Annotated in this window: 62 protein-coding genes and 4 tRNA genes; 5 read left to right on the top strand and 61 right to left on the bottom strand. The window is 42.1% G+C overall.

What is annotated here, in order from left to right; genetic code table 11:
- Positions 1-42: 42 nt before the first annotated feature.
- Positions 43-1698 (top strand): mechanosensitive ion channel family protein, encoded by a 1656-nt coding sequence (locus ACFPIK_RS15040; RefSeq protein WP_377916711.1) that lies wholly within the window; start codon positions 43-45, stop codon positions 1696-1698.
- Positions 1699-1701: 3 nt separating this feature from the next.
- On the opposite strand, the gene ACFPIK_RS15035 is transcribed toward ACFPIK_RS15040, so the two are convergent.
- From ACFPIK_RS15035 to ACFPIK_RS15020, 4 genes are read right to left on the bottom strand one after another with little or no spacing between them, the layout of a single operon-like run.
- On the bottom strand, positions 1702-3312 hold the full coding sequence (locus ACFPIK_RS15035; protein ID WP_377916709.1) for a hypothetical protein: 1611 nt from the start codon (positions 3310-3312) through the stop codon (positions 1702-1704).
- A gap of 7 nt (positions 3313-3319) precedes the next feature.
- Positions 3320-4468 (bottom strand): DUF4249 domain-containing protein, encoded by a 1149-nt coding sequence (locus tag ACFPIK_RS15030; RefSeq protein ID WP_377916707.1) that lies wholly within the window; start codon positions 4466-4468, stop codon positions 3320-3322.
- Positions 4468-7161, bottom strand: coding sequence for a TonB-dependent receptor (locus ACFPIK_RS15025; RefSeq protein ID WP_377916705.1), 2694 nt, complete (start codon positions 7159-7161; stop codon positions 4468-4470). Before ACFPIK_RS15025 ends, ACFPIK_RS15030 begins: the two co-directional genes overlap by 1 nt.
- A 38-nt stretch (positions 7162-7199) precedes the next feature.
- Positions 7200-7904, bottom strand: a complete 705-nt coding sequence (locus ACFPIK_RS15020; RefSeq protein WP_377916703.1) for a ubiquitin-activating E1 family protein — start codon at positions 7902-7904, stop codon at positions 7200-7202.
- Positions 7905-8001: 97 nt separating this feature from the next.
- Here ACFPIK_RS15020 and ACFPIK_RS15015 point away from each other — a divergent pair, with 97 nt between their 5' ends.
- Complete coding sequence (locus tag ACFPIK_RS15015) at positions 8002-8913, top strand: sugar phosphate isomerase/epimerase family protein (RefSeq protein ID WP_377916701.1); 912 nt, start codon at positions 8002-8004, stop codon at positions 8911-8913.
- 63 nt (positions 8914-8976) lie between these two features.
- Here the strand turns inward: ACFPIK_RS15015 and cysM are convergent, their stop codons facing one another.
- From cysM to ACFPIK_RS14745, 54 genes are all read right to left on the bottom strand, one after another.
- Entirely contained in the window at positions 8977-9855 is an 879-nt protein-coding gene (gene cysM / locus ACFPIK_RS15010; protein WP_377916699.1) for a cysteine synthase CysM, read from the bottom strand.
- Positions 9842-10687 (bottom strand): serine O-acetyltransferase, encoded by an 846-nt coding sequence (locus ACFPIK_RS15005; protein WP_377916697.1) that lies wholly within the window; start codon positions 10685-10687, stop codon positions 9842-9844. Before ACFPIK_RS15005 ends, cysM begins: the two co-directional genes overlap by 14 nt.
- An 18-nt stretch (positions 10688-10705) precedes the next feature.
- On the bottom strand, positions 10706-11257 hold the full coding sequence (locus tag ACFPIK_RS15000; protein ID WP_377916695.1) for a hypothetical protein: 552 nt from the start codon (positions 11255-11257) through the stop codon (positions 10706-10708).
- Complete coding sequence (locus tag ACFPIK_RS14995) at positions 11238-11525, bottom strand: FtsB family cell division protein (RefSeq protein WP_377916693.1); 288 nt, start codon at positions 11523-11525, stop codon at positions 11238-11240. Before ACFPIK_RS14995 ends, ACFPIK_RS15000 begins: the two co-directional genes overlap by 20 nt.
- A gap of 98 nt (positions 11526-11623) precedes the next feature.
- Entirely contained in the window at positions 11624-12907 is a 1284-nt protein-coding gene (eno, locus tag ACFPIK_RS14990) for a phosphopyruvate hydratase (RefSeq protein WP_377916691.1), read from the bottom strand.
- Positions 12908-12929: 22 nt separating this feature from the next.
- On the bottom strand, positions 12930-14027 hold the full coding sequence (gene carA, locus ACFPIK_RS14985) for a glutamine-hydrolyzing carbamoyl-phosphate synthase small subunit (protein WP_377916689.1): 1098 nt from the start codon (positions 14025-14027) through the stop codon (positions 12930-12932).
- Between the two features lie 117 nt (positions 14028-14144).
- Entirely contained in the window at positions 14145-14624 is a 480-nt protein-coding gene (gene rplQ, locus ACFPIK_RS14980) for a 50S ribosomal protein L17 (protein WP_377916687.1), read from the bottom strand.
- Positions 14625-14630: 6 nt separating this feature from the next.
- Positions 14631-15620 carry a DNA-directed RNA polymerase subunit alpha gene (locus ACFPIK_RS14975; RefSeq protein WP_377916685.1) on the bottom strand — a complete coding sequence of 330 codons (990 nt, stop codon included), beginning with the start codon at positions 15618-15620 and terminating at the stop codon, positions 14631-14633.
- Between the two features lie 38 nt (positions 15621-15658).
- Positions 15659-16264, bottom strand: a complete 606-nt coding sequence (gene rpsD / locus ACFPIK_RS14970) for a 30S ribosomal protein S4 (RefSeq protein ID WP_377916683.1) — start codon at positions 16262-16264, stop codon at positions 15659-15661.
- An 18-nt stretch (positions 16265-16282) separates the two neighbouring features.
- Positions 16283-16681 carry a 30S ribosomal protein S11 gene (gene rpsK / locus ACFPIK_RS14965; protein WP_119476308.1) on the bottom strand — a complete coding sequence of 133 codons (399 nt, stop codon included), beginning with the start codon at positions 16679-16681 and terminating at the stop codon, positions 16283-16285.
- A gap of 15 nt (positions 16682-16696) precedes the next feature.
- Positions 16697-17074 carry a 30S ribosomal protein S13 gene (rpsM, locus tag ACFPIK_RS14960; RefSeq protein ID WP_206570975.1) on the bottom strand — a complete coding sequence of 126 codons (378 nt, stop codon included), beginning with the start codon at positions 17072-17074 and terminating at the stop codon, positions 16697-16699.
- A 2-nt stretch (positions 17075-17076) separates the two neighbouring features.
- Positions 17077-17193: a 50S ribosomal protein L36 gene (gene rpmJ / locus ACFPIK_RS14955; RefSeq protein ID WP_013927415.1), complete on the bottom strand. Its 117-nt coding sequence runs from the start codon at positions 17191-17193 to the stop codon at positions 17077-17079.
- 77 nt (positions 17194-17270) lie between these two features.
- Positions 17271-17489, bottom strand: a complete 219-nt coding sequence (gene infA, locus ACFPIK_RS14950; protein ID WP_377916679.1) for a translation initiation factor IF-1 — start codon at positions 17487-17489, stop codon at positions 17271-17273.
- 1 nt (position 17490) lies between these two features.
- Positions 17491-18264 (bottom strand): type I methionyl aminopeptidase, encoded by a 774-nt coding sequence (gene map, locus ACFPIK_RS14945; protein ID WP_377916677.1) that lies wholly within the window; start codon positions 18262-18264, stop codon positions 17491-17493.
- A 2-nt stretch (positions 18265-18266) separates the two neighbouring features.
- Complete coding sequence (gene secY / locus ACFPIK_RS14940; RefSeq protein WP_377916675.1) at positions 18267-19586, bottom strand: preprotein translocase subunit SecY; 1320 nt, start codon at positions 19584-19586, stop codon at positions 18267-18269.
- A 4-nt stretch (positions 19587-19590) separates the two neighbouring features.
- The gene (rplO, locus tag ACFPIK_RS14935; RefSeq protein WP_377916673.1) at positions 19591-20037 is read right to left on the bottom strand and encodes a 50S ribosomal protein L15; all 447 of its coding nucleotides are present in this window, start codon (positions 20035-20037) and stop codon (positions 19591-19593) included.
- Between the two features lie 2 nt (positions 20038-20039).
- Entirely contained in the window at positions 20040-20219 is a 180-nt protein-coding gene (gene rpmD, locus ACFPIK_RS14930) for a 50S ribosomal protein L30 (RefSeq protein ID WP_377916671.1), read from the bottom strand.
- 5 nt (positions 20220-20224) lie between these two features.
- Positions 20225-20743: a 30S ribosomal protein S5 gene (gene rpsE / locus ACFPIK_RS14925; protein ID WP_377916669.1), complete on the bottom strand. Its 519-nt coding sequence runs from the start codon at positions 20741-20743 to the stop codon at positions 20225-20227.
- Between the two features lie 5 nt (positions 20744-20748).
- Positions 20749-21099, bottom strand: a complete 351-nt coding sequence (rplR, locus tag ACFPIK_RS14920) for a 50S ribosomal protein L18 (RefSeq protein ID WP_377916667.1) — start codon at positions 21097-21099, stop codon at positions 20749-20751.
- A gap of 6 nt (positions 21100-21105) precedes the next feature.
- A complete protein-coding gene (gene rplF / locus ACFPIK_RS14915) occupies positions 21106-21663 on the bottom strand; it encodes a 50S ribosomal protein L6 (protein WP_377916665.1) in 558 nt (185 codons plus the stop codon).
- A gap of 9 nt (positions 21664-21672) precedes the next feature.
- The gene (gene rpsH, locus ACFPIK_RS14910; protein WP_377916663.1) at positions 21673-22068 is read right to left on the bottom strand and encodes a 30S ribosomal protein S8; all 396 of its coding nucleotides are present in this window, start codon (positions 22066-22068) and stop codon (positions 21673-21675) included.
- Between the two features lie 80 nt (positions 22069-22148).
- Positions 22149-22418, bottom strand: a complete 270-nt coding sequence (rpsN, locus tag ACFPIK_RS14905; RefSeq protein ID WP_377916661.1) for a 30S ribosomal protein S14 — start codon at positions 22416-22418, stop codon at positions 22149-22151.
- Positions 22419-22420: 2 nt separating this feature from the next.
- On the bottom strand, positions 22421-22981 hold the full coding sequence (gene rplE / locus ACFPIK_RS14900; protein ID WP_377916659.1) for a 50S ribosomal protein L5: 561 nt from the start codon (positions 22979-22981) through the stop codon (positions 22421-22423).
- Entirely contained in the window at positions 22974-23318 is a 345-nt protein-coding gene (rplX, locus tag ACFPIK_RS14895; RefSeq protein ID WP_377916657.1) for a 50S ribosomal protein L24, read from the bottom strand. Before rplX ends, rplE begins: the two co-directional genes overlap by 8 nt.
- Positions 23319-23320: 2 nt before the next feature.
- A complete protein-coding gene (gene rplN / locus ACFPIK_RS14890; protein WP_119476295.1) occupies positions 23321-23689 on the bottom strand; it encodes a 50S ribosomal protein L14 in 369 nt (122 codons plus the stop codon).
- Between the two features lie 2 nt (positions 23690-23691).
- Complete coding sequence (gene rpsQ / locus ACFPIK_RS14885; protein ID WP_111392753.1) at positions 23692-23955, bottom strand: 30S ribosomal protein S17; 264 nt, start codon at positions 23953-23955, stop codon at positions 23692-23694.
- 19 nt (positions 23956-23974) lie between these two features.
- Positions 23975-24157: a 50S ribosomal protein L29 gene (gene rpmC, locus ACFPIK_RS14880; RefSeq protein WP_377916654.1), complete on the bottom strand. Its 183-nt coding sequence runs from the start codon at positions 24155-24157 to the stop codon at positions 23975-23977.
- 9 nt (positions 24158-24166) lie between these two features.
- Complete coding sequence (gene rplP / locus ACFPIK_RS14875) at positions 24167-24586, bottom strand: 50S ribosomal protein L16 (RefSeq protein WP_111392751.1); 420 nt, start codon at positions 24584-24586, stop codon at positions 24167-24169.
- 25 nt (positions 24587-24611) lie between these two features.
- Positions 24612-25349 carry a 30S ribosomal protein S3 gene (gene rpsC / locus ACFPIK_RS14870; protein ID WP_377916652.1) on the bottom strand — a complete coding sequence of 246 codons (738 nt, stop codon included), beginning with the start codon at positions 25347-25349 and terminating at the stop codon, positions 24612-24614.
- Between the two features lie 9 nt (positions 25350-25358).
- Entirely contained in the window at positions 25359-25751 is a 393-nt protein-coding gene (gene rplV / locus ACFPIK_RS14865; protein ID WP_377916650.1) for a 50S ribosomal protein L22, read from the bottom strand.
- 2 nt (positions 25752-25753) lie between these two features.
- Positions 25754-26032 (bottom strand): 30S ribosomal protein S19, encoded by a 279-nt coding sequence (gene rpsS, locus ACFPIK_RS14860; protein WP_010856292.1) that lies wholly within the window; start codon positions 26030-26032, stop codon positions 25754-25756.
- 2 nt (positions 26033-26034) lie between these two features.
- A complete protein-coding gene (rplB, locus tag ACFPIK_RS14855) occupies positions 26035-26859 on the bottom strand; it encodes a 50S ribosomal protein L2 (RefSeq protein WP_187175979.1) in 825 nt (274 codons plus the stop codon).
- Between the two features lie 13 nt (positions 26860-26872).
- Positions 26873-27160 carry a 50S ribosomal protein L23 gene (gene rplW, locus ACFPIK_RS14850; protein WP_377916647.1) on the bottom strand — a complete coding sequence of 96 codons (288 nt, stop codon included), beginning with the start codon at positions 27158-27160 and terminating at the stop codon, positions 26873-26875.
- Between the two features lie 4 nt (positions 27161-27164).
- Entirely contained in the window at positions 27165-27794 is a 630-nt protein-coding gene (gene rplD / locus ACFPIK_RS14845; RefSeq protein WP_377916645.1) for a 50S ribosomal protein L4, read from the bottom strand.
- A gap of 3 nt (positions 27795-27797) precedes the next feature.
- Positions 27798-28430, bottom strand: coding sequence for a 50S ribosomal protein L3 (gene rplC / locus ACFPIK_RS14840; RefSeq protein WP_377916643.1), 633 nt, complete (start codon positions 28428-28430; stop codon positions 27798-27800).
- Positions 28431-28667: 237 nt separating this feature from the next.
- Complete coding sequence (gene rpsJ, locus ACFPIK_RS14835; protein WP_024284766.1) at positions 28668-28973, bottom strand: 30S ribosomal protein S10; 306 nt, start codon at positions 28971-28973, stop codon at positions 28668-28670.
- 11 nt (positions 28974-28984) lie between these two features.
- On the bottom strand, positions 28985-31105 hold the full coding sequence (gene fusA, locus ACFPIK_RS14830) for an elongation factor G (RefSeq protein ID WP_377916641.1): 2121 nt from the start codon (positions 31103-31105) through the stop codon (positions 28985-28987).
- Positions 31106-31110: 5 nt separating this feature from the next.
- Positions 31111-31578 carry a 30S ribosomal protein S7 gene (gene rpsG, locus ACFPIK_RS14825; RefSeq protein WP_067544568.1) on the bottom strand — a complete coding sequence of 156 codons (468 nt, stop codon included), beginning with the start codon at positions 31576-31578 and terminating at the stop codon, positions 31111-31113.
- 19 nt (positions 31579-31597) lie between these two features.
- Positions 31598-32011: a 30S ribosomal protein S12 gene (rpsL, locus tag ACFPIK_RS14820; RefSeq protein WP_026953260.1), complete on the bottom strand. Its 414-nt coding sequence runs from the start codon at positions 32009-32011 to the stop codon at positions 31598-31600.
- A 98-nt stretch (positions 32012-32109) separates the two neighbouring features.
- Positions 32110-32424, bottom strand: a complete 315-nt coding sequence (locus ACFPIK_RS14815; RefSeq protein WP_377916638.1) for a DUF3467 domain-containing protein — start codon at positions 32422-32424, stop codon at positions 32110-32112.
- A 67-nt stretch (positions 32425-32491) separates the two neighbouring features.
- Positions 32492-36805: a DNA-directed RNA polymerase subunit beta' gene (gene rpoC / locus ACFPIK_RS14810; RefSeq protein WP_377916636.1), complete on the bottom strand. Its 4314-nt coding sequence runs from the start codon at positions 36803-36805 to the stop codon at positions 32492-32494.
- Between the two features lie 47 nt (positions 36806-36852).
- Entirely contained in the window at positions 36853-40728 is a 3876-nt protein-coding gene (gene rpoB, locus ACFPIK_RS14805; protein ID WP_377916634.1) for a DNA-directed RNA polymerase subunit beta, read from the bottom strand.
- Positions 40729-40885: 157 nt separating this feature from the next.
- Complete coding sequence (gene rplL, locus ACFPIK_RS14800) at positions 40886-41266, bottom strand: 50S ribosomal protein L7/L12 (RefSeq protein ID WP_377916632.1); 381 nt, start codon at positions 41264-41266, stop codon at positions 40886-40888.
- A 41-nt stretch (positions 41267-41307) separates the two neighbouring features.
- A complete protein-coding gene (gene rplJ / locus ACFPIK_RS14795) occupies positions 41308-41850 on the bottom strand; it encodes a 50S ribosomal protein L10 (RefSeq protein WP_377916630.1) in 543 nt (180 codons plus the stop codon).
- A gap of 2 nt (positions 41851-41852) precedes the next feature.
- On the bottom strand, positions 41853-42551 hold the full coding sequence (rplA, locus tag ACFPIK_RS14790) for a 50S ribosomal protein L1 (protein WP_377916628.1): 699 nt from the start codon (positions 42549-42551) through the stop codon (positions 41853-41855).
- 10 nt (positions 42552-42561) lie between these two features.
- Complete coding sequence (gene rplK, locus ACFPIK_RS14785; RefSeq protein WP_111392737.1) at positions 42562-43005, bottom strand: 50S ribosomal protein L11; 444 nt, start codon at positions 43003-43005, stop codon at positions 42562-42564.
- A gap of 3 nt (positions 43006-43008) precedes the next feature.
- Positions 43009-43566 (bottom strand): transcription termination/antitermination protein NusG, encoded by a 558-nt coding sequence (gene nusG, locus ACFPIK_RS14780; protein WP_187175990.1) that lies wholly within the window; start codon positions 43564-43566, stop codon positions 43009-43011.
- Positions 43567-43579: 13 nt separating this feature from the next.
- On the bottom strand, positions 43580-43768 hold the full coding sequence (gene secE / locus ACFPIK_RS14775) for a preprotein translocase subunit SecE (protein ID WP_026966270.1): 189 nt from the start codon (positions 43766-43768) through the stop codon (positions 43580-43582).
- Between the two features lie 17 nt (positions 43769-43785).
- Positions 43786-43856: transfer RNA gene (locus ACFPIK_RS14770), tRNA-Trp, on the bottom strand.
- A gap of 111 nt (positions 43857-43967) precedes the next feature.
- Complete coding sequence (gene tuf / locus ACFPIK_RS14765; RefSeq protein WP_377916625.1) at positions 43968-45155, bottom strand: elongation factor Tu; 1188 nt, start codon at positions 45153-45155, stop codon at positions 43968-43970.
- A 57-nt stretch (positions 45156-45212) separates the two neighbouring features.
- Positions 45213-45284, bottom strand: a tRNA-Thr gene (locus tag ACFPIK_RS14760).
- Positions 45285-45316: 32 nt separating this feature from the next.
- Positions 45317-45389 (bottom strand) — tRNA-Gly (locus ACFPIK_RS14755).
- A 69-nt stretch (positions 45390-45458) separates the two neighbouring features.
- A tRNA-Tyr gene (locus tag ACFPIK_RS14750) sits at positions 45459-45541 on the bottom strand.
- Between the two features lie 152 nt (positions 45542-45693).
- Complete coding sequence (locus ACFPIK_RS14745) at positions 45694-48282, bottom strand: M1 family aminopeptidase (protein ID WP_377916623.1); 2589 nt, start codon at positions 48280-48282, stop codon at positions 45694-45696.
- 99 nt (positions 48283-48381) lie between these two features.
- Between ACFPIK_RS14745 and ACFPIK_RS14740 the strand changes: the two genes are divergently transcribed.
- The 3 genes from ACFPIK_RS14740 to frr all read left to right on the top strand — a co-directional run bounded on the left by ACFPIK_RS14740 (position 48382) and on the right by frr (position 50384).
- Entirely contained in the window at positions 48382-48876 is a 495-nt protein-coding gene (locus ACFPIK_RS14740) for an acyl-CoA carboxylase biotin carboxyl carrier protein subunit (protein WP_377916621.1), read from the top strand.
- Between the two features lie 225 nt (positions 48877-49101).
- The gene (gene pyrH, locus ACFPIK_RS14735; RefSeq protein WP_377916619.1) at positions 49102-49809 is read left to right on the top strand and encodes a UMP kinase; all 708 of its coding nucleotides are present in this window, start codon (positions 49102-49104) and stop codon (positions 49807-49809) included.
- A gap of 14 nt (positions 49810-49823) precedes the next feature.
- The gene (gene frr / locus ACFPIK_RS14730) at positions 49824-50384 is read left to right on the top strand and encodes a ribosome recycling factor (protein ID WP_377916617.1); all 561 of its coding nucleotides are present in this window, start codon (positions 49824-49826) and stop codon (positions 50382-50384) included.
- A 46-nt stretch (positions 50385-50430) separates the two neighbouring features.
- Here frr and ACFPIK_RS14725 read toward each other — a convergent pair whose 3' ends face one another.
- The 3 genes from ACFPIK_RS14725 to ACFPIK_RS14715 all read right to left on the bottom strand — a co-directional run bounded on the left by ACFPIK_RS14725 (position 50431) and on the right by ACFPIK_RS14715 (position 55284).
- Positions 50431-50991, bottom strand: coding sequence for a pyridoxamine 5'-phosphate oxidase family protein (locus tag ACFPIK_RS14725; RefSeq protein WP_377916615.1), 561 nt, complete (start codon positions 50989-50991; stop codon positions 50431-50433).
- A 176-nt stretch (positions 50992-51167) separates the two neighbouring features.
- Positions 51168-53789: an ATP-dependent chaperone ClpB gene (clpB, locus tag ACFPIK_RS14720; protein WP_377916613.1), complete on the bottom strand. Its 2622-nt coding sequence runs from the start codon at positions 53787-53789 to the stop codon at positions 51168-51170.
- Between the two features lie 244 nt (positions 53790-54033).
- On the bottom strand, positions 54034-55284 hold the full coding sequence (locus ACFPIK_RS14715; RefSeq protein WP_377916611.1) for a dipeptidase: 1251 nt from the start codon (positions 55282-55284) through the stop codon (positions 54034-54036).
- Between the last annotated feature and the right edge of the window lie 185 nt (positions 55285-55469).

The raw sequence follows: 55469 nt of genomic DNA, 5'->3' as shown, positions 1-55469 counted from the left end.
GTTAACAATTCCCAAAGTTGCTAAAGCCTAGTCCTATCGCTCATGATTAAGAAATTACTCCTCATATGCTCTTTCAGCCTCCTGTTAGTCAGTCAAGGATTTGGACAGCTCCTCGTGGACGAACAAGATTCCAAACCTTTACCTGAGGGAGTAAATCTCAGCTCTCCCTACCACACTACCTTAAGTTTCTTTTTCAACCTGGATCCCAAAAACTTTAAACCTAACCGAGCAGCTAGGACCTTAGATCGACGAGGCGTAATTGGCGATCCAGAAGAACTTGCTGTAAAGCTCCAGCAAGTGCTAGAGGGAAAGGGGATCATCATCCGCACGAGCGAAATTCCAAATGAGCCAAACTATGTGGATTCTGCCTCAAACGCGGAGCACAAATACTATTTTGATAAAAAAAGACTTCCCGCCATCTACTTGGAGAAGCAAGGTAGTCAATGGAAATTCTCTTCTTTTTCAGTAAGCCAAATCGCTCAGCTACATTCAGAAACCTATCCTTTGGGAACAGATAAGCTTCTCAATCTGCTGCCAAAAATGGGAACTGAGCAATACTTAGGGCTTCAACTCTGGCAGATTTTGGGAATTTTGATCCTTATTCTGATGACCTTTTTGGCACATTTGGTCTTTACTTTTTTGGTAGACAGAGTCCTCCTTTATCTAATGAGCAGATTGGGCTATGGCGATATCGGAAAAAATTACCTCCTCCCAATCGCCAAAATTACCAGCTTTTACCTGATCGTGCTGCTACTATCGCTATTGATCAGAGTATTGCATCTTCCGGTTGAGATTTGGGCCTGGATAGTAGTGGTCTTCAATACGCTGAAGCCCTTCTTGATCATGGTGATTTTTTACAAAATAGTAGATGTCATTGCCGCCTATTTTGCCAGTCTCGCCGCCAAAACTGCCTCCACGCTGGATGATCAACTTGTTCCGCTGCTTCGCAAAACACTCAAGGCACTCGTCATCATCGTGGGCACACTTTTCATTCTGAGAGATGGACTCGATTTGGATATCATTCCTTTCTTGACCGGATTATCGATCGGCGGTGTGGCCATCGCGCTTGCTGCCCAGGACACGATCAAAAACTTCTTCGGCTCGATCATGATCTTTATCGATAAGCCTTTCCAGGTAGGGGATTGGGTGACTTCGGGAGAAATCGACGGGACTGTCGAGGAAGTCGGCTTCAGGTCTACGCGAATCAGGACCTTCAGAAACTCACTAATGTATGTTCCAAACGGAAAAATAGCGGACGCCGTCGTCGACAATCACGGGTTGAGACAATACAGAAGATTTACCACTACGCTGACCATCACCTACGACACGCCTCCGGCATTGATAGACCAGTTTGTCATAGGCTTGCGAGAAATCATCAAAACCCATCCCAAGACCAGAAAAGACCTTTATCATGTCTACTTCAACAACCTTTCGAGCTATAGTCAGGATGTGATGTTTTACATTTTCTTTGAGGTCCCAAATATTCAGGAAGAACTCCAGTCTAGGCACGAAATCTTAATTCAGATTGTCAAACTGGCACATACCCTTGGGATACGATTTGCCTTTCCTACCCAAACCTTGCACATGGAGACATTTCCCGAGAAAAAGGGGTTAGGACAAGAGCAACTCGATAGCCAGGTTTATGAAAACCTACTCCAAAAGTTTTTCAAAATGGAATTGGGCAAAAAGGTAGAGTAATTTTCAATTCTTGACTTGGAAATAGGTTCGCTTCACCGAAGGAACCCCATTTTGAATTTCTCGCTCCCAGAAGACAAATATTCCAGCTAAGTCAGGGGCTTGTACGCTGATTTTATTCTCATTTTCTCCCCAAAACAAGACAGTTCTCCAATCCGGAAACCTGTCATTGGCAGCTGACGAAGAAAACTGCTTCTTGTCCAATTCGATAAATGGCTGAAGTCCATGGTAATCAAAAAAGCGCGCAGAGGGCGCCAGCGGAAACAGTCCGAAATTATTGGTGTAACTGGAAAAACTCAATACTCCCGGATAGGTTCGATCATTGAGGTAAAACTCCCGATTAAGCACTTCCAATCGTTGCAGCAATTTTGGATTAAAGGAAGCCAACAAATCCGAATCAAAGACAGGCATGGCATCCACTACAATCAAGGGATTAGCTTCAAAAACTGTTTTGTTAGCCTCATTGAGCAATCGAAACTCCTTCTTTTTCTCTCTGGTGCGAACGGCTACACTTGGTACGTATTCCCTTAACACTGTCTCTACATTTTCAAAACGGGTATAATCATCCAGGTGATAAGTATAGTCTGCCACGAATCCAGTCACCACTTCCAAGGAGTCGTTTTCGAAGCGCTCCAAAAAATAAGTTTGCATCATGGAAGCCTTCAGCAGCCGGCTGAGTTCTTCCAATTGGGATTCCTGGATGGTCAGCTCAGGGAAGTCAAACTCCTTTCGAAAGGTGGTTTTAATTACAGGGGAAATGACCTCCAATCCAGGCATTTCCTGACCATTTTCGAGCTGCACGATCAATCGATCCCAATGTCGTAAGCCACCTATGTCAAAAACCAAATTTCCGTTTCGATCGGGATGGTCTGTAAATAGCGCACTTTGGACACCATGCACCGAAAGAAAATAGGTTAAGGTGGTATCTGGGGTGGGGACTTTTACTTTGACCACATGACCAAATAGCTCGGGCAAAAGATTTTCTTTTACTAAATCGGTATAAACTTCATCTGATTTCCATTGATGCTGCTCCTCAGGAAGAAAAGGGTTGGCAATTGAAATCCCCGAAGCGTTCGCCACAGCAACTCCACCTACTGAAGCAGGGAATTCAACTGTAGCTCCTTTAGCGACTTGCTGACTTGCTTGAATAACTGCTTTTTGAGAATTATTGGATGACTTGGGTGGTATTCTTGGATTGATCACGGTCACAAACTGCTGAGAAATACCGGCATTGATATCCAAATAAGGACTGATGCGGGTGTAAACTCTCAGTAAATAATGATCCGATGGGGTCTGTTCCGGAATTTTGAGGTAATTGACGGCCTCGCCTTTTTGTAAAGGGACTTTGGCGTGAATGATGGAAACAGCATTTCGGTCAACCAACTCGGCATAAACGACTTGGGAGGCCGAGGGCTCCGTTCCTATGGTGACTTTGGCATCAAACCAGATTTTCTCCCCTGAGAAGTAAAGGGTTTTAGGGGTTTGAAAACTGACCTGTTCCACTGGATTGGTCATTGATTGACCAAAGACCGATTGATTGCCCAGCCAGATGGTCAGGATGACAAGCCAATAGCTGGAAATTTTGAGGAAATGAGTATCTGAAGTTTTTAACAGCATAGAGAAATCAATTGTCTTCCCAAAAATCCGGTCGAATGGGAGATGCATATAGGGTACAATCCGTGCAACGGCGAGAGGAAGGATAATAACCAATGATGGTAGTTCCCTGCATTAATTCTCGAGCGGGCACAGTAGCACCATTACCAAAAGTCTCAGGGTATGCAGCTCTCAGTACCGCCACTTCTCCGATTACACAATCATTAAACTGAGGATCTATGTAGTTCCAAGGGCTTACCTCAGCTCGATTGACATAAATTCGTTTTTGTCGGATTACGCCTAGACTCACCTGACCGATCACCGGGCTGGAGGCGTTGTCCAAGCTTTTGATATTTCCTCCAATCAGGGAAGGCAAAGGGCTAAAAATAGACCCAATATCTTCCGTGTTTTTCCTTAAAATCTCCCAAAACTGAACATCCTTGGAGGCAATTCCCTTTTGGGAGATCAGAATACTGTAACGCTCCATGATCCGCTCATCTCCTTCGGGAATTTCAGTCACAGTTTTTTCAAAAACTACCTGATCCTGAAACCTCGAGCTGGTCTCAATAACGATATCAGGGCTGGGTTCGGTCTTGAAGCAAAGAGAGTTTTGCTCAGCCTCAGTTCTTTGCCTCACATCTCTCAATCTGGAGTCGTAGATATAGGGAGTTCTGATTCTAGGCCTGTAAATCCAAGTTTCTTCAAAAGTCCAAAGGAAATCATCCGCCTCTGCATTCCCCTGAGTAGATACAAAAATTTCCACACCATCTTGGTCCCTCTTGAAGCCTCCATCGATGATCTCCGGGGTGTTGATAGGCTTGAGTACTTCAGAAGCATACCGCTCACCTGACTTCAGTACTATTTCGAGTGTGTAAGTTTGTTTTTCGTCTATGTTTCTCTCGAAGAGGTAAATACCCTTACCTTTTTCAGAAAGGGAAAACTGTTGACCATTTTGACTTCGGAGGAGTACTGTTGCGCCAATTTCGGGAAGCATGGAGGCTGAAGAGGAAAGTGGCACGGTCCTGCTAAGCTTAAGTTCGCTTTTCATACCCTCCGTATCCAAATAGCCTTCCACTACCAAAATTCGAAGTTCAGTATCGGGAACCTCTGGATCAAAAGGAGTCCGGCAACTACTCAAGATCCCAATCAAAACACAAAACAATAACCAACTTCTATTCATCAGAATCTGAAATTATAAGTGATAAAAGGAATAGGTTCAGCAAAAATCGCCAGCTGATAGCCTTGAAGCTTTCCTCCCTCCGGCACATAATAGACCGAATAGGCATTGTCTCTTCCCAGAATATTATAAACACCAAAAGACCAAGATGCATGAGCAAGCTTTTTGACTTTATGATTTCCCTCCAAGTTTATGGAAAAGTCCATTCGGAAATAATCCGGTACGCGGAAGGAATTTCGGTCAGAGAAATATACTCGCTCAGCTCCACCATATTCAAACTTGGCGATCGGTAATGTGACCGGTCTTCCCGTGCTGTATTTACCCGCCATGGTCATATTTAGCCTACGGCTGAGTTCATAATTTATGACCACATTCGCATTGTGTGGCTGATCAAAGTTGCTGGGATACCATTCGGAGCGATTGATCTGCTCCTTTCTCTCTGTAGGATCAGTTTGAAGTAGCGATCGGCTGTAAGTATAAGCAATCGAACCGTTCAGCTTACCCTGGAGTTTTCTCAGGTAAAATTCTGCCCCATAAGCTTTGCCTTGAGTTACCAATACGTCCTGTTCGATTCGATCATTCAGCACGATCTGCGCTCCTGACTTGTAATCCAGGAGATTTTGCATGGTTCGGTAATAGACTTCTGTCGAAAGCTCATACATCCCCTGCTTCATGTTTCTGAAAAAGCCCAAAGCATACTGGATCCCACGCTGAGGCTTCAGGAATGGATCACTAAGCTTCCAAGTGTCTGTAGGAGTAATGACGGAAGAATTGCTCAGTAAGTGGATATTTTGCCTCATGGAATTGACTCCTGCTTTGATAGAGGACCAATTGGAAAGTGCGTATCTAGCCGAGAACCGAAACTCCGGACCATGGTAAGTTTGGACATTTTCCCCATTTCCGAAGACGGTTTCTCCCGTAATATTTTCCGAAAGGAAAGGCTCTCCGGCAGCATATACTGGCAAAGTCTGTGGCCCAAGGAACCGGTAAAAATTATACCTGAGTCCTCCACTCATCGTCAGTTGCTCATTCACTTCAAATTCATCTCCGATAAATAGCGACCAATCCATGGCTTTTTCCGAAGCTACCTGGTCTGGAATGACAATGCTTTGGGTACCAAATGGATTGATTTTTCCTGGATTTAACTGGTAGTAAATCCCATGGACACCATAAGTCAATATATGCCTGTCTCCTTTTTCCTGTCTAAACTGTGCCTTCAAAAACTGCTGCTTGATATCGAAGCGATACTGATAGGAATTGAGAGGATTGTCTTCTCCTTCCACCAAAAAATCGTAACCATCCTGACCTGCTGAAAAAGTCGCCTCCAACTCATCATTGAAATAGTGTGTCCATGACACCGCAAAATTCTGATTGGAATAGCTGTAAACCGTATCCGGATCAAACTGGAATTCATCCTTACTAAAGTATCCGGAAACTCGAATCGCATCCTTTTCACTGAATCGGTGCTCTACCGATCCATTGAAATCCGCGAAAAATGCACGGCTTGCACCTAAGTCAATCCTGTCCTGCAAAGCATCCAACAACCAATCTGAATAAGTCAGTCGAGTCCCTAAGATAAAGGTCGTATTAGCTCCTATCGGCCCATCGATACTCAATCTGCTGGTCATGGGACCAATACCACCCGAGCCCCCGATTTTGTCAGTCCTGCCTTTTTTTGGAGTCACTTGTAAAACAGAGGAAAGTCTTCCACCTAAGCTAGCCGGAACTCCCGCTTTGTACAACTCCACGCCCTGGACCATATCAGAATTGACTGCAGAGAAAAAGCCGAACAAGTGAGAGGGATTAAACAAGGTATTTTGATCCAAAAGAATCAAGTTTTGATCTGCAGCACCGCCTCGCACATTGAAGCCCACACTTGCCTCGCCTGCCGTATTCACTCCAGGCATGGTCAGGATACCTTTGATGATGTCCACCTCTCCCATGACCGCAGGAAGTTTACGCATCTGCTGGACAGAAAGAGACTGAACGCCCATTTCAGGCCGGGATACATTGGTCAACGCTCCTGATCTAACCACTACTTCATTCAGAGCAAACACTCCTTCACCGATATTCAGGTCAAGCGTACCATTTCCCTGAACATCCAAAAGTCGCTGCTCGGTATATCCTCCGATATTCTGGACGAGGAGTGTTTTGTATCCTTTGGGAATAGTGATTTCATATTTTCCCTCCTTATCCGTGATGGTTTGTTGCATCGATTCTTTTTCATAGACGATGGCTCCTTCTATGGGCTGATTATTTTCCAGACTTTTAACCACCCCTACGAGTTTGGCTTCATTTCCCCCACCTGGAATCCCGATTACATAACGTCTATTGCGTACAAATTCATCTTGAGCCCCTGACGCTGAAAAACTTGAAGTTGGAGCCTGAAAATAATTTGGCAGAAAATCGACCTGGAGTTTTTCACCTTTGGAAACAAAGACCTCTTTTTGGGCGGAAATGGAAAATTTCAAATCCGTCTTCAGAAAAATCACTGCAAGCACATCTTCCAATTTGTCCTTATTCGCTTGGAGATTGACTGTCAGTCCTGCCACATCGCTTTCCTTGAAAAAAAATCGATAAGAAGTCTCTTTTTCCACCAATTCAGCGAATCGATCAAAGGTAACCCCCGGAAAGAATCCTGTAATCCTGTTTTCCTCTTGGGAAAAGGCCAATTGGCTTAAGAAAAAAGAAGCCATCAGCAATACCAAACTTTTATAAAATCCCTTCATCTGTATCAATCCACGCTGGGGTGAGAAACTAGAAAACTCAAAAAACCCTCTGGATTTGGTTTGAATTGAAGACCTTTAGCTTTCAGTTCTTTCTTTAGGACTTTTGGTTCCAAGCCCAAAGCCAAGTAAGCATCTGAAGCCTTTTTCACTACTGTAAATATTCCATCATTTAGGATAAAGAAATCTACTTTTTCGAGATATTCTTCGTCAAATCGGGACATTTCTCTGAGCGCCTTCGTGGTCTTATAGCGCTTTGCCAGTGCGATTGCTTTCCCCTCTCCGACTACTTGATAGATCCCATTTCCGTGTCGGGAATAGGATTCATTACCAGAAAAGTGTCTGAATAAGTCTCCATTGGAAAGAGAGAAGCCATCGATTTTCTCCGGCTTGATCAAGATCTTCTGATTGAAAATGGGATGGAAAGTAACCAACTGATCTCGGAAGCAATCATAAACAAGGGGCACAGCGGGATAGGTAATTCCGTTGATCCTTAGTGTGCCTGACTCAAACTGACGGGTACCATAGTAGGGTTCGCCCTTGATCAGAGAAGATGGTTCTGCAAATTGCCCGCCAGTGATCAGTTCCTGGAAATAGGGAATTTGCTCCCGATAGGCTGGGATATAGGGCAAATTTTCGCCCGCTACTTGTGCAGAAATTCCGTTACTCAGAAAAAAGAAAACTGGACTCAGGAAAAACACTATTTTAAGCATCTTGAAAAATACGATTGAAAATTCTTATTGAAACCATTTATTCAAAATATGTTTAAACGGATTCAAGATGTTTTCAGCGGATAAAAACAAAGCTCCTATGACATCCAGAAGACAACTCCTAAAAACACTAGCCTTCGCACCACTCGCTGCGACAGCCACTTCTGTGCAGGCTGCCACTACTTCCAAGGAATCGACACAGTTTAAATTCTCTCTCAACACCAGCACGATACGAGGTCAAAAACTGAGCCTCCCCCAGATCATCGAATTGGCAGCTCGATCTGGTTATGATGGATTTGAACCTTGGATGATGGAAATCGAAGCCTATGTAAAAGAAGGTAAGACCATTGCATCCCTAAAGAAGCTGGCTTCCGATGCTGGGCTTGAGTTTTTCGACTGCATCGGTTTTCCGACGTGGATGGCCCAAGACGAAGAGAAAAGCAAGGCTGGTTTTGCTCAAATGGAAAAGGAAATGGGAATCCTTGCCGAATTGGGATGTGCGCGAGTAGCTGCACCGGCCATCGGAACCGAGGCCCCACTAGACTTGCTAAAGGCAGGTGAACGCTATAAAAAACTCCTTGAGTTGGGCAGAAAAACTGGGGTTATGCCTCAATTGGAATTTTGGGGGGCCTTTCCCTCTTTCTTCCATCTTGGGCAAGCCATGGCGGTGGCAGCAGCCGCAGATGACAAGGATGCCAAAATCCTCGCAGATGTCTATCACCTATTCCGAGGAGGTTCCGGTTTTGAAGGAATGAAAATGCTGGATGGGCATGCGATAGATATCTTTCACATGAATGATTTCCCTGCCAGCATCCCCAGAACAGAACAACAAGATAAAGATAGAGTGATGCCTGGTGACGGGGGTGCTCCGATGAAAGAATTGGCAGAGACATTAAAGTCGAAAGGTGGACAAATTATCCTCTCTCTGGAGCTTTTCAATCCCACTTACTATGCCATGGACGCAAGTATGGTGGTGAAAGAGGGATTGGAGAAGATGAAACGGTTTTTCTAAACTGTCCTGATTAAAGATTAAAAAGAGTGGCCCACGAGTTAACTCGTGGGCCACATCATTTTTTCACCCAAACAAATCCGAGCTCAGGTATCGATCTCCCCTGTCGCAGGTGATGCAGACGATGAGACCTTCATCGAGTTCTTTGGAAAGCTCTATAGCTGCATGAAGTGCTCCCCCACTGCTCATTCCGGCGAGGATTCCTTCTTCTTTTGCCATCCGTCGAGTCATTTCAGTCGCTTGTTGTTGACTGACATCTATCACCCGATCTACTCTTTCTCTTTCAAATATCTCCGGCAAAAATTCTGGGGACCAACGTCGAATTCCAGGTATACTTGACCCGTCTGTAGGTTGAGTACCAACAATCTGAATCGCAGGATTCATTTCCTTTAAGTACCGGGATACTCCCATGATCGTACCCGTAGTACCCATAGCAGAAACGAAATGGGTGACTTTTCCTTCCGTATCTCTCCAGATCTCTGGCCCTGTGGTCTTGTAGTGTGCGAGGTAATTGTCCGGGTTGCCAAACTGATTGAGCATGAAGTAACCTTCCTCATCGCGCATTTGTTCGGCCAAAACCCGTGAATATTCGATTGTCTTGGCAGCGGGAGTGAGAACGACTCTGGCCCCGTAGGCTTCCATGGAGAGTACGCGCTCTTTTGTGGAATTGTCAGGCATAATTAAGGTCATTTCCAGACCCAGCACTTTAGCTACCATAGCCAAAGCAATTCCAGTATTTCCACTGGTCGCTTCTACAAGCTTATCTCCTTTTGTGATATCACCTCGATCCAAGGCAGATCGCAACATATTGTACGCTGCACGATCCTTGACACTTCCTCCGGGATTTTGACCTTCCATCTTACAGAAGATTTTTACCTTGGGATGGGTAGGAATATGCTCAAGCTCCACGAGGGGAGTATTTCCAATCAGTTCAAAGAGTCGCATCGAAATCATTTTTGAATACATATCGATCTGTCACCAATCCATCTTCATGGTGAATTTGGGTTTGGTAATAGACTTTGGAATTAGCCGGCACTGATTTGGTCAACCAGACATTTCCTCCAATCACGGAATCTTTACCAATAACCGTCTTTCCTCCCAAAATCGTCGCTCCTGCGTAAATGATTACATTGTCTTTGATTGTTGGGTGCCGTTTTAAATCCGCATCAGCTTTGTCCACACTGAGTGCACCTAGTGTAACACCCTGATAGATTTTCACATGGTTGCCAATCACGGTAGTTTCACCAATCACCACTCCTGTACCGTGATCTATGCAAAAAAATTGACCAATAGTAGCTCCAGGGTGAATATCCACACCGGTACGACTATGAGCGATTTCGGTGATCATCCTTGGGATCAATTTAATCCCCAACTGATGAAGAAGGTTGGCAATTCGATAGGCCGAAATTGCATAAAACCCGGGATAGCTTCTCAAAATCTCTGTTTTGGACTTGGCTGCAGGATCACCTGCATACATGGCATCCACATCCTGATGAACCCAATCAAAAACTAGCTCAAGCCGATCAAAAAAATCCTTCGCCAATATTGAACCTATCCCTGAATGCAAATGGTGGTTTCTTGATAAAATCGAAGCCAATTGTTCGCGCAAAAGAATCAGCCTAGCAGCCACTTCTTCTTGACTTTTGGCCTTCTGCACCGCATATTCGGGAAATAACAAACCCAGCAATTCTTCAAAAAACTGCTGAATCACTTTCGGCGAAGGGCAATCCGAGCACTCTTGATGAGTACGAAATATTTTTGATACCAGAGAGTTCATGGAGGAAAAGAGGAGCAATTACATCACAAAACCAACCCGTATTACATAAGGTTCATTGTAATAGGAATTGCGGTTGTCATGCATCAGATTATAGAGAAAAGTAAAATTCGCGCCACCTCTTGGCCCAAAAGGCGCAAAATAGCCCGCTCCTAAAAAGAAGGCATCCGTCCAAGTACGCTGAAATCTGTCATTGAAAAAGTTGTAGGCATTCCAGTTGATCGACTCAAATTCGGAATAGGCAAAGATGTTAGGCAGGACATTGTAGCGGGTAAAAACCCTTCCACCGTAGGATGATCCGGCTGATCCTTGAAATCGGTTGTCATCATAATACTGATAAGTGGCACCGATGCCAGATGAAAACTTCGGTGTAATCATTACTCCAGCTAGAGGGGAAACATCAATGAGTGTAACCGTACCAAATTGCAACCCCAAATTTCCTCCAAAATACATCCTGTCTTTGAAAGATGGATTCTCATCGGGGTCAATTTCTCGTTGTCCAAAAGCTATGGACTGGAAAAGGACGCATACAAAAGTCAAAGAGATCCAGAATTTATTTCTCCACAACGACATAAAGATCTTCGGTTGGTTTCTTCATCAGGTAACGTTCACGAGCAAACTTTTCCAAAAGTTCAGCATTACTCATCAATTCTTCCCTTTCGGTTTTGATCTGCTGTTTTTTCTCCTGGTAATATTCCTTTTGATTTTCTAGATTCCAAAGTTTCTTGGTAAGTCTGAGATGGATTATCACACTGTTAGAATCGATAAATATCATCCAGAAGAGAAAAAACACAATGGAAAGGAAGTAAAAATTGCCTGCGTACTTGAAGATTTTCTTCATAAGAATAGATCAGATTCGGTCTGAAGGTACAAAAATGATGCAAAAAAAAGACAGCCCCAATTAGGAGGCTGTCTTGGAATGAACATTCGGTGTGAGAATTATTTCAATCTACCTTTGAAAACTGCTGATTCTCCCAACTGCTCCTCAATTCTGAGCAACTGATTGTACTTAGCCATACGGTCTGAACGAGAAGCAGAACCAGTCTTGATCTGTCCACAGTTTACAGCCACAGCCAAATCAGCAATTGTAGAATCTTCTGTCTCTCCTGATCTGTGAGACATTACTGCTGTAAATCCAGCTTTATGAGCCATGCTGATAGCATTCAAAGTTTCGGTAAGTGTACCGATCTGATTTACTTTTACCAAGATGGAGTTTGCAGACTTTTCTTCAATGCCTCTCTTCAAGAATTTGACATTGGTTACAAAAAGGTCATCACCAACTAGCTGAACTTTATCACCGATTTTTGCGGTAAGCATTGCCCAACCGGCCCAATCTTCCTCAGCACAACCATCTTCGATCGAATCGATAGGGTACTTTTCGGTCAATTCGGCCAAATAGGCCACTTGCTCTTCACGCGATCTGACCTTACCTGTTGGTCCTTCAAACTTAGAGTAGTCGTATTTCCCTTCTTTATAGAACTCAGAAGAAGCACAATCCAAAGCGATGGTCACATCATCTCCTGGCTTGTAGCCAGCCTTTGCAATTGCGTCAAGGATACAAGCCAAAGCTTCTTCTGTACCTCCTGAGAAATTTGGAGCAAAACCACCTTCATCACCCACAGCAGTGCTAAGGTTTTTGTCATGAAGGATTTTTTTCAAGTTGTGGAAAATTTCAGCACCCATACGGATGGCTTCAGAGAAGCTGGAAGCTCCAACCGGACGAACCATAAATTCCTGGAAAGCAATTGGTGCATCGGAATGAGAACCGCCATTGATGATATTCAACATCGGTACAGGCAAGGTATTAGCATTCACACCACCGATATAGCGATACAAAGGCTGGCCTGCTTCCATTGCCGCAGCTTTGGCCACTGCAAGAGAAACTCCAAGAATTGCATTCGCTCCCAGCTTGCTCTTGGTAGGGGTACCGTCTAGGTCGATCATAATCTGATCAATGGTATTTTGCTCAAATACATCCATGCCTACCAGTTCTGGGGCGATGATATCATTGACATTAGCTACCGCTTTCAATACACCCTTTCCGAGATATTTGCTTTTGTCTCCGTCTCTGAGTTCTACTGCTTCATTGACACCTGTAGAAGCACCACTAGGTACCGCTGCACGTCCAAATGCGCCATTTTCAGTTACTACATCAACTTCTACGGTAGGGTTTCCTCTTGAATCGAGGATTTGTCTTGCATGAATTGATTGAATCAACGTCATAGTTTTAAAAGGTTTATTAGAATTAATTTTGGTTTATAAGGGTAATAAAATCATCAAACAGATACCTTGAGTCATGAGGTCCTGGTGAAGATTCGGGGTGATATTGAACCGAGAAAGCAGGCTTATTTTTAAGTCTAATTCCTGCTACAGTATTGTCATTTAGGTGAACGTGAGTGATTTCCACTTGAGGATTACTTTCTGCATCTTCTCTCACTACGTTGAAACCGTGATTTTGAGAGGTTATTTCACTTTTGCCCGTCAAAAGATTCTTGATCGGATGATTTAATCCACGATGCCCGTGATGCATTTTATAGGTTTTGATTCCTACTGCTTCAGCCAAAAGTTGATGTCCAAGACAAATTCCAAATACAGGTTTTCCAGTTTCAAGAATGTCCTTTACTGTGTCAACCGCATATTCCATTACGGCAGGATCACCTGGACCATTGGAAAGGAAATACGCTTGGGGTCCCCACTCTTCCATTTCATTCAATTTGGTTTTGGCAGGATAGACTTTACAGTAGACACCTCTGGAAGCCAGATTTCTTAATATATTTTTCTTGATCCCAAAATCAAGGCAGGCCACTTTAATTGGAGCATTTTGATCACCGAAGAAAAAAGGTTCCTGAGTACAAACTGAAGAAGATAATTCTAATCCATTCATGTCCGGAACTTTAGAAAGCTCAGCTTTGAGTCCCTCTAAATTACCTTCAAACTCTGAACTAATGATCGCATTCATCGCTCCTTTGGATCGAAGGTGTCTCACTAGTTTTCGGGTGTCAATATCAGCTATACCAGTAATTCCATAATTCACAAGGTAATCTTGCAAAGAACCAGACGCATCAAGTCTTGAGAACACTTCAGAAAAACTGTTAACCACGATTCCTGCAACGCATGGATGGTCAGATTCAATTTCTTCGGCGTGAACCCCATAGTTACCAATATGAGAAGTCGTGGTAACTACAATTTGACCGGTGTAAGAGGGATCAGTGTAAATCTCCTGATATCCTGTCATTCCAGTATTGAAACATATTTCACCGCCATTGGTGCCGGCTTTACCGATCAGGGAACCGTAGAATACTGTCCCATCAGCTAGAAGTAGGGTAGCTTTTTGTTTAATCATTTCATTGAAGATTGCCCAAAGTTAATAATTCTTGGGGAGGGGAAATTAGGCTCGGGTATAAAAAAAAGGATTGAACGGGCGTCCAATCCTTTTGATATTTGAAGATAAACTTTCAATTTACTGTTCTCCATTGTCGGTTTCAGTAGCTGTTGCAGCAGGAGTATCAGCAGCCTTTCCAGTGGATCTTCTGGATCTTCTGGTGGTTTTCTTAGCTGGTTTAGCATCCTTCAACATCAACTCATTGAAATCTACCAATTCGATGATACACATTTCAGCATTATCGCCTAGACGAAAACCAGTCTTAATAATTCTGGTGTATCCTCCTGGACGAGTACCTACTTTTTCAATTACCTCGCCAAAAAGAGCTTTGATAGCCTCTTTGCTTTTTAGGTAGGAGAAAGCAATACGTCTATTATGTGTAGAATCTTCTTTCGCTCTGGTCACCAGAGGCTCAACAAACTTCTTCAATTCTTTAGCCTTGGCAAGCGTCGTTGAAATACGCTTGTGAAGAATCAGGGAAGCTGCCATGTTGGAAAGCATTGCCTTCCTGTGAGAGGCAGTTCTACCAAGGTGGTTAATTTTCTTACCGTGTCTCATTTTTTATTATTCTTCGTCAAGTTTGTACTTAGAGATGTCCATTCCGAAGGTCAGGCCTTTTTCTTGGATCAGTTGCTCCAATTCAGCTAGGGATTTTTTACCAAAATTTCTAAATTTCATCATATCTGAAATTTCAAGTCTGGCAAGATCACCAAGCGTTCTTACATCAGCAGCTTTAAGACAATTGAATGCACGAACCGAAAGATCAAGATCACTTAAGGACGTCTTCAATAGCTTACGCATGTGTAGGAATTCCTCATCAATTGGCTCTGGCTCAGCAACACCAGTTGAATCGAGTACCATTGTCTGGTCCGAAAACAACATAAAGTGCTGAATCAAAATTTTGGCAGATTCCTGAAGTGCTTTTTCTGGGTGGATCGAACCATCCGTCGTCACTTCAAGGATCAATTTTTCAAAGTCAGTCTTTTGCTCAACTCGAGTATTTTCTACGCTATATTTTACATTCTTAATAGGAGTGAAAATAGCATCGATAGAAATCTGACCGAAAACCTGCTCTTTTGGTTTGGATTCTTCAGCTGGCAAATACCCTCTTCCTTTTTCGATGGTAATCTCGATCTCAAAATTTTTGGTCTCATCAATATGACAAATAACCAATTCTGGATTCAATACTTCGAAAGAAGAAGTGAACTTCGCAATGTCCCCTGCGGTAAACACGGATTGATTTTTGATCTCGACAGTTATTTTTCCATCAAATGCATCATGCACTTTTTTGAATCTAACCTGCTTAAGGTTCAAAATAATATCAGTCACGTCTTCTACTACGCCCTCAATGGTAGAGAATTCGTGAACCACTCCTGGGATTTTGATAGAAGTGATGGCGTATCCCTCCAAAGAAGAAAGCAAAATTCTTCTGAGAGCGTTACCGATGGTAACTCCATAGCCTTTTTCTAGCGGTTTGAAGGTGAACAAGCCATGAAAGTCGTCGGCTTTCTCCATCACCACTTTTTCGGGCATTTGAAATGCTAGTATGGACATATATCTCGTTCTGTTTTTTAGCTGAAAATAGTAAAATATTACTTAGAGTAAAGTTCGACAATGAGTTGCTCCTTGATATTCTCTGGAATATCATCTCTGCCTGGAACACTGACGAATTTCCCTGTCAAAGAAGCATTATCCCACTCTAACCAAGGATATCTATTTGCTGCTTTTCCAGCTAGGCTATTTGTGATCGCTTCAAGAGACTTGGAACGCTCTCTTACCGAAACCACATCACCTGGCTTGAGGGTGTATGAAGGAATATTAACCACTTCACCGTTTACTAAGATATGCTTGTGACCCACAAGCTGTCTAGCGCCACGACGAGTAGGAGAAATTCCCAATCTATAAACGGTGTTATCTAAACGCGCTTCAAGCAATTGAAGAAGGATTTCACCGGTAATACCTGATTTTCTAGAAGCAATGTCAAACATCTTGGCGAATTGTCTTTCCAAAACTCCGTAGATGTATTTTGCTTTTTGCTTTTCAGAAAGCTGAACTGCATATTCAGACTGCTTCTTTCTTCTACCACGACCATGCATTCCTGGAGGGTAGTTTTTCTTCTGAAGCGCTTTGCTATGACCTTCGATAGCTTCTCCAAATCTTCTGGAGATTTTCGCTTTAGGACCTGTATATCTTGCCATTCTGTAACTTTTTTAAAATTAAACTCTTCTACGCTTAGGAGGACGACAACCGTTGTGCGGCATCGGAGTAACATCAATGATGGTAGTTACATCCAAACCAACATTTTGCAAAGTTCTGATCGCTGATTCACGACCTGCACCCGGACCTTTTACAAATACCTCGATTTTTCTCAAACCAAGGTCGAAAGCTACTTGACCGCAGTTTTGAGCGGCCATTTGAGCAGCGTATGGAGTATTTTTCTTAGAGCCTCTGAATCCCATTTTACCGGCAGAAGCCCACGAGATTACCTGACCTGCATTATTGGTAATAGATATAATGATATTGTTGAAGGAAGCTTTAATATGAGCTTGACCTACAGCTTCTACCTTTACAACTCTTTTTTTACCTTTTGCTTTATCGTTTCTTTTCTGAGCCATGATCTAAATCAGATTTTATTTAGTTGCTTTTTTCTTGTTAGCAACAGTCTTTCTCTTTCCTTTTCTTGTTCTGGCATTGTTTTTTGTGCCTTGACCACGAACCGGAAGTCCTTTTCTGTGTCTCAAACCTCTATAACATCCAATATCCATCAAACGCTTAATGTTCAATTGGATTTCTGACTTAAGCACACCCTCTGTTCTATATTCCTCAGCGATGATATTACGGATAGCGGTGGATTCTTCATCATTCCACTCTCCTGCTTTTTTGTCAAAAGAGATACCGGCCTTGCTCAGGATCGCTTTGGCGGCGCTTCTACCGATACCGAAAATATAGGTAAGTCCAATTTCGCCGCGCTTATTGTCTGGTATGTCTACACCTGCAATTCTAGCCATGATTAACCTTGTCTTTGTTTATACTTAGGATTTTTCTTATTGATGACGTAAAGTTTTCCCTTTCTTCTGATCACCTTACAGTCAGCACTTCTTTTTTTAATAGATGCCTTTACTTTCATATGATTATTATTTTACTTTTCGGCCATATGTTACTGGCATAATCTTATCGTAAGCTTCACCTAGAGTAAACTCAAGATTACTTGTACCGATAAACAATTCTGCCTTTTGATAAATCATAGGGAGACAATTCTAATTTAACCTTATCTCCGGGTAGGATTTTGATATAATTCATCCTCATTTTACCAGAAATGTGCGCAATCAACTGATGCCCATTTTCCAGTTCCACTTTAAACATAGCATTTGACAATGCTTCAGTAATGGTACCGTCCTGCTCGATTGATGTCTGTTTGGCCATCTTAGAATTTAACTATCTCTTCTATGTATTTATGGGTCGTTAAGACCTCTGTTCTATCTTCAAATATCGCGATTGTATGCTCAAAGTGAGCTGAAGGTTTTCGATCTGCAGTTCGAATAGTCCAACCATCTCTCTCTTGAACAATATTTCTAGATCCAAGATTGATCATGGGCTCAATCGCAATCACCATCCCTTGTTTCAACAAGGGGCCACTTCCTTTTTTGCCATAATTAGGAACCTCAGGAGCTTCATGAAGCTTTTTACCGAGTCCATGACCTACTAACTCACGAACCACGGTATAGCCTTTCGCCTCGACAAACTTTTGAATCGCATGACCAATATCACCAATACGATTACCAAATATTGCCTGATCAATTCCTAAATAGAGTGAATCTCTGGTGGTACGAAGTAATGCAAGAACAGAAGGAGAAACCTCACCGACGGGGTATGTATAAGCGGAATCGCTATGAAAACCTTGGTGAAAGACTCCACAATCTACCGAGATTATATCGCCATCTTTCAATTCATAATCACTAGGAAAACCATGAACGACAACTTCATTCACAGAAATACAAAGTGAAGAGGGAAAACCGTTATACCCTTTAAAGGAAGGTACAGCACCGTGATCCCTAATAAACTCTTCAGCAATTTTATCTAACAAAGAGGTCTTTACCCCTTCTTTAACATACTTGGCAACCTCTCCATGAGCCCTACCAAGTATATCAGCACTATTTTTAATTTTTAAAACTTCTTCCGAAGTCTTGTAATAAATCATTTTTAAGCAACCTGATAATTAGAAGGATTGTTCTTCACATTACCACTCTTCATCATCCCTTCGTAGTGTCTCATAAGCAAATAACTTTCAATCTGTCTCAGAGTGTCCATAATGACGCCTACCATTATAAGTAAAGATGTTCCACCATAAAACTGGGCAAATTCACTACCAACACCAGCAATAATTGCCAAAGCAGGCAGAATTGCTACAGCAGCCAACAAGACTGAACCTGGAAGGGTAATTTTAGAAATGATGCTATCGATGAAATCCGAAGTAGGTGCACCAGGCTTTATACCAGGCACAAAACCTCCGTTACGTTTCATATCTTCTGAAATTTGCTCTGGATTAACAGTAATAGCCGTGTAGAAGAAAGTGAAAATAATGATCAAAGAAGCGAACAACAAATTGTATTGCCAGGAAGTGAAATCCGAAAAAGTAGTACCAATGTAATTGGCAATATCACTTTCGGTGGCCCAAATCTGAGCAATCAAAGCAGGAACAAACATTAAAGATTGAGCAAATATGATTGGCATTACACCTGATGCATTCACCTTTATAGGAATGTATTGACGTTGCCCCCCATATACTTTTCCTCCAACTACTTGTTTTGCATATTGAACAGGTATCCTTCTAGTAGCTTCGGTCAATGCAATCACTCCAACTACTACAAAGAACAAAACGACTGCTTCAATAATCAACAAAAGCAAACCAGACGAACCTTTTTCCAATCCTTCAGCAATAATGGCACCCGGGAATCTTGATATGATGCCTATCATAATCAACATTGAAATACCATTACCAATACCTTTCTCGGTAATTTTTTCTCCTAACCACATACAAAACATTGTACCCGCAGATAGAAGGACCAAAGAACTAAACATAAAAAGAGAGGTACTAACCATTACGGCACCTGTAGGTAAGATGGTAGCTGTAACATAACCAATTCCCTGAGCAATAGTAATCAGAATGGTTAGTACACGAGTGATCTGATTAATCCGCTTGCGCCCAGATTCACCCTCCTTTTGCATTTTTTGAAAATATGGAACTCCAACAGTAAGTAACTGCAAAACGATAGATGCAGAAATGTATGGCATTATTCCAAGACCGAAGATGGACGCATTGCTAAATGCTCCTCCCAAAAAGGTATCAATTAAACCGAAAATACCTTCGGGTGCACCTCCAAGTTTTGAAGGATCTACACCAGGTAAAACGATGAATGAACCTAATCTAAAGATGATAAGAAAGCCAATTGTATTAACAATTCTGACTCTCAAATCTTCGATCGAGAAAATATTCTTTACTGTTGAAATAAACTTTTTCATTTATTTAAATCTTGTTTACCGTACCACCAAGACCTTCAATTGCTGCTACTGCAGAAGCTGAAAATCCGTGTGCACTTACTTCCAATTTGGCTTTTAGTTCCCCACCACCAAGCACCTTTATTTTATCGTTCTTGGAAGCTAATCCATGAGATACTAAAGCTTCTAAGTTGATAGCTGAAAGGTTATATTGCTCAGCAAGGGCCTGCAAGGTATCCAAATTTACCGGTTTGAACTCAACCTTATTCAAAGATTTAAAGCCAAACTTCGGAACTCTTCTCTGAAGTGGCATTTGACCACCTTCAAAACCGATTTTTGACTTATAACCTGACCTAGATTTAGCTCCCTTATGACCTCTTGTGGACGTACCGCCTCTACCAGAACCAGTACCACGACCAATTCTTTTTCGGTTCTTTGTTGAACCGTCGGCTGGAGTTAATGTATATAATTTCATAATTAAGCTTCCTCCACTTTTACAAGGTGATTCACTTTATTTACCATACCAGCAATCTGTGGGGTATTTTCGACAATCACAGACTTACTAATTCTACCTAGGCCTAAAGCTACAATTGTAGCTTTTTGATCCTTCGGTCTATCGATTATACTTTTCGTTTGAGTAATCTTTATCTTCGCCATGATGATTATCCGTTAAAGACTTTAGACATTTTCACTCCTCTTTGCTGAGAGACAGAAATAGCATCTCGCAGTTGGACCAAAGCATCAATAGTTGCTTTAACCACGTTGTGAGGATTTGAAGAACCTTTCGATTTTGCCAAAACGTCTGTAACGCCAGCAGATTCCAATACTGCACGCATAGCACCACCGGCAATTACACCAGTACCTGCAGCTGCAGGTTTGATTAGAACAAGACCACCACCGAATTTACCAATTTGGTCATGAGGAATTGTACCTTTCAAAACCGGAACTTTAACTAGATTCTTTTTAGCATCTTCGATACCTTTTGTGATTGCATCAGTTACCTCATTGGCTTTACCCAATCCATAACCTACAATACCTTGGCCATCTCCAACAACAACAATAGCAGAGAAAGAGAATCTTCTACCACCCTTTACCACTTTGGCAACCCGGTTGATAGCAACTACTTTTTCTTTTAATTCTGTATCTGTAGCCCTAATGGGTTTTCTTCTTACTTGAGACATAATGATTAGAATTTAAGGCCTCCTTCTCTGGCACCATCGGCCAAAGCTTTTACGTTACCATGATATAAGTAGCCATTACGGTCAAATACTACTTCAGATACACCGTTAGCAACTGCTCTCTCTGCTAGCTTTTTACCAACTTCCTTAGAAACAGAAACGTTGGTATTTGCTTTAGATCCAAGCTCCTTAGAGGAAGCTTGAGCTACCGTGATACCCTTAAGGTCATCGACCAGCTGTGCATAAATGCCAGTATTACTTTTGAAAACTGACAAACGAGGTCTGGAATCAGTACCAGAAATTTTTCTTCTGATGCCCTGCTTGATTCTAAGTCTTCTGGAATTCTTATTAAATGCCATAACCTATTATTTTTTACCGGCAGTTTTACCAGCCTTACGTCTAACAACTTCACCAGTGAAGCGCACTCCTTTGCCTTTATAAGGTTCAACCTTACGCAGAGAACGGATTTTTGCAGCAACTTGACCGATCAATTCTTTATCAATTCCTTCCAGAGTAATCACTGGATTTTTACCTTTCGGAGTATCTGTTTTTAGAGATATTTCGTTAGGCAATGCCATAAAAATACTGTGAGAATAGCCTAAACTAAGCTCAAGTACTTGACCTTGATTGGAAGCCTTATAACCTACACCAACAAGTTCTAAGTCTTTTTTATAACCTTCAGAGACACCAGTGACCATGTTATTGATCAGGGCTCTATAAAGTCCATGTAAAGATTTATGACGCTTAGAGTCAGTAGGTCTAGTAAGAACGATCTCTTTTCCCTCCACTTTTACCTGAATATCCGGATTCACATCCTGAGTCAGAGTACCCTTTGGACCTTTAACAGTGACAGTTCCATGAGCTGACACGTCTACAGTAACACCGCTGGGTATATTTATTGGTTTTTTACCTATTCTAGACATGATAGTAAATTAGTATACGTAGCAAAGTACTTCGCCTCCTATACCTTCGGTACGGGCTTCTTTGTCTGTCATCACACCTTTCGAGGTGGATACGATTGCTATACCAAGTCCATTGATGACTCTTGGGAGTTCGTCATGCTTGGCATATTTTCTTAAACCTGGTGTACTAACTCGCTCCAGACTCACAATTGCATTTTGCTTGGTAGTAGGATTGTACTTCAAGGCTATTTTTATAACACCTTGAGGACCATTATCTTCAAACTTATAGTTCTGGATATATCCCTTATCATGCAATACTTTTGTGATCTCCTTCTTGATGTTAGAAGCAGGTATCTCAACTATTCGATGAGATGCTTTAATGGCATTTCTCAAACGAGTTAGATAATCAGCTATTGGATCAGTCATATTAATATAGTCTAGCAGCACCCAAATTGGGCGTGCAAAGTTACGAATTGATTTTTAGAATAAAAACTACTGTCGTTATTTTACCAGCTAGACTTAGTCAGACCCGGGATCTTTCCTGCAGATGCCATTTCTCTGAAGGTTACCCTGTTGATACCAAACTTTCTCATGTATCCTTTAGGGCGACCAGTCAACTTACATCTATTGTGAAGTCTCACTGGAGAGGCATTTTTTGGTAATTTGTCAAGAGCTTCGTAATCACCTGCAGCTTTCAGCTCAGATCTTTTCTTGGCATACTTGGCTACCAGTCTTTCTCTTTTTCTCTCACGAGCTTTGATGGACTCTTTTGCCATGGTTATTCTAGATTATTTTTGTTGACGAAAGGCATACCGAAAGCTTTAAGCAGAGCAAAAGCCTCCTCATCTGTACCGGCTGTAGTCACAAACGTGATATCCATGCCAGAGATTCTATTTACTTTCTCGATTGAGATTTCAGGGAAGATAATCTGCTCAGTAACACCCAGCGTATAATTACCTCTTCCATCAAAACCTTTATCGGAAATTCCTTTGAAGTCACGAACACGAGGCAAAGCAACAGTCATCAAACGGTCAAGGAATTCATACATTTTTTCGCCTCTAAGTGTAACTTTTGCACCAATTGGCATGCCTTCTCTTAATTTAAAGTTAGAGACTGCAATCTTAGCTTTAGTTGCTACAGCTTTTTGACCAGTGATCAAAGAAAGTTCTTCTACCCCTTGATCTACCAATTTCTTGTCGGCTACCGCTGCTCCGATACCTTTGTTAAGGACGATCTTTGTCAACTTAGGCACTTGCATTACAGAGGAGTACTGAAACTTCTCCTTTAAAGCAGGAACGATATCGTTCAAATACTTTTCTTTAATTCTTGGATTAGCCATTGATCACCTCCCCAGTTTTCTTTGAAAATCTTACAAGTTTACCATTTTCACCTACTTTACGGCCAGTACGAGTCGCTTCACCTGTCTTAGGATCAACAAGCATAAGATTGCTGATGTGAAGTGAAGCTTCTTTTTTCTCAATACCTCCCTGTGGCTTAGCTGCAGTTGGCTTCACATGTTTTGTGATCATGTTTAATCCCTCTACGATGGCCTTTCTATTTTCAGTATCAACTGAAACAACCTTCCCGGTTTTTCCTTTTTCATCACCGGAGATTACCTTAACGGTATCACCAGTTTTTATATGCAGCTTAGGCTGCTTATTGAATTTTCTTTCCATGATTAAAGTACTTCAGGGGCCAAGGAAATGATTTTCATAAACTGCTTTTCTCTAAGCTCTCTAGCTACTGGACCGAAAATACGGGTACCTCTAGGCTCATCGTTGTTATTAAGCAACACGGCAGCATTGTCTTCGAATCTTATATAAGAACCATCTTTTCTACGAATTTCTTTCTTGGTTCTTACAATTACCGCTTTAGAGACGGTACCCTTTTTCATATTGCTGGAAGATAGGGCTGACTTTACAGTCACGACTACTTTATCACCGATTGAAGCATAACGCTTACCAGTTCCTCCCAACACGCGGATTACCAATACCTCTTTGGCACCGGAATTATCTGCAACGCTTAGTCTGGATTCTTGCTGTATCATGATTACTTAGCCCTTTCAATAATTTCAACTAATCTCCAACGCTTATTTTTGCTCAGCGGACGAGTTTCGCTGATTTTAACCAAGTCACCTGGGTTACACTCATTCTTCTCGTCATGAACCATAAATTTGGTTGTCTTTGCAACAAACTTACCGTAGATAGGGTGCTTTACCTTACGTTCTACAGCTACAGTTATGGACTTGTCCATTTTGTTGCTTACGACTTTCCCAATTCTTTCTTTGCGAAGATTTCTCTCAATCGTAGCCATTTTCTTTTCTGTTAGCTAGTTATTTGGAGTGCAAAGCTGTCTTCAATCTTGCGACAAGACGCTTCGACTCTCTGATTCTGTTAGGATTCTCAATTGGAGAAATCGAATGAGCAAATGTCAATTTGCCTAGATTCTCCTGCTCAGCGACAAGGCGCTCGGCGATTTCACTTGCAGAAAGTGATCTGATTTCAGTGTTTTTCATAGTTCCTGATTATTCAGCGTAGTCTCTTCTTACAACAAATCTTGTACTTACGGGTAGCTTCTGCTGCGCAAGTCTCAACGCCTCTTGAGCGGTCTCCAGGCTCACGCCTGTAGCTTCGAAAAGGATAGTACCTGGTTTGATAACAGCCACCCAATATTCTGGAGCTCCTTTACCTTTACCCATACGTACCTCTGCGGGCTTTTTAGTGATCGGCTTGTCAGGGAAAATTCTGATCCAAACCTGTCCTTCTCTCTTCATCGCTCTTGTCATGGCAATACGAGCTGCCTCGATCTGGCGAGAAGTAATCCATCCTGGCTCAAGGGATTTGATGCCAAAGTTACCAAAAGAGAGCTCGGCGCCTCTTGTAGCAAGACCTTTGACACGGCCCTTGTGCATCTTCCTATATTTAGTTCTTTTCGGCTGTAACATGATTTCTCACTTAGAAAGGTGAAAATTAGTTATTTCTTTTTCTGCGTCTTGGACCGTCTTTTTCTCTGCCTTTAGGGGCTGCAGGACGCTGACCTTTCGGCTCATTAGCTGCTCCTTGGTTCGGAGAAAGGTCTCTCTTTCCATAAACTTCACCCTTGAAGATCCATACTTTGATACCGATGATTCCGTACACAGTAAGTGCTTCAGAGATCGCATAATCGATATCGGCTCTAAGGGTATGAAGAGGAATACGTCCCTCTTTGTACATTTCAGAACGGGCCATTTCGGCTCCACCTAGACGACCAGAAAGTTTAACTTTAATTCCTTCAGCACCCACTCTCATGGTTGCAGCAATCGCCTGCTTCATGGCACGACGGAAGGAAATTCTAGCTTGAAGCTGCTGTGCGATAGATTCACCGACCAATTTAGCATCCAATTCAGGACGCTTAATTTCAAAGATATTAATCTGAATATCCTTGTTGGTGATCTTCTTAAGTTCTTCTTTAAGCTTGTCTACTTCGGCTCCACCTTTACCAATAACAACACCTGGTCTGGCTGTATGGATTGTCAGTGTGATTCTTTTAAGCGTACGCTCAATAATCACTTTGGCAATACCGCCTTTTGGTATTCTGGCAAGGACGTACTTACGGATTTGTTGATCTTCGTATAACTTTTCGGCAAAGTCTTTTCCACCATACCAGTTGGAATCCCAGCCTTTGATTACACCAAGTCTAAATCCTATTGGGTTAATCTTTTGTCCCATAGTCTTTTCTTAATTTGCCTTTTCGTTTGATTCTACTACCTCAGCGGTAACATCACCGGAATTGAATGCATCAATTACGAGAGTTACATGATTGGATCTTTTGCGGATTCTATGACCTCTTCCTTGTGGAGCAGGTCTAAGTCTCTTGAGTGAACGACCTTCATCAACCATAATGGTTTTAACAAATAGATCGGCGTCCTCAAGTTTGGCATCCGGATTTTTTGCTTGCCAGTTGGCCACAGCGGAGAGCAGAAGCTTCTCCAATTTGATAGCTCCATGATTTGGAGTGAATTTCAAAATGCTAAGGGCCAATCCTACTCTCTTACCTCTCACGAGGTCAGCCACCAAACGCATTTTGCGAGGGGAAGTAGGAACGTTACGTAATCTTGCTATTGCTTCCATGATTATCTCTTTCCTTTGTCTTTTTTAGCAATGTGGCCACGGAAGTTTCTGGTTGGTGCAAATTCACCCAATTTGTGACCTACCATGTTGTCAGTTACAAATACTGGAATAAACTTGTTTCCGTTATGCACTGCGAAGGTATGTCCCACGAAATCCGGAGATATCATGGATCTTCTTGACCAAGTCTTGATGACAGATTTCTTGCCTGACTCGTTCATGGCATCTACTTTCTTCACCAGGTGGTGTTCGATATAAGGACCTTTTTTTAATGAACGTGCCATAATTACTTAGATCTTTTGCTGATGATGAATTTGTTTGAATACTTCTTAGGTGTTCTGGTTTTCTTACCTTTAGCAAGAAGACCTTTACGTGATCTTGGATGACCACCTGAAGAACGACCTTCACCACCACCCATTGGGTGATCTACTGGGTTCATCGCTACACCTCGTGTACGAGGTCTGATACCAAGCCATCTCTTACGACCAGCTTTACCCAGGACAACGTTCATATGGTCTGCATTAGATACAGTACCTACTGTAGCCATACATGCCCCAAGGATAAGTCTCATTTCACCAGAAGGAAGTTTAACCGTCACATATCTAGAATCTCTAGCTACGATCTGGGCATATCCACCCGCACTTCTAGCCAATGCACCACCTTTACCTGGCTTCAATTCCACATTGTGTACAATCGTACCCATTGGGATATTAGCCATAGGCATGGCGTTGCCCACTTCTGGAGCAACTTGCTCACCGGAAATCACTGTTTGTCCTACTTGCAAACCTTCCGGAGCGATAATGTAGGCCTTAGCACCATCTGCATAGTAAAGTAGGGCAAGACGGGCTGTTCTGTTTGGATCGTACTCGATAGCCTTTACGGTAGCTGGTACACCAAACTTGTTTCTTTGGAAGTCTACAATTCTGAGTCTTCTCTTATGACCACCGCCGATATAGCGAGCAGTCATTTTGCCTTCATTATTTCTACCGCCTGATTTCTTCGCAGGAGCGAGGAGTGACTTTTCTGGCTTTGACTTGGTAATCTCGTCAAATGCAGGAGCTACTCTGAATCGTGTTCCCGGAGTTACAGGCTTTAACTTTTTAATTGCCATGATATTGATTCAATTAAATTTCTCCGTAAAAATCAATTACTTCACCATCAGCTACTTGTACGATTGCTTTTTTATAAGCATTGGTAAAGCCTGATACTATTTTATTCTTGGTGTATCGGGTCTTTTGTTTCGCAGCATATCTCATGGTACGAACTGACACTACTTTTACACCATATTTTTTCTCCACAGTGGATTTGATCTGCTCCTTATCGGCAGTCTTTTCGACAATAAAGCCGTAAACTCCCTTTTCATTAAGTGCAGAGATCTTTTCTGTGATCAAAGGCTGCTTCAGAATATCCATTGTCTTATTTCGATAAAATGGTTTCTAACTTACTTACAGATCCTTCGCACAGTACCAAATGGTCAGCATTGAGGAGTTGGTAAGTATTCACATCATTTACAGTAACTACTTTTGCCTTTGGCAAATTTCTGCTTGATAAGAATACGTTCTTGTTTTCTTCGGAAAGTACCAACAAGGTTTTCTTATCAGCTAAAGAAAGGCCATTCAGCAATGCGATGTAGTTTTTGGTTTTTGGAGCGTCGAAAGACACATCTTCCAATACCAATAAGCTGTTTTCTTTTGCTTTATATGAAAGAGCAGATTTACGAGCAAGCTGCTTTACTTTCTTATTCAACTTGAAGGAATAGTCTCTTGGCTTAGGGCCAAACACTCTACCTCCTCCACGGAAGTTAGGAGCCTTCAAAGATCCTGCACGGGCACCGCCGGTACCTTTTTGCTTTTTGATCTTTTTAGTAGAACCTGCTACTTCGTTTCTTTCTTTTGATTTGTGAGTTCCCTGTCTTTGATTAGCCAGGTACTGCTTTACATCCAAGTAGATTGCGTTATCGTTCGGCTCGATCGCGAAGATGTCGTCAGAAAGAGTCACTTTTCTACCTGTTTCTTGTCCTTTATGATTGATTACTGCTAATTCCATGGCTTATTTCTCAAGAATTACAAAAGAATTTTTAGGACCAGGTACTGAACCAGAAACCAAAAGAAGGTTTTGCTCAGGATAAACTCTCAACACTTTTAGGTTGATCACTTTTACTCTGTCACCACCAGTTCTACCGGCCATTCTCATGCCTTTGAATACTCTGGATGGCCAAGAACAAGCACCAATGGAACCTGGGTGTCTCTGTCTGTTGTGCTGACCGTGAGTTTGTCCACCCACACCACCAAAACCATGACGCTTCACAACACCTTGGAAGCCTTTACCTTTTGAAGTACCGATAGCATCTACGAAGTCACCTTCTACGAAAACTTCTCCAGCACTTACTGTTTTTCCGAGCTCCACTTGGCCATCAAATTCGACCCTGAAGTCACGGAACTCAACAACTTTCTGCTTTGGCGTGGTGCCGGCCTTCTTAAAATGACCGATCAATGGCTTGGGAGTGTTTTTCTCCTTTCGCTCACCGAATGCCAACTGCACTGCATTGTACCCGTCTGTTTCAACGTTTTTTACTTGCGTCACTACGCAAGGACCAGCTTCTATTAGCGTGCATGCGACGTTACGTCCATCGGCACTGAAGATACTAGTCATACCTACTTTTTTACCTATAATACCAGACATCTTAAATAAGATAATTTGATAATCCACAAGAGTTTATACACTTGGGCCCTTTTTAAGGACTGCAAAGTTACTGAAATAATATTTGGCAGCAAATCCCAACTCTAATATTTTCAAACAATTAGGAAAAAAGTATTTGAGAAAGCATCCAGTATGAAACTGGCCAAATCCTAATTACCCTGTAAATGAAAAAGACCTGCAATCCATGCAGGTCTTCTTTCATTAAGATTTATGGTCCGGTCAGACTTTGATCTCAACATCCACTCCACTTGGAAGCTCAATTTTCATCAAGGCATCCACAGTTTTAGAAGAATTAGAGTAGATATCAACCAATCTTTTGTAAGTGCAAAGCTGGTACTGATCTCTTGCCTTCTTGTTTACGTGTGGGGATTTCAACACCGTAAACTTTTCCTTCTTTGTTGGCAACGGAATAGGACCAACTACCACAGCGCCAGTCGCTTTTACCGCCTTCACGATCTTCTCTGATGACTTATCCACCAGGCTGTGATCGTATGATTTCAATTTTATTCTGATTTTCTGGTTCATGTTCTTTTCAATTAGGCTTTGTCACCTTTTACTTTCGCGATCACTGCTTCAGCAATGTTACTTGGAACTGGCTCATAATGAGAGAATGTCAACGAAGCTGTTGCACGACCTGAAGTGATGGTTCTCAAATCAGTTACATAGCCAAACAGTTCTGACAATGGAACAGAAGCTTTCACAACTGTGGAAGTACCTTTTGTATCCATTCCTTTCATCAATCCTCGTCTTCTATTCAAGTCACCTGTAATAGGACCAGTATATTCATCTGGAGTTACCACGTCTACAGCCATAATAGGCTCAAGCAATTGAGGTTTACACTTTTTAGCTGCCTCTTTGAAACCAATTCTAGCTGCCAATTCGAAAGAAAGAGCGTCAGAGTCAACATCATGGTAAGAACCATGGAACAATCTAACTTTCATGGCTTCGATTGGATAGCCGGCCAAAGGACCATTTTTCATTGCCTCTTGGAAACCTTTCTGAACAGGTTGGATAAATTCTTTTGGAATAACACCACCCACGATACCATTTACGAAGTCAAGCCCTGGTTTTATTTCGCCAGTCTCGGGATCTGGATCCTTTGGACCCAATTCGAATACGATATCAGCAAATTTACCTTTACCACCAGTCTGCTTCTTGTAAACTTCTTTATGTTCTACTGAACCAAACAAAGCTTCTTTGTAAGCCACCTGAGGAGCACCTTGGTTAATTTCAACCTTGAATTCTCTCTTCAAGCGGTCGATGATAATTTCCAAGTGGAGTTCTCCCATACCTCTCAGAATCGTCTGACCAGTTTCGTGATCAGTGTTCACTTGAAGTGTCGGATCTTCTTCAACCAACTTGGCGATTGCCATACCTAACTTATCAACGTCAGCCTGTGTTTTTGGCTCAATAGCATAGCCAATAACTGGCTCTGGGAAAACCATGGATTCTAAAACCACCTTGCGTTTCTCATCACAAAGTGTATCACCTGTTTTGATGTCTTTGAATCCTACTACAGCACCAATATCGCCTGCAACCAATCTTTCAATTTGGTTTTGCTTGTTAGCGTGCATTTGGAATACTCTAGAAATACGCTCCTTATTTCCAGAACGGCTATTGAATACGTAAGAACCAGACTCCAAAACGCCAGAGTAAGCTCTTACGAAGCAGAGACGACCAACAAAAGGATCTGTAGCAATTTTAAATGCAAGACCGGTAAAAGGCTCAGCTTCACTTGGAGAGATTCTAACCTCTTCATCCTCATTATCCAAAGAGTGACCAATAATATCATCTTTATCTAGTGGTGAAGGAAGCAATTCCATTACCAAGTCTAGCATGGTTTGAACACCCTTGTTTTTGAAAGAAGAACCGCATACCATTGGAACAATTTTCATGTCAATTGTAGCTGCTCTTAATGCCTTCAAAATCTCAGCCTCAGTGATTGAATTTGGATCATCAAAGAATTTCTCCATCAATGATTCATCGTATTCAGCAACTGCCTCCAGAAGGTGCTCTCTGTATTGAGCTACTTCCTCTTCCATATCTTCTGGAATAGGAACTACTTCATAGGTCATACCCATATCGTGCTCATTCCAGATCATTGCGCGGTTGTTGATCAAGTCAACTACACCACGAAATTTATCTTCAGCACCGATTGGAAGCTGCAAAGGAACTGCATACGAACCGAGCATTTCTTTTACTTGCTTGCATACTGCCAAAAAGTTTGCACCAGCACGGTCCATTTTGTTAACAAAACCGATACGGGCAACTTTATAATTATCAGCTAATCGCCAGTTGGTCTCAGACTGTGGTTCAACACCATCCACAGCACTGAACAGGAAAACAAGACCATCAAGAATTCTCAAGGATCTGTTTACTTCTACAGTGAAGTCAACGTGCCCAGGAGTATCAATGATGTTAATTTGATATTGATTGCTTCTGTAATTCCAGAAAACGGTAGTGGCTGCTGAAGTAATTGTAATACCTCTTTCTTGCTCTTGAGCCATCCAGTCCATTGTAGCGGCACCTTCGTGTACTTCTCCAATTTTATGGGACTTTCCAGAGTAGAATAGGATACGCTCGGTAGTGGTAGTTTTACCCGCATCAATGTGAGCCGCAATACCAATATTTCTGGTAAATTTTAAATCTCTTGCCATCCTAATTAAAATCTAAAGTGTGAGAACGCTTTGTTAGCTTCTGCCATTCTGTGCGTATCATCTTTTTTCTTCACTGCGGCACCTTCGCCTTTTGCAGCTGCGATGATTTCACCAGCAAGTCTGTCCATCATGGTCTTCTCACCTCTCTTACGAGCATAGGTGATCATCCACTTAATTCCAAGGGACATCTTTCTTTCAGGTCTTACTTCCATAGGAACCTGGAATGTAGCACCACCAACTCTACGACTCTTCACCTCTACGGATGGAGCAATATTGTTAAGCGCTTTTTTCCAAACCTCAAGACCATTCTCACCTACTTTGGATTCTACCTTTGCCACTGCATCGTAGAAAATGTTGTAAGCAATACTCTTCTTCCCGTCGATCATCAGACAGTTTACAAACTTGGTTACCAAAGTATCATTGAACTTTGGGTCAGGAAGAATATATCTCTTCTTTGGTTTCGCTTTTCTCATTTCTTCTTAAAGTATTTTGTTATTTCTTCTTGCCTGGAGCTGCAGCAGGTGCACCCTTGCCAGCTTTAGGTCTTTTAGCACCGTACTTGGAGCGACCTTGCTTACGGTCTTTTACTCCTGCAGTATCCAATGCACCTCGGATGATGTGGTATCTTACACCTGGAAGATCCTTTACACGACCACCTCTGATCAATACGATAGAGTGCTCCTGAAGATTGTGACCTTCACCTGGAATGTAAGCATTCACTTCTTTTCCATTAGTCAATCTTACCCTTGCCACCTTTCTCATCGCAGAGTTAGGCTTTTTAGGGGTCGTAGTATATACTCTGGTACAAACACCTCTACGCTGAGGACATGCGTCCAATGCACGAGATTTTGATTTGATTTCCAGTGTATTTCTACCTTTTCTTACTAGCTGTTGAATAGTAGGCATTAACTGATAAAATTTAGTTTTCCTGTAAACTGTTAAATTTTGGACTGCAAAGGTATAGAAAGTAATAAGAGTAACAAAATTAAGCAGTTATATTTTTGTCAGGCCTCACCTGGAGTTCCAAACGAAATAGGGAATGTCGGAGCACCTCCTCCTTGGTTGATTTTGCCAAATGCAGCTTCATATTTTTCAATATTATCCTTGAGGGCGGAAAGCAATCTTTTTGCATGATCAGGAGTAACAATGATTCTTGATTTAACTTTTGCTTTTGGTACACCTGGCATAAGTCTGATGAAATCAATTACAAACTCAGAGTTGGAGTGAGCAATCATCGCAAGATTGGAATAAACACCTTCAGCGATTTCTTCTGAAAGCTCAACATTAATTTGCTGATCGTTTCTATTTTGATCTTCCATGGAATATTCGGATTAAAAAAAGGCCTGTACATGACATACAGGCCTTTCATTTTATTATGAAATTGATTTATAGAATAGCTTCACTTGATCTTTTGGAAGTTGTTCTTTCCATATTTTCAGAGAGCTTTTCGTACTCCTCCTTAGATCCAACGATCATATTTTGGAATCTTCTCTGTCCAGTACCTGCTGGAATCAAGTGGCCTACAATTACGTTTTCCTTCAATCCCAAAAGCTCGTCTCTCTTACCTCTGATCGCTGCCTCTGAAAGAACTTTTGTTGTCTCTTGGAAAGACGCGGCAGAAATAAAGCTTTCAGTACCCAAAGAAGCCGCCGTGATACCTTGAAGAGTAGGAGCGGAAACGGCGGTCTCTGCATCTCTTACTTGTACAAGTTTCAAATCTTTTCGCTTCAAGCTGGAATTTTCATCTCTTAATCTTCTTGAAGAAATGATCATGCCTGGCTTGAGGGTAGAAGAATCTCCGGCATCCATCACTACTTTCTTATCAAGAATGTTATCGTTTTCCTCACGGAAAGCCCACTTGTCAACAACTTGACCTTGCAAGAAATTAGTATCACCCGCATCGAGGATTTCAACTTTTTGCATCATCTGAGATACTATTACCTCGATGTGCTTATCGTTGATTTTCACACCCTGAAGTCGGTAAACTTCCTGAATTTCATTTACAAGATATTCTTGAACAGCTGTTGGTCCTTTGATCGCCAGAATATCGCTTGGCGTAATAGCACCATCTGACAAGGGTTCACCTGCACGGATAAAGTCATTTTCTTGAACAAGAATGTGCTTGGACAAAGAAACCATGTATTTCTTGATCACACCGTCTTTTGATTCGATGATGATCTCACGGTTACCTCTCTTGATACCACCATAAGTAACCACACCGTCAATTTCAGAAACGACTGCAGGATTGGATGGATTTCGAGCTTCGAACAATTCTGTAACTCGAGGAAGACCACCTGTGATATCTCGCGTCTTACCCACAGATCTTGGGATTTTAACCAAAATCTGTCCAGCTTTCACTTTCTCACCAGCTTCAACTGCTAAGTGTGCTCCTACCGGAATGTTGTAACCTTTAGAATCTTCTCCATGATTGATTACAATCGCAGGGTTCTTGGTTCTATCTTTTGTTTCAATGATAACTTTTTCACGGAAACCAGTCTGATCATCAGCAACTTCTTTGTAAGTAATACCCTCTACGATCGCTTCAAACTCTACAGAACCGTCAAATTCTGAAAGAATAACAGCGTTATATGGATCCCAAGTGCAAAGTGATTCGCCTTTTGAAATTTTCTGACCATCCTTGACATTCAAGATCGCTCCATAAGGAACGTGGTTAGAAACTAGAGTTTTGCCTGTCTTAGCTTCGTTGATCTTGATTTCACCTGATCTACCCATTACCACAGTTACTGGTTCCCCGTCTCTGTTGGTTGTTTCTAGGTATCTTAGTTCTTCATCAAATTCAACTACACCATCAAACTTAGCATTAATGCTGGCGTCTACAGCCATGTTAGAAGCTGTACCACCTACGTGGAAGGTTCTCAAAGTAAGCTGAGTACCAGGTTCACCAATGGATTGTGCTGCAATAACCCCAACAGACTCACCTGCCTGAACCATCTTGCCTGTTGCAAGATTTCGTCCATAACATTTAGAGCAAACGCCTCTTCTTGTTTCGCAGGTCAATACTGATCTGATTTCTACCTCTTCAATTGAGGATTCATCTACTCGCTTGGCAATTTCATCTGTGATTTCAACTCCTGCGGGAATGATCAATTCATCTGTTGCAAGATCGTAAACATCATGAACGGAAACTCTGCCCAAGATTCTTTCAGAAAGTGGTTCAACGATTTCATCGTTGTCTTTCAAAGGTTGAACTACAAGACCTCTCAATGTACCACAGTCTTCCTCAGTAATGATCATATCCTGAGCAACATCTACTAGTCGACGAGTCAAATAGCCCGCATCGGCTGTTTTCAATGCTGTATCAGCAAGACCTTTACGAGCACCGTGAGTAGAAATAAAGTATTCCAATACATCCAAACCTTCTTTGAAGTTGGAAAGGATTGGGTTTTCAATGATTTCACCTACCGAACCTTGAAGATTTTTTTGAGGCTTAGCCATTAGACCTCTCATACCACCCAACTGCCTGATTTGCTCTCTAGAACCTCTAGCTCCTGAGTGCATCATCATATAGATAGCATTAAATCCTTGCTTGTCCTCCTCCATCTTCTTCATCAGATTATTAGTCAAATGAGAATTGGTACGAGTCCAAATATCAATTACTTGGTTGTAACGTTCGTTGTCTGTGATCAGACCCATGAGGTAATTATTCCAAACTTGGTCTACTTCCTCTTTGGCCTTGGCGATCATCGGTTCTTTCTCTTCAGGAATGATTACGTCATTCAATCCCATAGAAAGCCCCCCTTGGTATGCCATCTGGAAACCTAGGTGCTTGATGTCATCAAGGAACTGAGCTGTTCTGGCAATGCCACAAACTTTCACAACTTCAGCGATGATTTGCTGTAGCTTTTTCTTAGTCAATAGCTCATTAACATAACCAACTTCCTCAGGAACAAACTGATTGAAAATCAATCGACCAGCAACTGTCTCAATAATTTGTTCTTTTATCTCGCCTTCAGAAGTTCTTACTTTGACTTTACACTTGATGTTGGCATGCTTAGAAATCTTACCTTCATTCAGTGCAATAATCACTTCTTCAGTGCTGTAGAAAGTCATTCCTTCACCAGCTACTGGTTCTTCAGGAGTAGACTTCTTGCCTTTGGTCACATAATAAAGACCCAAAACCATGTCCTGCGAAGGCACCGTAATTGGAGCTCCATTGGCAGGGTTTAGGATATTGTGAGCAGAAAGCATTAATGTCGAAGCTTCCAAAATTGCTTCATGACCTAGTGGTACGTGTACCGCCATTTGGTCACCGTCAAAGTCAGCGTTGAACGCTGTACACACCAACGGGTGAAGCTGAATCGCTTTTCCTTCGATCAATTTAGGCTGGAAGGCCTGGATACCCAATCTGTGAAGAGTTGGGGCACGATTAAGGAGCACAGGGTGTCCTTTCAACACGTTTTCCAAGATATCCCATACCACGGGATCTTTTCGATCCACAATTTTCTTGGCAGACTTTACGGTCTTTACAATACCTCTTTCGATCAGTTTTCTGATGATAAATGGTTTGAAAAGCTCAGCCGCCATATTTTTAGGAAGGCCACACTCGTGAAGCTTCAATTCTGGACCTACGACGATTACAGATCGACCGGAGTAATCCACACGCTTACCGAGCAAGTTTTGACGGAAACGGCCCTGCTTACCTTTCAGCATGTCAGAAAGGGACTTCAAAGCACGGTTACCATCGGATCTTACCGCATTTACTTTTCTGGAGTTATCAAAAAGTGAATCCACAGCTTCCTGCAACATTCGCTTCTCGTTTCTCAAAATCACCTCAGGAGCCTTGATATCGATCAATCTCTTGAGACGGTTATTTCTGATGATTACTCTTCTGTAAAGATCATTCAAATCGGAAGTTGCAAAACGACCTCCGTCCAAAGGAACCAATGGACGCAATTCCGGTGGAATAACAGGAACCATGCGGACTACCATCCACTCAGGACGGTTTTCGATACGGGTTCTAGCATCACGGAATGCTTCTACTACTTTCAGACGCTTCAAGGCTTCTGCCTTACGCTGCTGAGAAGTATCGGTAGCTGCCTGGTGACGTAGAGAGTAGGAAAGATCATCCAAATCCAATCTTGCCAACAACATTTCCAAAGCTTCAGCGCCCATTTTGGCGATGAATTTGTTTGGATCGTCATCATCAAGCATATGATTTTCCTTTGGAAGCTTGTCCATGATGTCCAGATATTCATCTTCAGTCAAGAAGTCAAGGTATTGAACCCCTTCCTCAGCTTTGATGCCAGCCTGAACTACCACGTAACGCTCATAATATACAATCTGATCCAGCTTCTTAGTTGGTAGACCTAGGAGGTAACCAATTTTGTTAGGAAGAGATTTGAAGTACCAGATGTGTGCTACAGGCACCACCAATTCGATGTGGCCCATACGCTCACGACGTACTTTCTTCTCAGTCACTTCCACACCGCAACGGTCGCAGATGATGCCTTTATATCTGATTCGCTTGTATTTACCACAATGACATTCCCAATCCTTCACCGGACCGAAGATTCGCTCACAGAACAGACCACCCATTTCAGGCTTATAAGTTCTATAGTTGATAGTCTCTGGCTGGGTTACTTCACCATTTGAGCTATCCAGAATAGATTCCGGAGAGGCCAAGCTGATGGTAACTCGGGAGAAATCGTTGTTGAGTTTTTTATTTTTTCTAAACGACATAATTTTTTGAGATATGTTCAGGGCGGTTACCCGCCCTTTGAGCCAAATTAATCAAGGGTAATTTCAAGAGCCAAGCCTCTCAATTCATGAACCAATACATTGAATGATTCAGGGATATTTGGCTTAGGAAGGTTTTCACCTTTCACGATCGCTTCATAAGCTTTCGCTCTACCGATTACGTCATCAGACTTCACTGTCAAGATTTCCTGAAGGACATGAGATGCACCGAATGCTTCCAGTGCCCAAACTTCCATTTCTCCGAATCTTTGACCTCCAAATTGAGCTTTACCACCAAGCGGCTGCTGAGTAATAAGAGAGTATGGACCGATAGAACGGGCGTGCATCTTATCATCCACCAAGTGACCTAGCTTCAACATGTAAGCCACACCCACTGTAACTGGCTGATCAAATCTGTTTCCACTCAAGCCATCATAGAGGTATGTTCTTCCATATGCAGGTACTCCAGCTGCTTCCAGTTCTGCAGATACCTCTTCCAAAGAAGCCCCATCGAAAATAGGAGTAGCATACTTTTTACCCAATTTTTGACCGGCCCAAGCAAGGACAGTTTCGAAAATCTGTCCAATGTTCATTCGAGAAGGTACACCTAGTGGGTTAAGAACAATATCCATTGGAGTTCCATCTTCCAAGAAAGGCATGTCCTCGTCTCTTACAATTCGCGCAACAATACCTTTGTTACCGTGACGACCCGCCATTTTATCACCTACCTTGAGCTTACGCTTTTTGGCGATGTAAACCTTAGCAAGTTGAACTATACCTGCTGGCAATTCATCACCAACTTCGAGAGTAAATCGATCACGCTTGAATCTACCGGAGATCTCATTTCTTGAATTGGTATAATTCTTAACCAATTTCACAATCAGACCATTGGTATGTGCGTCTTCAGTCCAGTCATCCAAAATGATGTCCGAAATCAAGTTTGCCTCTTCAGGTACGTTGTAGTTAGACTCGTCTCTGTAAGGATTCTTAGCAGGGAAAAGGTTATTTTCAATATTCTTCAAATTGAACTTAACACCCTTGCTAATGATCTCATCGCCAAACTTGTGCTTAACTCCCTGAGAAGTTTTACCATCAAGCAACGTCACAAGCTTGCTGATCATTCGGGCACGGATACCAAGTAAGTCCTTGGAATATTTCGCCTTCAGTTTTTCAACTTCAGCCTTAGATTTAGCTCTGTTGTCTTTGTCTTTCTTAGGTCTAGAGAAAAGCTTGGTTTCAATAACCACACCGTTCAATGATGGTGAAGCCTTCAAAGATGCATCCTTAACGTCTCCGGCTTTATCGCCAAAAATTGCTCTAAGGAGCTTTTCTTCTGGAGTTGGATCAGTTTCTCCTTTAGGAGTGATTTTACCAATGATAATATCACCTTCTTTCACTTCGGCACCAACACGGATGATACCATTCTCATCAAGATGCTTCACAGCTTCTTCAGAAACGTTTGGAATTTCTGATGTCAGTTCTTCTTCTCCACGTTTGGTATCACGAACCTCTAATTGGAATTCTTCAACGTGAATAGAAGTGAAGATATCTTCACGAACTACTCGCTCTGATATTACAATCGCATCTTCGAAGTTGTAACCTTGCCATGGCATGTATGCCACTTTAAGATTTTTACCTAGAGCAAGCTCTCCTTTATTTGTAGAATAACCTTCTACCAGCACTTGGCCTTTTTTAACCTTCTCACCTTTTAGTACCAAAGGAGTAAGGTTAATGGTGGTATCTTGGTTAGTTCTTCTAAACTTGATCAAATCATATGATCTATACTCGTCTGAGAAATTGACAAGCAATTCATCTGAGGTTAAATCATACTTAACTCTGATTTTTTTCGCATCTACATAATCTACTACACCATCAGCTTCAGCTATAATCAAAGCTCTAGAATCAATTGCAGCTTTGGCTTCAAGCCCCGTACCAACAATAGGTGCTTCTGGCTTCAAAAGTGGCACTGCCTGACGCTGCATGTTTGATCCCATCAATGCTCTGTTTGCATCATCGTGCTCCAAGAAAGGAATCAAAGAAGCTGCAACAGATACAATTTGATTAGGAGCAACATCCATGTATGAGATCTCACTAGGATCTAGGACTGGGAAATCGCCTTCAAATCTCGCTTTTACTTTCTCATTTACGAATGTACCGTCAGCCTCTAATCTCGCATTAGCCTGAGCAATGTTGTTATTATCTTCTTCCTCTGCAGTCAAGAAAACAATATCCTCAGCATTCATGGCAACCTTCCCATTTTCCACCTTTCTGTAAGGAGTTTCTAGGAAACCCATAGAATTGACTTTAGCGTGAACGCAAAGTGAAGAAATCAAACCAATGTTAGGACCTTCTGGAGTTTCAATCGTACAAAGTCGTCCATAGTGTGTGTAGTGAACGTCTCGAACTTCGAAACCTGCTCTTTCTCGGGAAAGACCACCTGGACCCAATGCAGAAAGTCTACGCTTGTGGGTTAACTCAGCAAGTGGATTGGTTTGATCCATAAACTGAGAAAGCTGGTTAGTTCCAAAGAAGGAATTGATAACAGAAGAAAGGGTTCTTGCATTGATCAAATCAACCGGTTTGAAATCTTCATTATCACGAACGTTCATACGCTCCCTGATAGTACGAGCCATTCGAGCAAGGCCAACACCAAACTGGCTGTATAATTGTTCTCCAACTGTTCTAACTCTTCTATTGGAAAGGTGATCAATATCATCGACTACCGCCTTAGAATTGATCAATCCAATCAAATATTTAACGATGGAAATAATGTCTTCCTTCGTCAATACAATCTTATCAGGTTCTATTTCGAGACCTAATTTTTTATTAATTCTATATCTTCCAACCTCACCGAGATCATAACGCTTGTCAGAGAAGAACAAGCTTTGGATTACCTCGCGAGCAGTAGCCTCATCAGGAGCTTCGGTATTACGAAGCTGGCGATAGATTACCTCAACCGCTTCCTTCTCTGAGTTAGAATTATCTTTTTGTAGTGTATTGTAGATGATTGAGAAATCCGCCACGTTCACATCTTCTCTATGGAGAATGATGGACTTTGAACCGGAATCCAAAATCATTTCTATGTCTTCATCTGTCAATACCGTATCACGCTCAAGCAATACTTCATTTCTGTCAATAGAAACTACCTCACCGGTATCTTCATCCACGAAATCTTCTACCCAGCTTCTAAGAACTCTCGCCGCCAACTTTCTTCCAGCTGCTTTTTTAAGTGCAGATTTAGTAGCAGGTACTTCTTCAGACAAACCGAACAAATCAAGAATGTCTTTATCGGAACCATAACCAATAGCTCTAAGAAGTGTGGTTACAGGAAACTTTTTCTTACGATCAATGTAAGCATACATCACATTATTAATGTCTGTTGCAAACTCGATCCAAGAACCTTTAAAAGGAATGATTCTCGCTGAATAAAGCTTAGTTCCATTGGTATGTTTGCTTTGGGCAAAGAATACACCAGGAGATCTATGCAATTGAGAAACGATTACTCTTTCTGCTCCATTGATCACAAAAGAGCCCTTTTCGGTCATGTAAGGAAGATTTCCTAAGAACACTTCTTGTTCAATAGTTTCAAAATCTTCATTATCCTCATCATGACAAAGCAATCTCAATTTAGCCTTTAACGGAACAGAATAGGTGAGACCACGATCAATGCATTCCTCAACGCTATATTTTGGAGGATCTACTGCATAGTCAATAAATTCTAGAGTAAAATTTTCTCTGGAATCACTGATGGGGAAATTTTCAGCAAAAACCTTAAATAACCCATCTGCCCTGCGTTTCTCTGCCGGAGTATCCAATTGGAAAAAGTCCTTGAAAGACTGCAACTGAATATCGAGAAAATCAGGATAGTCTTTGACCACCTTAATGGAGGAGAAGCTTTTCCTTTCGGTTTGATTCTTGATAGCCAAGGTAGTGTATAGTTTATAGTTAAATTAAATATTAGAAAGCGACAATTGTCACTTGAAATAATGCAATTTTTATCCCGCGCATAAACAGGAAAAGACCTGACTAAAAAAGTCAGGTCTTCAGCTTAATCCCTAACCTAAAGGGTTAAGGATCAGCAAATTATTTAATCTCTACTTCAGCGCCAGCTTCTTCCAAAGACTTCTTCAAAGCCTCAGCTTCATCCTTAGCTACACCTTCTTTCAAAGGCTTTGGAGCAGCATCAACAAGATCTTTAGCTTCTTTCAAGCCAAGACCAGTCAATTCTTTTACCAATTTCACTACAGCTAGCTTCTGAGCGCCTGCTGCTTTCAAGATTACATCGAATGAAGTTTTTTCCTCTTCTGCAGGAGCATCACCAGCACCACCAGCAGCAGCAACTACTACAGCACCAGCTGCAGCAGGCTCGATGCCGTACTGATCCTTAAGGATATCTGTCAATTCTTTTACTTCTTTTACAGTCAAGTTTACCAACTGTTCTGCAAGTTGCGTAAGATCTGCCATTGTATTAATTATTTAATTGTTTTTTGAATGATTTGATAAGATTATTTTGAATCTCTTTCTGCCAAAGTTTTAAGAACACCTGTAATGTTGTTCTGTCCAGACTGCAAAGCAGATATGAGATTTTTAGCAGGAGACTGTAGCAATCCGATAAGATCACCCAACAATTCTTGCTTAGATTTGAGATTAGAGAGCATCTCAAGGTTGTTTTCACCCAGAATTACATCTGAATCAATACCAGCCCCTTTAAATACCGGTCTAGTCTCTTTTTTGCCCATTTTCTTCCGGAAATCCAAAAGAACTTTAGCAGGCAAATTGCTTGTCTCTTTTGAGAAAATAATACCTGAGAACCCTTTCAATGCACCACCTACCAGTTTAGAATAGTCCGCATCCAGATTCTCAAGAGCTTTAGCGATCAAAGTGTTTTTGTAAACTTTGTACTCAACACCTCTTTCAAAACAAGTTCTTCTGAATGCGTTAACTTCTGCAACTGTAAATCCGCCTGCATCTGTGATATAGAAGAAAGGGCTTTCTTTCAATTTCTCAGTCAGACTGTCGATAATTACTTTTTTCTCGTCTCTAGTCATGATTAAATACCTTGAATGCTACCCTTGTCTACCGAGATACCAGGAGACATTGTGCTGGAAATGTGAATGCTTTTAAAATAAGTACCCTTTGAAGACGAAGGCTTCAATTTTGAGATAGTCATGATTAGTTCCTTCACATTGTCCTGAATTTGTTCAGGGGTGAAAGAAACTTTACCAATACCAGCGTGAATGATTCCGAACTTATCAACTTTAAAGTCGATTTTACCAGCTTTCACTTCTTTAACTGCCTTACCCACCTCAAGGGTTACTGTTCCAGATTTAGGATTTGGCATTAAGCCCCTAGGACCTAATACTCTACCCAACCTACCTACTTTTGCCATGACATTTGGCATGGTGATGATCACATCAACATCAGTCCAACCGCCTTCAATCTTGGCAATATAATCGTCCAAACCTACGTAGTCTGCACCCGCTTCGGTTGCTTCCGCCACTTTATCAGGAGTACAAAGCACCAATACCTTGATGTCTTTGCCTGTACCATGAGGAAGGGCAACAACCCCTCTTACCATTTGATCTGCCTTTCGAGGATCAACGCCCAAACGAACGTCTACATCCACAGAAGCGTCAAATTTGGTCATGGTAATTTCCTTAACCAGTGAAGAAGCAGCCTCAAGGGAGTACATCTGGCTTGGGTCGTACTTAGAAAGAGCTTCTTTTTGCTTTTTTGTTAACTTAGCCATTTTATTTTATTTATACTTCCCAAGGGGCTTTACCAGATACTGTGATACCCATGCTTCGCGCCGTACCAGCTACCATTTTCATGGCAGATTCTACTTTGAAAGCATTAAGGTCAGGCATTTTAGTCTCAGCAATCACTCTTACCTGATCCCAGGTAACAGATCCTACTTTTTTTCTGTTAGGTTCCGCAGAACCACTTTTAACTTTTGCAGCTTCCAACAGCATATTAGCTGCAGGAGGAGTTTTTACTACAAAGTCAAAAGATTTGTCAGAATACACCGTAATCAGAACAGGCAAAACTGTACCCATTTTATCTTGAGTACGCGCATTGAACTGTTTACAGAACTCCATAATATTCAAACCCTTGGAACCAAGAGCTGGACCTACTGGAGGAGACGGGTTAGCCTGGCCACCTTTCACCTGTAGTTTTACATAACCAGTGATTTCCTTAGCCATTGCTTAGTCTTGTTTTTCTACTTGTATAAAGTTTAATTCAACAGGAGTATTTCGGCCGAAGATCTTAACCATAACATTAAGCTTTTTCTTTTCCTCAAATATCTCCTCAATAGTACCGGTAAACCCACTAAAAGGACCGTCCATTACTTTAACGGCCTCTCCGACTATAAATGGTGTATCCTGCTTCTCGGCAAACTCATCAATCTCCTCAACCTTACCTAAAATACGGTTGACTTCTGATTGTCGTAATGGCTCAGGGGTTTTGGAAGCTCCCCCCTGGTTTGATCCAAGAAAACCGATTACTCCCGGAATGCTAGTTATTACGTGATTGGCTTCACCATTGGAAAGATCCGCATTGACCAAAACATAACCAGGAAAGAAATTTCTTTCTCTGACTCGTTTTTTTCCGTTACGCATCTCGTATACCTTCTCAGACGGAATCAGCACTTCAGGAATAAATTCGTCCAACTTCTGTCTGAAGATTTCATTCTCCAGGTAGGTTTTAGTCTTTTTCTCCTGACCTGCAACTACTCTGAGTACGTACCACTTATGTTCAGCCATTCTGTAATTTCAATTAGAATAAATCATAAAACCATGTCATAATGTTCTCGAACCCTAAATCGACCACACCGATAAACAATGCAAAGATCAGGGAAGCAACCAACACCAATACGGCACTATTTTGAAGAAAGGAAAACTTAGGCCAAGTGACCTTATTTTTCATTTCGTCATAAGACTCGAGGACAAAGTTTTTGAGATTCATAGTCTATCTTCTTACTGCACGGGCAGAGAGATTCGAACTCCCATCAACGGTTTTGGAGACCGCTATTCTGCCATTGAACTATGCCCGTGTAAAATGTACGCCCGAAAACGGAACGCAAAATTAGAAATAATGTCTTTAGAAACAAATGCGATCCCAAAATATTCTTCGGGATCGCATTTAATTATATGATTAAGATTGATTAGTCGAGAATTTCAGTAACCTGACCGGCACCTACTGTACGACCACCTTCACGGATAGCGAATCTCAAACCTTTCTCAAGAGCTACTGCTGACAACAAAGTAACCTCGATAGTTACGTTATCACCTGGCATAACCATTTCAACGTTAGCTGGAAGTTTAATTTCTCCAGTTACGTCTGTTGTTCTCAGGTAGAACTGAGGTCTGTACTTGTTGAAGAATGGAGTGTGACGTCCACCTTCTTCTTTTGAAAGCACATAAACTTCAGCCTTGAAGTGAGCGTGTGGCTTCACTGAACCTGGCTTACAGATAATCATACCACGCTTGATTTGAGATTTTTCGATACCTCTCAACAACAAACCTACGTTATCACCAGCTTCACCTCTGTCAAGGATCTTACGGAACATTTCAACACCAGTAACTGTAGACTTAAGTCCTTCAGCACCCATACCGATGATTTCAACTGGATCACCAGAGTTGATAACACCTCTTTCAATACGGCCTGTAGCAACTGTACCACGACCAGTGATTGAAAACACGTCTTCAACTGGCATCAAGAAGTCTTTGTCGATCAATCGCTCAGGAAGAGGAATGTAAGTATCAACTGCGTTCATCAACTGCATTACAGTCTCAACCCACTTTTCTTCACCATTCAAAGCTCCAAGAGCAGAACCAGCAATCACAGGAATGTTATCACCGTCGAATTCATAGAAAGAAAGAAGCTCTCTAACTTCCATTTCAACAAGTTCCAACAATTCTGGATCGTCAACCATGTCGACTTTGTTCAAGAAAACTACAAGCTGAGGTACACCTACCTGACGAGCCAAAAGGATGTGCTCGCGAGTCTGTGGCATTGGACCGTCAGTAGCAGCTACAACAAGGATAGCACCGTCCATTTGAGCAGCACCAGTAACCATGTTTTTAACGTAGTCAGCGTGACCTGGACAGTCTACGTGAGCGTAGTGTCTGTTTTCAGTCTGATATTCTACGTGAGAAGTATTGATAGTAATACCTCTTTCTTTCTCTTCAGGAGCGTTGTCAATAGAAGAGAAATCTCTCAATTCAGAAAGACCTTTTTTAGCCAAAACGGTAGTGATGGCGGCAGTCAGGGTAGTTTTGCCATGGTCTACGTGTCCAATCGTACCGATGTTAACGTGCGGCTTGGAACGGTCGAAGGTTGCTTTTGCCATGCGTGAAAATCCTCAGTTTAAGTTTAAAGATATGTTTAGATAATAATTTCTGTGTTGAGCCAACGACGGGAATTGAACCCGTGACCCCTTCCTTACCAAGGAAGTACTCTACCCCTGAGCTACGTCGGCTTGCACTACGCAGTGTACTTATAAAAGCACAGAGCGGGAGACGAGGCTCGAACCCGCGACCTGCAGCTTGGAAGGCTGCCGCTCTACCAACTGAGCTACTCCCGCTTATTTCCGGTAACCCGGATATTTTGGCCCTGCAAAACTAGAAAAAAATTTTGCAATTAGGCAACTGGGTGGGGGAAACAGGATTCGAACCTGTGAAGACATAAGTCAACGGATTTACAGTCCGTCCCAGTTGGCCGCTTTGGTATTCCCCCAACTGAGTTAACATTTCATTGATCTGATACCCTTGTAACGTTAACGGATGGCAAAATTATAGCCTTTTGACAAAGTATCAAAGGGTGACTTCGAAAATTGGAAACTTTTTACTGAATAAACTTTCAATCTTTTCAAAATCAACCAATTAATTTTATTCCTTGAGCATTTCCAGAAAATAATTAAAGTAATTGCGCAATTCTGTGGAGTTCTCTTTCTCTGCAGCTTTTTCAAGCAACTTTATGGTTTCAGGGTCTTCCGCAAACCCAAGTAAGGCTTGGAATGCGCCCATACGCAAGTAATCCTTGGAATTATTCTGTAGAATCGCCATTAGATTAGTTATCGCTTGGGTCTTTCCTTCCGCAGGAAGCCTCACGAAATATTCTGAATAATAACCCAAAAAATAATAGAGGCCTTCCCCAGTCAAATGGGTAAGATTTTCATTAAACCATCCACCTTTGCCTGATACATGTTGTTTTAAGTAATATTCAGCTACAGGGATGACTATCCTGAAATTCCTACTGCTTGCCAAGCTATTTATCAAATCGGAATCGACTGAAACCTCTTCTGCCTGAATCATCGCCATCAGCGCAGACCCTGCAATCAAGTAAGAAGGATTATTTGTTAACCTCTTGAACGTCAAAAAGTATTTATCCGATGCCCATTGTCCCAACAAATCTATTGCAGCAGATCTTACCGAGTTCTTTGGATCGTTTTCCACTAAATCATAAACCAACTCTTCAATACCTTGAATCTTCTCTTTCCATTCAGGATCGGATTGCAAATAACCGAGAGCAGTTTCTCTTATAGACCAAAATGGGTCCTTAAGAGCAAGTGGCAAAACTTCCGATAATTCTTCCTTTGCTTCCCTTGATGCAAGACTGTCTAAAGCTTCATAACGAGCCACACCCAATTGGGATTCTTTGAATTGCTTTAAAAATTGTGAGTTGGATAAATTTTGAGTTCTTCTAGCCAAAAGGTTTTTTCCTTCATCAACATAGACCAAATCCACAGGAGTACCATTTTCGATGGCAAAAGACTGTTGCCCTTCTTTGACTATAAACTGCTTGGTTCTGCGATCTTTTCCTTCATACCAACTTATTTCAATAGGAAATTGAAAAAGAGGATAATCGGTTAAATCTTGAAGTTGATTAATCGTTATCAGGATGTTTTCTGGCTCCGAATAATCTATCTCTATAGCAATTTCCGGATGACCTTTAGATAGAAACCATTGATTGAAAAACCAATTCAAATCTTCTCCACTAACCCTTTCAAAAGCTTGGCGGAGATCGTGGACTTCCACGGATTGAAACGCATGCTTCTTTAAATATTCATGAAGTGACCTGAAAAACACCTCATCACCTAGGTATTTTCTAAGCATATGAAGAACGACCCCGCCCTTATTGTAGCTATGGGCGTCAAACATGTCTTCGGAATCATTATAGTCAAAACGAATAAGGTTTACTTTCTTTTCTTCCGACTCGGCAAAATAGCCTTCCATCTCTGCCACGAGCTTCAACGCTGCTTGGTCAGAGCTGTAATAATGCTCATTCCATAAGTATTCACTGTAATTCGCAAAAGCTTCATTGAGGGTAAGATTCGCCCAAGATTCAGTTGTAACAAGATCACCAAACCATTGATGAAAGAGCTCGTGGGCAATGATGTAATCCCATTCGGAATCTAAAGCTTCTCTTTCATCCAACCTCAACTCCTCCATAAAAATAGAAGCAGTGGTATTTTCCATAGCTCCTGAAACAAAATCACGAACTACAATTTGATCGTATTTCTGCCAGGGGAAAGGGACTCCGAGCTTTTTCTCAAAAAAAGACATCATCTTAGGCGTGTTCTCAAAAACCTTTGACGCACCTTTTTCAAAGCCTTTTTCCACATAGTATCCCAATGGAACATCCCCATGAGTTGCCTCTACCTTACCAAAATCACCAATAGCTATTGCTACCAAATACGGTGCATGGGGCAAATTCATCTCCCAATAATCCTTCCTTGATCCATTCCCCAGGTTCTCCTGTTTGACTAGTTTTCCATTGCTAACAGAAACCATGGAGTCCGGCACAGTGAGCCTTATCGAGTGCGTAAATCTTTCATTTGGCTTATCAATGGTCGGAAACCACTTGCTATTATGCTCTGTCTCACCTTGTGTCCAAATCATAGTAGGCTTACTGGGTATAGTATCCAATGGATCGATAAAGTAAAGCCCTTTTGTATCTGTAATCGCATCACTTCCACGACCAGAGTTTCGCTCTGGAAACGCTTTGTAGTTGATTTCTATCTCAAAAGTATCCTTGGAAGTAAACTCACGGGGTAAAAAAACACTGATTTGTTTTTCATCATACCGGTAGGAGAGTTTTTGAATGGAATCTGCTGCTACTAAAGAAATTGCCCCCAACTCAAAATCTTTAGCGTCCAATACCAATATTTTTTCCGGTGAAAAATGAGGTTTTGCTTGAATCCTGGCTTTCCCCAAGACAGACTGGTTTTTCCAGTCAAATTCCAGGTCTAGATCGGTATGCAAGATGTCAAAATCTCGTCTCGCGCTGGGCTGATAGGATTTGATCTCTTTCTCCTTCTGAAGCCTTAGTATAGATTGATCTACAGCTTGGCTTACTTCTGCAGCTCCTTTACTTATGCCTGGGATATCAGAGGCATCTGTAGCAGACTTCGGAGTTTTGCATGCATATGCTACCATGAAAATCCCTGTAAGTAGACATAATCTAAGAAGGAACATCAAATTTCGCTTTGGACTGGTTGGGTTTTGACTCATATTTGGGATAATCTAACGGACCTTACCGATAATAATTAAAGAAGTAAATCCAAATTAGCAGGAATGTTTTCAGTAAACCTTCAAAATAGCACTTACACGGTCGAAAAATCACACCATAATATTTTGGTCAACCATCAACCATTGACTTGGGATATCAAATGGATTGATGACCGACGGATTCATCTAATTAAAGGAAATGAGTCAATTGAGGCTGAACTGATTTCTATCGATCACGATACAAAAAGTCTCCAAGTACGACTTGGCTACCAAACGGCAACGCTCGAATTGAAGGATAGATTTGATCTTTTGCTTGAGAAAATGGGGATAACCAATTCAGGCACTGGTAGTCTAAAGGAGATCAAAGCACCTATGCCGGGTTTGATTTTGGACCTGAAAGTAAACGCTGGAGATGTGGTAAAAAAAGGTGATGTGGTGTTGATTTTGGAAGCTATGAAAATGGAAAATATCATCAAATCCCCTGGCGACGGAGTGGTAAAGGAGGTCAAAGTCAATCTCAAACAGAGTGTAGAAAAAAACCAGGTATTGATCCAGTTTTGAAAAAGTGGCCTTGGTCACTTTTTTTAATTGAGTGCCTATGGTAAAGTATGAAAGTGAATTTTAACCAAGCATTTTCCGAATCGATTCTGGCATTCTGAATTGAAGAATTTATATTTGCCGGATTGTTTTGGCTTGAGGAGAGTCTTTCCAATCCAGGTTTGAAATTATAGCACCCCAAATTTTCTCCCATAGGGAGAATAAACTTTAGAAACTATTCGCCAACCGATGAAATACAAACGAATTCTGCTCAAACTCAGTGGAGAATCCCTCATGGGAGAAAAGAAATACGGCATTGACCCTGCCATTCTTCAGCAATACGCCGATGAAATCAAAAAAGTGAAAGGAATGGGTGTGGAAATAGCCATAGTCATCGGTGGCGGAAATATTTTTAGGGGAGTTCAGGCTGAAAAATCAGGAATTGACAGAGTGCAAGGAGACTACATGGGAATGCTGGCCACACTGATCAACGCGATGGCATTACAAAGTGCACTTGAGCAAAACGGCATGTATACCCGATTGATGTCAGGGATCAAAATAGAAAGTGTTTGCGAGCCATTTATCCGTCGAAGAGCTATTCGACACCTTGAAAAAGGCAGAATCGTGATTTTCGGTGCAGGTATTGGAAACCCTTATTTCACCACCGATTCTACTGCTGCGCTTCGTGCTATCGAGATTGAGTCGGATGTGGTATTAAAAGGAACCAGAGTGGATGGCGTTTACACAGCCGATCCAGAAAAAGATGCCACTGCTACCAAATATCAAAACATTTCTTTTGACGAGGTATATAAGAAAAACCTCAACGTCATGGATATGACCGCCTTCACGCTTTGCCAGGAGAATAATCTTCCCATCATTGTATTTGACATGAATAAAGAAGATAACTTGTTCAAGCTGGTACAAGGTGAAACTATCGGAACATTGATCACCGCATAACCAAGAATATACTCATGGAAGAAATAGAATTATTCTTAGACGAAGCCAAAGAACTCATGCAAAAAGCTGTGGATCACACCGCAGCCGAATTGGTAAAAATCCGCGCCGGCAAAGCAATGCCTAACCTATTGGATGGCATCTTTGTACAGTACTATGGGTCTCCTACTCCACTGAATCAGGTTTCTTCGGTGACTACACCTGATGCAAGAACTCTTGCGATCAAACCTTTTGAGAGAAAACTGATCTCTGATATCGAAAAAGCAATCATCAATTCTGATTTAGGCCTCGCTCCTCAAAACAATGGGGAAATCATTATCTTGACTATACCTGCCTTGACGGAAGAACGCAGATTGCAACTCGTGAAACAGGCAAAAGGGGAATGTGAACATGGAAAAATCTCCATTCGCTCTGTCAGAAAAGAGACCAATGAATCCCTAAGAAAACTTCAAAAAGAGGGCGCTTCCGAAGACGCGATCAAACGTGCCGAAGAACAGGTCCAAAAATTCACGGACAGCTACTCCGCAAAAATCGATGAGCTTCTGGTGAAAAAAGAAGCCGACATCATGAAAGTCTGATCTAGGAAGCTCTGGAGAAATCCAGAGCTTTTTTCTTACAGAATGGTCATGGAACCAACCATACTCCCTTCCAGTCTTTTGATTTTTCAAACTGGATTCGAAGGTGACCTTCTTTGCTCAGTTGGAGTGCTTCGATACAGTGAGGGCTGATTTTTAGGACGGTGAAAAAAGATTCCTCACCCAAATCCCAGCCCGAATCCGGACTAGAAATCTCCTTTCCCGGAGGCAGCATTCCCATGTATTCCGCTCGGCGAGCCTCAGGAATCCCTTTCCAATAGCGCTCCGAAAGCTCATCTTGAAAATGAACCTCTGTCATTGCCTCAACTCGGACTTGCAGCATTTTTTTGGGATGATAAAAATGAAGAGTGACCATCGGAGAGCCTTGGATTTCTCTCACTTTTTCAGATCTATAATTGGTGAATATCAAAAAATCTAACTCTTGGGTCACTCCTCTCAAGACAACCGTCCGAACCTGAGGAAACTCCCGCCCCAGAGTTCCCAAGTTCACATATCGAAACGGATGCTTGGGATCCAATGCACCGCGATGCAATTCATGCTTGATAAACTGCCAAATTCCGGATGGAGAGTCTGAATGGGAAAAGAGCATGATGATTAGTTTATACGATAACTCAAACTTGGAAATCGAGTTCAAGCAAAATGAAAACCGGAGGAATTAAAAATTGAATATATCAATCAGAAAATCCTCCATCACCAAAAAACTTTAAATGAAAATAACCCTCGAAATCTGAGATCTCGAGGGTTTTAAATTAATCTTTTCGAAAGTTAAACCTCCACGGTCGCATCAATATTCTTGAAATAAACCTGCTTGTCAGCATCCAAGTCTACCAGTACCGCTGAGTCATTTTTGATATAGCCTGCCAAGATCTGCTTGGAAAGTTCATTCAAGATCAATCGCTGCATGGTACGCTTGAGTGGTCTGGCTCCAAAGTTTGGATCAAAGCCCACTTCACCAAGGTAATCCAAGACTTCTGTAGTTGCTTCAATCTCAATGTTGGATTCAGAAAGACGCTTCTGAATTTCTCTCCATTGAATATCCACGATCTTACGGATAACCTGCTTATTAAGCGGCTCAAACATGATCGTCTCATCGATTCGGTTGAGGAACTCGGGTCGAACTGACTTTTTGAGTAGTTCGTAAACTTCCGCTTTGGTCTTTTCCAAGATCTCTTCCTTATTCCACTCTTCCATCTCGGCAAATCGCTCCTGAATTAGGTGTGAACCGATATTGGTAGTCAGAATAATGATAGTATTCTTGAAGTTCGCAATTCGGCCTTTGTTGTCCGTCAAGCGACCATCGTCCAAGACTTGAAGCAAGATATTGAATACATCAGGGTGAGCCTTTTCGATCTCGTCCAAAAGGATGACTGAATACGGCTTTCTTCGAACCGCTTCGGTTAATTGACCGCCTTCATCGTAACCCACGTAGCCCGGAGGTGCTCCCACCAATCGGCTGACGGAGTGGCGCTCTTGGTACTCGGACATATCGATCCGCACCATGGCATTGTCGTCATTGAATAGGTATTCAGCTAGGGCCTTGGCCAACTCGGTCTTACCCACACCAGTAGTACCCATGAAGATAAAGCTACCTATCGGCCGCCTAGGGTCCTGCAATCCGGCACGGCTTCTTCTCACCGCATCCGAAAGTGCGGCAATCGCTTCCCGTTGACCCGCTACTCTTCGGCCCAACTCGTCTTCGAGATGAAGCAGTTTTTCTCGCTCGGATTGGATCATCTTGATGACTGGAATTCCTGTCCACTTGGAGACTACCGCTGCGATGTCTTCATTGTCCACTTCCTCTTTGAGCAACGGCGAACCAGCCTGCATTTCCGCCAACTGGGATTTGAAGGATTCCAGCTTCTTCTCCGATTCGCCGATTTTTCCATATCGGATCTCAGCTACTTTCCCAAAGTCGCCGGCACGTTCTGCCTGTTCAGCTTCAAGTTTCAGCTTTTCGATAGCTTCTTTTTCCCGCTGAATCCCCATGATCACCGCTTTTTCGCTTTCCCATTTGGCTTTGACGGACTGTCTTTTTTCACCCAATTCTGCAATCTCTTTGCTCAGAATCGCTTCCTTGTCTTTGTTGTTTTCTCTTCGAATCGCTTCCCGCTCAATCTCAAGCTGCATGATTCGCCTGTTCAGCTCATCCAATTCCTGTGGAAGGGAGTCGATCTCCATTCTCAGTTTGGCAGCTGCCTCATCCATCAAGTCGATGGCTTTATCCGGCAAGAAACGGTCAGAAATGTACCGCTGCGAAAGCTCGACCGCTGCAATGACCGCATCGTCTTTGATTCGCACCCCATGGTGAAGCTCGTACTTGTCTTTGATTCCTCGAAGGATGGAAATCGCATCCGCCGCATCGGGTTCGTCCACGATGACCGCTTGGAATCGACGCTCCAATGCCTTGTCCTTCTCGATGTACTTTTGATATTCCTTAAGCGTCGTCGCGCCGATAGCATGGAGTTCCCCACGTGCCAAGGCTGGTTTGAGCAAGTTGGCAGCATCCATTGCTCCTTCTCCTCCACCTCCGGCTCCGATCAGTGTATGGATTTCATCGATAAAGAGAATAATTTCTCCATCTGAGTCCGTCACTTCTTTGATTACGGCTTTAAGTCTCTCCTCAAACTCTCCTTTGTACTTGGCGCCTGCCACGAGCAAGCCCATATCCAGGGAAATCAAAGTCTTGGACTTTAAGTTTTCCGGCACGTCACCGGAGACGATTCGCTGAGCTAAACCCTCGACAATGGCGGTTTTACCCACACCAGGCTCACCGAGCAAAATGGGGTTGTTTTTGGTACGCCTCGCGAGGATTTGAAGTACCCTTCTGATTTCTTCATCACGGCCGATTACTGGGTCGATTTTACCCTTTTTGGCCAATTCGTTCAGGTTTTTGGAATACTTTTCCAAAGCCCTGTACTTGCTCTCTGCATTGGGATCAGTCACTTTATTTCCTTTTCTTAATTCCTTGATAGCTTCGATCAGGGGCTTTTCAGCCAAGCGCTGATCTTTTAAGAGCTGGGCGACGGCATCACTTCCAGCTAAAATCCCCAGAAGCAAATGTTCGATGGCGACGTATTCATCCCCAAAAGTCTTGAGGTAATCTTTCGCCTTTGTCAAAGCTTGATTGGTCGCGCCTGCGAGGTAGGGCTGCTGATTGGCTCCGCTTACTTTGGGAAACTTGGCGAGTTGCTCGTCCAGCTTTTGCTCGATCAATTGCTTATTTGTCCCAAGTTTCTTGAAGAGAAAATCTGTAACGTTTTCGTCTTCAGCGAAAATCCCCTTCAGCAAATGGGCAGTCTCGATATTTGGCTGACCTGCACTCGTCGCAAGCTCGGCAGCCTTTTGTATCGCTTCCTGAGATTTGATGGTAAATTGCTTGAAATCCATAGTGGTTGATAGTGGTTAGTTAGTTTCTTTCTTCCCATTGGATCAAATGCTCAGCCAAGGCGATTTCCAAGTCAGAATGGCTTGAAAAACGACTTTTTGAAAGGATTTTCTGAAAATTTGACAGAAAAAAGTAAGTATTTATTACTCAAGTACGCCCTTAAGTCAGCCTTTGCCTTTCAAGCCCAAAAAACAAAAGCTCCCGGTCTTTAGAAATGCCGGGAGCTTTTCAAGCTAGAATTAGACCTTACTTCTGACTAGCCGCATAGTCCTCCACGGCCTTCCAGACCCGGAATACATTTTTATAACAAATCTTCTCGATGTCTTCTCGTGAATAACCTCGCTTTAGCAATTCGGCAATCAAGTTTGGAAACATGGAAACATCCTTCAGCCCAGTAGGAAGTGAATCTCCTACGCCATCGAAGTCTGAGCCCAAGCCCACATAATCAATCCCTACCAAGTTGACCACATGGTCAAAATGATCCGCCACTCTCTGAACGGTGGGAAAAGGATTATTCTTTTCTGAATATTCCTGGATATAAGCCTGTGCTGCGGAATCACTTCTGGAAAGATTGTTTTCAGCAAGCCAGTTTACAATATGCTCTCGGACCTTAGCTGAACCTGCTGCATACGCCGAATCGATAAAAGAACCACCGAAATTGATCATCATCACTCCACCGTTTTTGGCCATAGCCTGAATCAGTTCATCGCTCATATTTCGCTCAAAGCCCGGAGTGAATTTTCGGACAGAAGAATGTGAAGCTATCACGGGAACTTTGGTTATCGCCAAAGCATCGCGAAAGGTATTGTCAGAAACGTGGCTCAAATCGACCATAATTCCCACACGATTCATTTCAGCCACTACTTTTTCCCCAAACTCACTTAATCCCCCATTGGTACCTGTGGTATCATAGCTCGCATCACCGATGAGGTTGTCTTTTCCATGGGTAAGGGTAATGTATCGAATACCTCTTTTGTAAAAGTATTCCACATTCGATAAATCATCCTCTATCCCAGCGCCATTTTCCATTCCCATAGGGAGGGAAATCAGCCCTTTGGCAAAATTGGCTTCAATATCTGCAGGGCTGTATGCCATGGCAAACTTGTCCGGAAACGTGCTTGCCAATCGCTCAGTCATCAAAATCAAGGAATCCGCCAAAGCTTTTGAAGCGCCTGGGATTGCCTGATTGCCTGCAGGAATATAAATTGACATAAAAGGCGCATCGAGTCCCCCTTCTTTGGATCTAGGATAGTCAAAATTTCCGTCAGGAGTCCTGACAGAAACATCCAGTATTTCACGCTGAAGGGTAAATCTTCCGACTTTCATCCGATAGGGAAGGTCCACGTGACCATCTACCATGATGGTGGATTGGGCTATTTCTATTGCAGCCTTTAGCCGTTCTTCATCCGACATTTTGGTATAATCGGGAGCATTTTCTTTTTGACTGCATGAAGCAGTAAGTGCTAGGAGAGCCGCGAGAATAAAATTTCTATTCATAGTCGTGTAAAATAATCTAGTGGGAATATAGCGTGTTCCGAAAAATGATTCTAAAAAAGAGACTGTTCAAATAACTGTGTCAAAATTTAAACCATTAAATTTTGACTATGAAAGAAGACAAAGAAGAGTTTGATTTCAAGGCTTTCGCCAAGCAGGCCGGAGATGCGCTTCGGTCAGGTAAGCCA

The organism is Algoriphagus aquatilis, assembly GCF_042657405.1.
Taxonomy (GTDB): Bacteria; Bacteroidota; Bacteroidia; order Cytophagales; family Cyclobacteriaceae; genus Algoriphagus; species Algoriphagus aquatilis.
Note: the sequence above shows the minus strand (reverse complement) of the source record. Positions and strands in the feature narration are given on the sequence as shown.

What these genes read in the sequence shown, in the direction of transcription:
- ACFPIK_RS15040 (WP_377916711.1), top strand. Translation starts at nt 43, where the DNA reads ATGATTAAGAAATTACTCCTCATATGCTCTTTCAGCCTCCTGTTAGTC.
- ACFPIK_RS15035 (WP_377916709.1), bottom strand. Translation starts at nt 3,312, where the DNA reads ATGCTGTTAAAAACTTCAGATACTCATTTCCTCAAAATTTCCAGCTAT.
- ACFPIK_RS15030 (WP_377916707.1), bottom strand. Translation starts at nt 4,468, where the DNA reads ATGAATAGAAGTTGGTTATTGTTTTGTGTTTTGATTGGGATCTTGAGT.
- ACFPIK_RS15025 (WP_377916705.1), bottom strand. Translation starts at nt 7,161, where the DNA reads ATGGCTTCTTTTTTCTTAAGCCAATTGGCCTTTTCCCAAGAGGAAAAC.
- ACFPIK_RS15020 (WP_377916703.1), bottom strand. Translation starts at nt 7,904, where the DNA reads ATGCTTAAAATAGTGTTTTTCCTGAGTCCAGTTTTCTTTTTTCTGAGT.
- ACFPIK_RS15015 (WP_377916701.1), top strand. Translation starts at nt 8,002, where the DNA reads ATGACATCCAGAAGACAACTCCTAAAAACACTAGCCTTCGCACCACTC.
- cysM (WP_377916699.1), bottom strand. Translation starts at nt 9,855, where the DNA reads ATGCGACTCTTTGAACTGATTGGAAATACTCCCCTCGTGGAGCTTGAG.
- ACFPIK_RS15005 (WP_377916697.1), bottom strand. Translation starts at nt 10,687, where the DNA reads ATGAACTCTCTGGTATCAAAAATATTTCGTACTCATCAAGAGTGCTCG.
- ACFPIK_RS15000 (WP_377916695.1), bottom strand. Translation starts at nt 11,257, where the DNA reads ATGTCGTTGTGGAGAAATAAATTCTGGATCTCTTTGACTTTTGTATGC.
- ACFPIK_RS14995 (WP_377916693.1), bottom strand. Translation starts at nt 11,525, where the DNA reads ATGAAGAAAATCTTCAAGTACGCAGGCAATTTTTACTTCCTTTCCATT.
- eno (WP_377916691.1), bottom strand. Translation starts at nt 12,907, where the DNA reads ATGACGTTGATTCAATCAATTCATGCAAGACAAATCCTCGATTCAAGA.
- carA (WP_377916689.1), bottom strand. Translation starts at nt 14,027, where the DNA reads ATGATTAAACAAAAAGCTACCCTACTTCTAGCTGATGGGACAGTATTC.
- rplQ (WP_377916687.1), bottom strand. Translation starts at nt 14,624, where the DNA reads ATGAGACACGGTAAGAAAATTAACCACCTTGGTAGAACTGCCTCTCAC.
- ACFPIK_RS14975 (WP_377916685.1), bottom strand. Translation starts at nt 15,620, where the DNA reads ATGTCCATACTAGCATTTCAAATGCCCGAAAAAGTGGTGATGGAGAAA.
- rpsD (WP_377916683.1), bottom strand. Translation starts at nt 16,264, where the DNA reads ATGGCAAGATATACAGGTCCTAAAGCGAAAATCTCCAGAAGATTTGGA.
- rpsK (WP_119476308.1), bottom strand. Translation starts at nt 16,681, where the DNA reads ATGGCTCAGAAAAGAAACGATAAAGCAAAAGGTAAAAAAAGAGTTGTA.
- rpsM (WP_206570975.1), bottom strand. Translation starts at nt 17,074, where the DNA reads ATGGCTAGAATTGCAGGTGTAGACATACCAGACAATAAGCGCGGCGAA.
- rpmJ (WP_013927415.1), bottom strand. Translation starts at nt 17,193, where the DNA reads ATGAAAGTAAAGGCATCTATTAAAAAAAGAAGTGCTGACTGTAAGGTG.
- infA (WP_377916679.1), bottom strand. Translation starts at nt 17,489, where the DNA reads ATGGCCAAACAGACATCAATCGAGCAGGACGGTACCATTACTGAAGCA.
- map (WP_377916677.1), bottom strand. Translation starts at nt 18,264, where the DNA reads ATGATTTATTACAAGACTTCGGAAGAAGTTTTAAAAATTAAAAATAGT.
- secY (WP_377916675.1), bottom strand. Translation starts at nt 19,586, where the DNA reads ATGAAAAAGTTTATTTCAACAGTAAAGAATATTTTCTCGATCGAAGAT.
- rplO (WP_377916673.1), bottom strand. Translation starts at nt 20,037, where the DNA reads ATGAAATTATATACATTAACTCCAGCCGACGGTTCAACAAAGAACCGA.
- rpmD (WP_377916671.1), bottom strand. Translation starts at nt 20,219, where the DNA reads ATGGCGAAGATAAAGATTACTCAAACGAAAAGTATAATCGATAGACCG.
- rpsE (WP_377916669.1), bottom strand. Translation starts at nt 20,743, where the DNA reads ATGTCTCAAGTAAGAAGAAAACCCATTAGGGCTACAGATACAGAATTA.
- rplR (WP_377916667.1), bottom strand. Translation starts at nt 21,099, where the DNA reads ATGGCATTTAATAAGAATTCCAGAAGACTTAGAATCAAGCAGGGCATC.
- rplF (WP_377916665.1), bottom strand. Translation starts at nt 21,663, where the DNA reads ATGTCTAGAATAGGTAAAAAACCAATAAATATACCCAGCGGTGTTACT.
- rpsH (WP_377916663.1), bottom strand. Translation starts at nt 22,068, where the DNA reads ATGACTGATCCAATAGCTGATTATCTAACTCGTTTGAGAAATGCCATT.
- rpsN (WP_377916661.1), bottom strand. Translation starts at nt 22,418, where the DNA reads ATGGCAAAAGAGTCCATCAAAGCTCGTGAGAGAAAAAGAGAAAGACTG.
- rplE (WP_377916659.1), bottom strand. Translation starts at nt 22,981, where the DNA reads ATGGCTAATCCAAGAATTAAAGAAAAGTATTTGAACGATATCGTTCCT.
- rplX (WP_377916657.1), bottom strand. Translation starts at nt 23,318, where the DNA reads ATGGAAAGAAAATTCAATAAGCAGCCTAAGCTGCATATAAAAACTGGT.
- rplN (WP_119476295.1), bottom strand. Translation starts at nt 23,689, where the DNA reads ATGATACAGCAAGAATCCAGACTAAGCGTTGCAGATAATTCCGGTGCC.
- rpsQ (WP_111392753.1), bottom strand. Translation starts at nt 23,955, where the DNA reads ATGGCTACGATTGAGAGAAATCTTCGCAAAGAAAGAATTGGGAAAGTC.
- rpmC (WP_377916654.1), bottom strand. Translation starts at nt 24,157, where the DNA reads ATGAAAAACACTGAAATCAGATCACTTTCTGCAAGTGAAATCGCCGAG.
- rplP (WP_111392751.1), bottom strand. Translation starts at nt 24,586, where the DNA reads ATGTTACAGCCGAAAAGAACTAAATATAGGAAGATGCACAAGGGCCGT.
- rpsC (WP_377916652.1), bottom strand. Translation starts at nt 25,349, where the DNA reads ATGGGACAAAAGATTAACCCAATAGGATTTAGACTTGGTGTAATCAAA.
- rplV (WP_377916650.1), bottom strand. Translation starts at nt 25,751, where the DNA reads ATGGAAGCAATAGCAAGATTACGTAACGTTCCTACTTCCCCTCGCAAA.
- rpsS (WP_010856292.1), bottom strand. Translation starts at nt 26,032, where the DNA reads ATGGCACGTTCATTAAAAAAAGGTCCTTATATCGAACACCACCTGGTG.
- rplB (WP_187175979.1), bottom strand. Translation starts at nt 26,859, where the DNA reads ATGGCAATTAAAAAGTTAAAGCCTGTAACTCCGGGAACACGATTCAGA.
- rplW (WP_377916647.1), bottom strand. Translation starts at nt 27,160, where the DNA reads ATGGATATTCTGAAGCAGCCTTTGATCACAGAAAAGATCTCTGCACTT.
- rplD (WP_377916645.1), bottom strand. Translation starts at nt 27,794, where the DNA reads ATGGAATTAGCAGTAATCAATCATAAAGGACAAGAAACAGGTAGAAAA.
- rplC (WP_377916643.1), bottom strand. Translation starts at nt 28,430, where the DNA reads ATGTCTGGTATTATAGGTAAAAAAGTAGGTATGACTAGTATCTTCAGT.
- rpsJ (WP_024284766.1), bottom strand. Translation starts at nt 28,973, where the DNA reads ATGAACCAGAAAATCAGAATAAAATTGAAATCATACGATCACAGCCTG.
- fusA (WP_377916641.1), bottom strand. Translation starts at nt 31,105, where the DNA reads ATGGCAAGAGATTTAAAATTTACCAGAAATATTGGTATTGCGGCTCAC.
- rpsG (WP_067544568.1), bottom strand. Translation starts at nt 31,578, where the DNA reads ATGAGAAAAGCGAAACCAAAGAAGAGATATATTCTTCCTGACCCAAAG.
- rpsL (WP_026953260.1), bottom strand. Translation starts at nt 32,011, where the DNA reads ATGCCTACTATTCAACAGCTAGTAAGAAAAGGTAGAAATACACTGGAA.
- ACFPIK_RS14815 (WP_377916638.1), bottom strand. Translation starts at nt 32,424, where the DNA reads ATGGAAGATCAAAATAGAAACGATCAGCAAATTAATGTTGAGCTTTCA.
- rpoC (WP_377916636.1), bottom strand. Translation starts at nt 36,805, where the DNA reads ATGTCGTTTAGAAAAAATAAAAAACTCAACAACGATTTCTCCCGAGTT.
- rplL (WP_377916632.1), bottom strand. Translation starts at nt 41,266, where the DNA reads ATGGCAGATCTTACGCAACTTGCAGAACAGTTGGTAAACTTGACTGTA.
- rplJ (WP_377916630.1), bottom strand. Translation starts at nt 41,850, where the DNA reads ATGACTAGAGACGAGAAAAAAGTAATTATCGACAGTCTGACTGAGAAA.
- rplA (WP_377916628.1), bottom strand. Translation starts at nt 42,551, where the DNA reads ATGGCTAAGTTAACAAAAAAGCAAAAAGAAGCTCTTTCTAAGTACGAC.
- rplK (WP_111392737.1), bottom strand. Translation starts at nt 43,005, where the DNA reads ATGGCTAAGGAAATCACTGGTTATGTAAAACTACAGGTGAAAGGTGGC.
- nusG (WP_187175990.1), bottom strand. Translation starts at nt 43,566, where the DNA reads ATGGCTGAACATAAGTGGTACGTACTCAGAGTAGTTGCAGGTCAGGAG.
- secE (WP_026966270.1), bottom strand. Translation starts at nt 43,768, where the DNA reads ATGAATCTCAAAAACTTTGTCCTCGAGTCTTATGACGAAATGAAAAAT.
- tuf (WP_377916625.1), bottom strand. Translation starts at nt 45,155, where the DNA reads ATGGCAAAAGCAACCTTCGACCGTTCCAAGCCGCACGTTAACATCGGT.
- ACFPIK_RS14745 (WP_377916623.1), bottom strand. Translation starts at nt 48,282, where the DNA reads ATGTTCCTTCTTAGATTATGTCTACTTACAGGGATTTTCATGGTAGCA.
- ACFPIK_RS14740 (WP_377916621.1), top strand. Translation starts at nt 48,382, where the DNA reads ATGTTTTCAGTAAACCTTCAAAATAGCACTTACACGGTCGAAAAATCA.
- pyrH (WP_377916619.1), top strand. Translation starts at nt 49,102, where the DNA reads ATGAAATACAAACGAATTCTGCTCAAACTCAGTGGAGAATCCCTCATG.
- frr (WP_377916617.1), top strand. Translation starts at nt 49,824, where the DNA reads ATGGAAGAAATAGAATTATTCTTAGACGAAGCCAAAGAACTCATGCAA.
- ACFPIK_RS14725 (WP_377916615.1), bottom strand. Translation starts at nt 50,991, where the DNA reads ATGCTCTTTTCCCATTCAGACTCTCCATCCGGAATTTGGCAGTTTATC.
- clpB (WP_377916613.1), bottom strand. Translation starts at nt 53,789, where the DNA reads ATGGATTTCAAGCAATTTACCATCAAATCTCAGGAAGCGATACAAAAG.
- ACFPIK_RS14715 (WP_377916611.1), bottom strand. Translation starts at nt 55,284, where the DNA reads ATGAATAGAAATTTTATTCTCGCGGCTCTCCTAGCACTTACTGCTTCA.